Below are 57671 nucleotides of genomic sequence, written 5' to 3'. Positions count from 1 at the left end.
ATCATCTGCGTGTTGACCTGGTACGGCAGCAGTTGCTCGATGCGCTCGTCCCACGCTTCCACCGGTTCACCCATCGACACCCAGATGTCGGTGTGGATGAAGTCGACACCCTTGACCGCTTCTTTCGGGTCTTCGGTGATGGTGATGCGCGCGCCGCTTTCTTCGGCAAACTCTTTGCATTGAGCGATGAAGTCAGCGTGTGGCCACAGGGCTTTCGGTGCAGCGATACGCACGTCCATGCCGAGTTTGGCGCCGATCATCAGCAGCGAGTTGCCCATGTTGTAGCGGGCGTCGCCGAGGTAGGCGTAGCTGATGTCATGCATCGGCTTGTCGCTGTGTTCGCGCATGGTCAGCACGTCAGCGATCATTTGCGTCGGGTGGAATTCAGCGGTCAGGCCGTTGAACACCGGGACGCCGGCGTACTTGGCCAGCTCTTCGACGATTTCCTGTTCAAAGCCACGGTACTCGATGGCGTCGAACATCCGGCCGAGGACGCGGGCGGTGTCTTTCATGCTTTCTTTGTGGCCGATCTGGGACGACACCGGGTCGATGTAGGTGACGTGAGCACCCTGATCGTGGGCCGCGACTTCGAACGCACAACGGGTGCGGGTCGAGGTTTTTTCGAAGATCAGCGCGATGTTCTTGCCTTGCAGGTGTGGACGCTCGGTGCCGGTGTACTTGGCGCGTTTGAGGTCGCGGGACAGGTCGATCAGGTAATTCAGTTCGCGAGTGGTGTGGTGCATCAAGCTCAGCAAACTGCGGTTGCGCATATTAAAAGCCATGATGGATCTCCTTCGGTATCGGTTATCCCCCTGGCCGCACGTTGTAAGTGCCGGCCAGGGCTCAGAGGTTTAGTAATCGATTGGGTCGCGGATGATCGGGCAGGTCATGCAGTGGCCGCCGCCACGGCCACGGCCCAATTCACCGGCGCTGATGGTGATGACCTCCACGCCTGCCTTGCGCAGCAGGGTGTTGGTGTAGGTGTTGCGGTCGTAGCCGATGACCACGCCCGGTTCCACGGCCACCACGTTGTTGCCGTCGTCCCATTGCTCGCGTTCGGCGGCGAAGCTGTTGCCGCCGGTTTCCACCACGCGCAGCGCTTTGAGATTGAGCGCGGCCGCGACGGTGTCGAGGAAGCTGGTTTCTTCGCGGCGAATGTCGATGCCGCCCTGTTTGCTTTCATCAGGTCGCAGGGTGAAAGCGACGATCTGGTTGACCACTTCCGGGAAAATCGTCACGAGGTCGCGGTCGCAGAAGCTGAACACGGTGTCCAGGTGCATCGCGGCGCGAGACTTCGGCAGGCCGGCAACGATGACTTTCTCCACGGCTTTGTTCTTGAACAGATTCAGCGCCAATTGACCGATGGCCTGACGGGATGAGCGCTCGCCCATGCCGATCAACACCACGCCGTTGCCGATTGGCATGACGTCGCCGCCCTCAAGGGTGGAGCTGCCGTGGTCCTTGTCCGGGTCGCCGTACCAGATCTCGAATTCGGCGTTGGTGAACTGCGGATGGAATTTGTAGATGGCGGTGGTCAGCAGGGTCTCCTGGCGACGCGCCGGCCAGTACATCGGGTTCAGCGTTACGCCGCCGTAGATCCAGCACGTGGTGTCGCGGGTGAACTGGGTGTTCGGCAGCGGCGGCAAGATGAAGCTGGAGTGGCCGAGGAAGTCGCGGTACATCTCGATGATCTTGCCACCGAAGCTGTCTGGCAGATCATCGGCGGACACGCCGCCAATCAGGAATTCGGCGATGTGCCGTGGCTCAAGGCTTTTCAGCCAGGACTTCACTTCGCTGATCAGGCCCAGGCCCACCGAATCGGCGGTGACCTTGCGATCGAGAATCCAGTCCAGCGCTTCGGGAATGGCGACGATGTCGGTCAGCAGGTTGTGCATTTCCAGCACGTCGATCCCGCGCTCACGCATCTTGGTGACGAAGTCGAAGTGGTCGCGCTTGGCCTGGGCAACCCACAGTACATCGTCAAACAGCAGTTCATCGCAGTTGTTCGGGGTCAGCCGCTGATGGGCCAGACCTGGGGAGCAAACCATGACTTTGCGCAGTTTGCCGGCTTCGGAATGGACGCCGTACTTAACTTTTTCCGTGGTCATTGCAGTGATCCTCCAGAGATAAAACGTTTGGCAGTTACAGAGTCAGGAAGCCGTCATACAGTCCGTAGGCAGCCACCAGGGCGCCTACGACCACTGCGGCGAAAATCAGCTTCTCGACGTTGGTGAAAACCGGTTGTTTGAGTTCGAGCTTGGCCTTGGCGAACAGGATCGCGCCGGGCGCATAGAGCAGGGCCGAGAGCAGCAGGTACTTCACGCCGCCGGCGTACAGCAGCCACACCGCGTAGATCAGGGCAATGCCGCCGATGATCAGATCCTTGCGCCGCTCGGCCGCAAAACCTTCATAGCTTTCGCCGCGCACTGCCAGCAGCAGGGCGTAGGCCGCCGACCACAGATAGGGCACCAGAATCATCGACGTGGCGAGGTAGATCAGCGACAGGTAAGTGCTGGCCGAAAACAGGGTGATGACCAGGAAAATCTGCACCATCGCGTTGGTCAGCCACAGGGCGTTGACCGGTACGTGGTTGGCGTTTTCCTTGCGCAGAAACTCCGGCATGGTGTGGTCTTTGGCGGCGGCGAACATGATCTCCGCACACAGCAGCACCCACGACAGCAGCGCCCCCAGCAGCGAGATGATCAGACCGACGCTGATCAGCGCTGCGCCCCACGGACCGACCACGTGCTCAAGCACGGCAGCCATCGACGGGTTCTGCAGTTTGGCCAGTTCTGGCTGAGTCATGATGCCCAGCGACAGCACGTTCACCAGCATCAAAAACAGCAGCACGGTGATGAAACCGATCACGGTGGCTTTACCCACGTCGGAGCGTTTTTCAGCGCGGGCCGAGAAAATGCTCGCGCCCTCGATGCCGATGAACACCCACACAGTGACCAGCATCATGTTGCGTACCTGGTTCATCACGCTGCCCAGATCCGGGTTCTTCAGGCCCCAGATGTCGGCGGTGAAGATGTCCAGTTTGAAGGCGAAGACGGCGATCAACACGAACAGCACCAGCGGCACGACTTTGGCGACGGTGGTCACGAGGTTGATGAACGCCGCTTCCTTGATCCCGCGAAGTACCAGGAAATGCACCGCCCACAACAGAATCGAAGCACCAATGACCGCAGCAACCGTGTTGCCTTCACCGAAAATCGGGAAGAAATACCCCAGGGTGCTGAACAGCAGAACGAAGTAGCCGACGTTGCCCAGCCATGCACTGATCCAGTAGCCCCAGGCGGAGGAAAAACCCATGTAATCGCCGAATCCGGCCTTGGCGTAGGCGTAGACACCGCCGTCCAGGTCAGGCTTGCGATTGGCGAGGGTCTGGAAGACAAAAGCGAGGGTGAGCATGCCGACAGCGGTGATCGCCCAACCGATCAATACCGCGCCGACGTCGGCACTGGCGGCCATGTTTTGTGGCAAGGAGAATATCCCGCCACCGATCATTGAGCCGACGACTAATGCAACCAGTGCGCCGAGTCTTAGTTTTCCGGGAGCTTCAGACATTGCATGACTCCATTGCAGGAAGAGAACACAGCGTAGTTCTGTTGTCTGTTCAAATAGCTGACATAGATCAGTTCATGGTCACATTCCATTGTTAATGAATGACTTAGGGAGTCGCTTCAGGCATAAAGCGACCGTCTGCGAGGCCCGTTATAGAAGGGTTTTCGCAATGTGGTTGGGAATGGCTATTATTACTTTCGAGTTATGACGCTAGTTCTTTTTCCGGGTTTGGCAAATTTTTCCCTTCTGTTTTCAGTACAGAATTGATTAATCAGGATCAGCGCACAAAACTGTCTTAACGTGGTAGGCGTTAGCGTTATCCGCTATATATTTATTGGCATTAACTGATAGGCGTCATCCTGTTTTATTCATCTAATTAATTGTTGTTATAAATAATCGCTCACCACATTAGAGGGAGACTGGAATGTCGCAACCGACGCAAAAGCTGCGCCTTGGTGCGTTGATCGCCCTGGTGGTGGGGTCGATGATTGGCGGCGGAATTTTCTCGCTGCCGCAGAACATGGCGGCACGCGCCGATGCGGGGGCGATCCTGATCGGTTGGGGGATTACTGCCATCGGCATGCTGACCCTGGCCTTCGTGTTTCAAACCCTGGCCAATCGCAAGCCCGAGCTGGACTCCGGCGTCTACGCCTACGCCAAGGCCGGGTTTGGCGACTACATGGGCTTCTCGTCGGCCTGGGGTTACTGGATCAGTGCCTGGCTGGGCAACGTCGGTTACTTCGTTCTGCTGTTCAGCACCCTCGGTTATTTCTTTCCGGTATTCGGCCAAGGCAATACACCGATCGCCATTGGCTGCGCGTCGGTGCTGCTGTGGGCTGTGCATTTTCTGGTGATGCGCGGGATCAAGGAGGCGGCGTTCATCAACCAGGTGACCACCGTGGCCAAGATCGTGCCGCTGATCATGTTTATCGTCATCGCCGCGCTGGCGTTCAAGGCTGACATCTTTACCCGCGACATCTGGGGCCGCAGCAACCCGAGTTTCGGCGGGGTGATGGATCAGGTGCGCAACATGATGCTGGTGACGGTGTTCGTCTTCATCGGCATCGAGGGCGCCAGCGTGTACTCGGCACGAGCGGAAAAACGCAGCGATGTCGGGCGTGCCACGGTGATTGGCTTCATCGGCGTACTGGCGCTACTGGTGCTGGTCAACGTGTTGTCACTGGGGATCATGAGCCAGCCGGAACTGGCCAATCTGCAAAACCCGTCGCTGGCGGCGGTGCTTGAACACATCGTCGGGCCGTGGGGGGCGCTGGCGATCAGCATTGGTTTGGCGATCTCGCTGCTCGGGGCGTTGCTGTCGTGGGCGTTGCTCTGTGCCGAAATCCTTTTCGCCACGGCCCGTGACAAGACCATGCCGGCGTTCCTGAAAAAGGAAAACGCCAACCATGTGCCGGTCAACGCGTTGTGGCTGACCAACGTGATGATCCAGATATTCCTGCTGATCACGCTGTATTCCGCCGGCACTTACACCAGCCTGATTTATCTGGCGTCATCAATGATTCTGGTGCCGTACCTGTGGTCGGCGGCCTACGCGGTGTTATTGAGCGGGCGCGGCGAAACCTACGAACATGCCTCGGCCGAGCGCACCAAGGATCTGCTGATCGGCGGCATCGCCCTGAGTTATGCGGTGTGGTTGTTGTATGCCGGCGGGATGAAATATCTGCTGCTGTCGGCGTTGCTGTATGCGCCGGGGGTGATCCTGTTTGCCAAAGCCAAACATGAGCAGGGCGAGCCGCTGTTCACCACGGTCGAGAAAGGTATTTTTACCTGCGTGATCATCGGCGCGGGGTTGGCGGCTTATGGGTTGTACAGCGGTCTGTTGTCGCTGTGAGAACGCTCCCCTCACCCCAGCCCTCTCCCGGAGGGAGAGGGGGCCGACCGAGGCATTCTTTCGAGTTACATCGACCTGAACTATCGCGTTGATCTCAGGTTTTGGAGAGTGTGCAGATGTGTTCGCTTTCGATTGAATCCACAATCGACTCGATCTTTCAGGTCGATGTATGACGCCAGACACCTCGGTCGGCTCCCTCTCCCTTTGGGAGAGGGCTGGGGTGAGGGCATCAGACCCACTGTGGTCGATGCGAACCCAATTCTGTAGCCGGCAAAGACCACTGCAGCGGCGTCCCGCTGATCTTTAGCGGCACCTGTAACCGATGTGCCAGCCCCCACGGTGTCTGCTCCACCAATAAGCCCTGATCCCGCTCATCCTCAGCGCGCAACGCCTCATCTGTGCCCGGTCCCTGTTCGATCAAGAGCTTCGCCATACGTGCCAGGGACAAGCGCGCCGAACCTCCTTGACCACTGCGCAACCGCTCGCTCAGCAACCTGATCGCAATCGCCGCCATCAGATACCCGGTCGCGTGATCAAGCGCCTGCACTGGCAGGGGCGACGGTTTGTCCGTCTGCTTCCAGCGCTGCCCCGCCTCGGCGATGCCGCTGCTCATCTGCACCAGGCTGTCAAAACCACGGCGATTCTGCCACGGGCCGCTCCAGCCATAGGCATTGAGGCAGACGTCTATCAACCCCGGCGCCAGTTGTCGACGGCGTTCGACACCGAAACCCAGATTCTCCAGGGCATCGGCGCGATAGCCGTGCAGCAACATGTCGGCGTCTTTCAGTAAGTGCTCGAACACTGCGCGATCCGCTGGATCATGCAGGTCCAACCGCGCGCAGCGTTTACCGAGCGTTACTTCCGGCACTACGCCAGGCTCGTTCCAGGTCGGCGGATCGATGCGCAATACGTTGGCACCCAGGCCTGCGAGAAAGCGGCTGGCAGTGGGGCCTGCGAGTACCCGGGTCAGGTCGAGCACTTTGATACCGGCCAGTGGTTGGGCGATAGAGCCTTGCCACGGTTTATTGATTTCGACCTGATCGGCAATCACATGAACAAGTGGCTCGGCATTCACCGCCATTCCCTGCGGATGCTGCTGCCACTTCACCCAGCTGCGCATTTCAGCGGCGCAGCCCTTGGCCTCGACCACGGCTTGCTCCAGCGCCTCGCTGTTCCACTGGGCAACTTTCGCCGCCATTGCTGCGTGGTCGGCGCAGGCACCGAGCACGCTTTCAGCGGCGGCGCGATGGTGCGGGGCATTGGTGTGCAGACGGATCCAGCCATCCTTGGTCGCATAGTCGCCGGCGACCGGGTCCCACAATGGTGGCATGGACCAGCCGATCGGGCGGATAGAAGTGGCAAACCAGAACGAAGCCAGACGACGGTCGACTTCAACCGCCGGTCGACGACCGATGTGTTGATGGAGCAATTCGCTGACTGCTTGCCCGGCAGCGGCAATGCTGGCGCAGGCCAGATCGGTGACGGCAAACGCCGAGGGAAGGGCGCCACGGGCGGTGAACGCAACAGGCGTGTAGGGCAAGCCGAGTGCGGCTTGAATGGACGTGAGTAAATCAGTCATCGAAGGCCCTCCGGAGCGAGAGGGCGATGATAGTAGAAAAGAATGTCGGGCTAGATGAAAACCGATATTCAGGGACACCCTTTGTCCCTGTGGGAGCTGGTTTGCCATCGATAGCGGTGTGTCAGTCGACCCCAGTATCAACTGACCCGCCGTCATCGCTGGCAAGCCATCTCCCACGGGACTTAAGGTGATCCACTAGACGCGGAACTGATCCATCAACTTCATCTGCTGACTGGCCAGCGCATTGAGCTGGCTGCTGATCGCCGCCGACTCCGTGGCTTGCCCGGTCAAGGTTTCAGTCACCGTACGAATCGCCGAGACGTTGCGGTTAACCTCTTCAGCCACTGCGCTCTGCTGTTCGGCGGCGCTGGCAATTTGCAGGTTCATGTCGCTGATCACGGTTACCGCATCACTGATCTTGCCCAGCGCATCCACGGCCTGGCGGATCTGCCCGGCGTTGTTGTGCGCCTGGGTCTGGCTCGAATGCATGGTCGCAACCACGCCGCGAGTGCCGGTCTGAATCTTCTCGATGACGATGCGAATTTCTTCCACCGAATCCTGCGTACGCTTGGCCAGGTTGCGCACTTCATCCGCGACCACGGCAAAACCGCGACCGCTTTCACCGGCGCGGGCGGCTTCGATGGCGGCGTTGAGCGCCAGCAGATTGGTCTGTTCGGCGATGCTGCGGATCACTTCCAGTACCGAACCGATCTGCTCGCTGTTGACCGCCAGTGCTTCGACTTCGGTCACCGCTTTGCTGACCTCATCGGCCAGTTGATTGATGTCGCGGGTGCTGCGCTCGATGATCGACATGCCGTCCTTGGCCGACTGGTCGGCACCTTTCGCGGCGTTGGCCGCGTTCGATGCGCTGTTGGCGACATCGTGGGCGGTGGCGCTCATTTCGTTGGAAGCGGTGGCGACCTGGTCGATTTCGCGGAACTGCACCTGCATGCCTTCGCTGGTCTGACGGGCGATTTCCGAAGACTGGTCGGCAGTGCCGCGAGCCTCGGTGATGCTCTGTTTGATTTGGGCGATGGTCGGTTGCAGCTTGTCGAGGAAGCGGTTGAACCAGTTCACCAGTTCGCCCAGTTCATCCTTCTTGCTGTAGTTCAGGCGTTGGGTCAGATCACCTTCACCGCTGGCGATGTTTTTCAGCATCTCGGCAACGCTGTTGATGGGACGAGTGACGCCGGAAGCGGTGAGCCATATCAGCAGCAGGCCAATCAGACCCGCGACCACAGCCACTGCCAGTGCAGTGATCACACCGGTTTGCTGTGCTTCGTCGAGCACCGCTTGCAGCTTGACCGAGTCGGCCAGCAGCACTTGTTTGGGCAGGTCGATGACCACGCCCCAGGCGCGCGAGTTGCCAATCGGATCGACCGGATACACCGCCCGGATCAGGTCGCCCTGTTCAAGGATTTTCGGCGTTGCGCTGCCGAGCAGTTGCAGCACTTCATTGCCATCGGCACCGAGGGTGTCGCTGATCTTTTTGCCGACCTTGGCCGCGTCGGAACTGTCGGCAGCCAACACGCCGCTGCCTGAAACAATCAGCATGTGCCCGGCGTTGTTGAACAGGTAGCGCTGGGACTCGACGGCCGCTCCTTGCAAGGCATCGAGGGCGATATCGACGCCAGCGACCCCGATGGTTTTACCGTCGACGATCAATGGCACGGAAATGGTCGTCATGAGCATTTCCTTGGTGCCCACGGTGTCGGAATACGGGTCGAGCAAGCAGGTGCGCTTGCTGTCGCGAGGGCAGGTATACCAGCTGTTATAGGGCGTACCGCTGACGCTGAGGGTGGTTTTGGTCAGGTCCTCTTCGTCCATGATCGTGTTCAGTGTTGCGCCACCGGCGCGGCTCCAGTAGGTGGCGAAACGCCCGGCTTCGTTGGACTGACGCGCGGCGTCGTTGACGAACTCGCTGTCCTTGCCATCGAGGCCATCGGGTTCGAAAGCGAGCCAGATGCCGAGCACTTTATCGTTGCGCTCGAAAGCGGTTTTCAGGCTCAGGTTCAATTCTTCACGCAGGGCACCGGCGTCCAGCGAACGCTTGGCGGCCATCACGCGCATGTCCCTGATCTGGTCAGCGAGGGCGGTGATTACCGACAGGCTTTCGCCGAAGGTTTTCTGCACCCGCACCGCCTGTTCGGCGGCTTTGGCCTGCAGCAAGTCTTGCACACTGGCCGTGAGCATCTTGCTGCTGGAATGGCTGACCAGTTCGTCGTTCTGGTTGGTCTGGTAAATGTTCATGCCGACGATCAGCGCAACCACGCCGAGCAGGCACAGGCCGGAGAGCAGAACGATTTTCAGGCGAATGGAAAGAGAGTCGAACATGGGGCGATCTCGCGAATGAATAAACGGGGGGCTGTGGGTACGAGGTACCCGAATCGCCAAATCCATTCAGCGCCATTCAATGCTCATCGGCGTGGAACGCGAGCGCATGAGTTGTTTGCCGACGGACGGTCAGCGCTAAACGTTTGCGCAGGGGAATGTGCTGAAAAGGGGATTGATTACAGGGAAGTTTCAGCTGTGAGACGCAGTGCGTTGTATCAGGAAGGATTTGCGCGTGACTCGGGCCGCGACCAGATCCACAGATTGCCCAACCCCATCCCGGCCATTGCCAGATAGATCGGCCAGCCGTGATCGAGCATTACCAGCATCAACGTCGCACACAGCAACATGCTCACCGTAGCGCTGACTTTGGCCTTGCGCGCGATGATCTTGCCGTTGCGCCAGTTACTCAGGATTGGCCCGAACAGCCGATGATTTTCCAGCCAGGCACTCAGGCGCGGCGAACTGCGGGTGGCCGCCCAAGCGGCGAGGAGGATGAACTCGGTGGTCGGCAATCCGGGTACGACAATAGCGATCAGGCCGATGCCGAGGCTGACATAGGCCAACAGACCGAACAGCAGGCGGGCGAGTTTGGAGGAGGCTGGTTGCGGCATGGGCTCGGGATTGCTGTGAGGCGAGATGGGGATCTTACAGACTTGCGTTGTTCCCTGTGGGAGCTGGCTTGCCAGCGATAGCGGTGGGTCAGGCAACATAAATGGAGACTGACCAGCCCTCATCGCTGGCAAGCCAGCTCTCACAGGGTTTTGTGGCGTGTCGGGTATCAGGCCATTTCGGCTTCTGTGGCGTAAGCCTTTTCCAGCAGCACGGTGAAGCGGTTGAACGCATCGAGCGCGCCTTGCTCGACTTCAGCCTCTTCTTCGGCGCTGAACTGCAGCGAGTCGAGAGTACGCACAAAGCGCTTCCAGCCTTCAGCACGGCCACCTTCAGGCTCACCCAGGTGACGGGCGCCAAAGGTTTCACTCAGCTCCAGCGCCACGGCGCGTTTGATCAGGAACGCAGCACCGAGCTTCGAACCTTCAGAAACAAAGATCCAACCCAGTGCACGCGCCTTGCTCGGATTCTTCACCGCACCGGCGACCGGGCCCGGCACTTCGGTGTCGAGATCTGCCAGGTCGGCCTTCGCCGCGTCGGCGCGGCAACGGGCGGGCAGGTCGGGGACGATCCTGATCAGTTCGGCATCGTTGTAGAGCTCAACCAGTTCCGACTGGAACAGGTATTGCGCGACCACGAAACGGGCAAAGTTGGCGCGGGTTTCAAACGGCGCATGGGCTTTGACCAAGGTGTCGAGTTTGCTGTGCGGCTCGTGGGTGATCTGGTTCAGGCGTTGTGAACGCAGGGCTTTTTCCGAAGAGGTCATGACGTGTCCTTGATAAATGAGGCGCTTGATAACAAGACGAACGGGCAAGCGCCGGACAGTAAAAAAAGCCTCACGGCGCGGTGCTTGAACACGCGCAGTGAGGTGGATGGGGTCAGATGTCCCAGATCAGATTGATCGCGAAGTTGCGACCCGATTGGGTCAGGCGATCAAGGTTGGCCGGTTGCGTCACCGAAGCTTCGCCGACGCTGTCGTAACCGCGCACGTCATCCCACAGCCAGTATTTCTTGTCGGTCAGGTTGTAAATGCCGCCGCTGACGGTGACGTCGTTGGTGACTTTGTAGAACCCGGTCATATCAAGAATGCCGAACCCCGGCGACTTGAACTGGCTGCTGACGCCGTCCGGCGACTTGAAGTTGCTGTCGTCGACGCGATCTTTCTTCTTCACCACGGTCCAGCTCAGCAGGCCGCCGTAGTTGTCCTGGTCGTAGCCCAAACCGAACACACCGGTCAGCGGGTTAACGCTGTTGAGCGGCTCGCCGCTGTCGTTGTTGCGACCGTAGGCATAGGCAATCGAGCCTTGGGTGTAGAGGCCCTGCGGTGCGCCGAACGCGTCAAGGTTCAGACGACCTTTGACTTCAGCACCCTTGATGGTCGCGTGCTTGATGTTGCTCGACTGGAAGGTCAGCTCGTTGTAACCCGGCGACACCGCGTCTTCGTTGATGAAGTCGCGGTACTTGTTATAGAACACCGCCACATCGAATGAGCCATGCTCGAAGTTACCGCGCAGGCCGGTTTCGTAGCTTTTGCTTTTTTCCGGTTCCAGGTCCGGGTTCGGCGCCACGTGGTAACCGGTGGTGCCGTTCTCGAAGCGGCCGTACAGGGCTTTCGCGGTGGGCGTGCGGAAACCTTCGGCGTATTGACCGTACCAGGTGTAGTTTTCGCTCAGGGCGTAGGTCAGGCCGAATTTTGGCGAGACTTTGTGCCAGGTCTTGTTCTTGTCGCTGACCGTGCCTTGGCCATCGGCTGCCACGGTATTGAGGAACTCCTGAGTGATCTTCGGCTTGAGCTGGGTGTAGTCGTAGCGCAGGCCTGGCAGGAAGGTCCAGTCATTCCAGCTGATATGATCCTGGGCGAACAGGCTGTAGGTGTTGATGGTCGGATCCGGGAAATCGGTGGCCTTCACCAACACGTCAGCGGTACTGGTCGCGCCGATCGCGGTGCAGCCACGGCCAACCGCCAGGCACTTGCCGTCGCCGCTGCGCGAACCGGTGACTTTCTGTTGCTTGATGGTGGTGCCGTAGGTCAGGACGTGATCGGTGTCACCGATGGCAAAAGCCTTGTCCAGTTGCGCGTCGAATACCCACTGTTTTTCTTCGTAAACGGTATCGCGGGTGCGCAGTACTTTTCGGGTGATGGGGTAGTAATACTCTTCGGTGCTCTGGTCTGTCTTGGCGATCTGGTGGTTGAGGCTCCACTTGACGTTGTCCACCAGCAAGCTGTCGAGCGCGAAGCGGTGTTCAAGGCCGAAACGCTCACGGGTAATGGTGTCGTTGCCGGTGCGCCACTGGTACATGCCGCCGGGCAATACGCTGTTGGGGATGGTTGGCGCGCCATTGAAGTACGGGCCGCCGTACGCGCTTTTCTGATCGGTGTCGCGATCATCCTTGTACTTTTCGTAAGTCAGGCCCAGGCGCGAATCTTCGTTGTAGTTCCAGCCGATCTTGGCCAGCACGTTGCTCGCCTTGACGTCTTCCGGGTTAGCGGCGGTGCGCTCAAGGCCGGTGCCGTTGTGGCTACCGTAGGAGTCGGTTTCGTGACCGTCGCGCTGGCTGTAGTGCAGCAAACCGTCGAATTGATCGGCACGGCCGGCGACGGTGGCAGATTTCAGCCAGCTCTCATCGGCCGAGCTGTAACCGGTTTTCAGGCGCGCGCCAACATCGTTGCCAGGCTTGATGATGTCGTCCGGATCGAGCGTGTAATAGCTGACGGCGCCGCCAATGGCGTTGCTGCCGTACAGCACCGACGCCGGGCCACGGAGAATCTCGACGCGTTTGACGATTTCCGGGTCGACGTAATTGCGCTGAGTCTTGGCGTACGGACCGTTGAAGAAACCGTCCGGCACTTCGACGCCGTCAACCTGAGTCAGGATGCGGTCGCCGTCGATGCCGCGGATGTTGTAACCGCTGATGCCGCCACGCTGACCGGCCCCGCCAACAGACACGCCTGGCTCATAGCGCACCAGATCCTTGATGGAGTTGACGTTGTTGCGATCGAGTTCTTCACGTGTTTGCACGGTGACGGTGCTTGGCACGCTGTTCACCGACTGTTCCTGGCGGGTGGCGCTGATGGTCACCTGATCCAGATTCAGTGCGCCGCTGCTGCTGCGCTTCTCCAGCACGACGTTGTTGTTGCTCAGCTTGCGGAAGCTCAGGTTGGTCCCCACCAACAGACGCTCCAGAGCTTTTTCCGGTGGCAGCGAGCCGCGCACACCCGGCGACGATATGCCCTGCCCCAGCTCTGCCGGCAAGCCGATCTGCCAACCCGTCACGGTGGTGAACGCGTTGAGCGCCGACACCAGCGGCTGCTGACTGATGGAGAAAGAGTAATCACCCATGTTGCGCGCCGGTTGCTCGGTCGCAGCCATCAGCGGCGCCGTGCCGGCCATGAGGATGGCCGCGGTCAGCAGCGACAATACGCGGGAAGGGGAAGAAGTCTGGCGGGTAAGGCGAAGGGACATCGATAGCGCTCCGTGTCGCACGAATCTTTATAGTTGCTGATTCGTATCCGAGGATGCGAATCAATTGCATTGGCTATAACTAGACGAACGCGCTCACGCTATCGAGTAAAAATAATTCTCATTTAGTTCAAGATGACCAGCGCCGGGAATTCCTGCAGACGCGCCGAGGTGATGTGCGCGAGAGAACGCACCACGTCGAGCGGCTGATCGAGGCGGTAATTTCCGGTCACGGCAACGTCGGCCAACTGCTCATTGTTGTTGATGATCCAGCCCGGATAGTAACGGCGCAATTCGGCCAGCACCTGATTCAGCGGGCAGTTTTCGAACACCAGTCGACCCTGCACCCACGCCAGTTCGGTGGCCGCGTCGAGTTTGGCCGGGCGATCGAAACCGTTGGGGCCGATGCGGATACTTTCCCCGGCAGACAGGCGCATCCGCGCATCGTTGTGGGTGGCGCGCAAATCGACATCGCCACGCTGCACATTGACCTGCGCGATCCCGTCCAGATAGCGCACGGCGAACGCGGTGTCGCGCACGCTGGCCTTGACCGGGCCGGCGTCAATTTCCAGCGGTTGAGTGCGATTGGCTGCGACCTCGAAAAACGCTTCGCCCTGATACAACCGCGCGACGCGCTGCTGATCATCGATGGTGCTGGAGAACGCCGAGTTGGTGTTGAGCAGGACTTGCGAACCGTCCTCCAGTTGCAAGCGCTGACGTTCGCCGACCACGGTCAGGTGATCGGCCTGCAGCCGCATCGGCAGGTTGCTGAAACTGAACAGACCAAGCACCAGAACGGCGGCGGTGGCCAGCGGTTTCCAGTGTGGACGCAGGCGCTGGAGGAAGGTGACTTTCGCGGGTTTCAACGCCAGGTTTTGCGCGCACAGGGCGATTTGCGGACCGTCCCAGATCGCCTGAGCCTTGGCGAACGCCTCGGCATTCAACGGATCCGCCGCCAGCCAGGCATGGAACTGCCGGGTCTGCTCCTCATCCGGGCTGCCGAGCACGATAAGCCAGTCCAGGGCCTGGTCCATTGCCAGTGCGGCATCCTGCGCCGATGAGGGCGAAGGCGAGCGATGGGTGTCCGTCACGGTGTTTCCTCGGGCTTCTGGCGAAGCAGTTTCAAGTTTCAAGCTGCAAGCTGCAAGCCAGACGCGTGAACTGCTTTTCGTTTTTACTTGGGGCTTGAAGCTTACAGCTTGCCGCTGCTGTCGTGTCGTTCGGCGACGCCGATGCAAATGCTCATGATCAATTTGAGTTCTTTCTGCACGGTGCTGAGGGACACGCTCAGTTCTTGCGCGATTTCCTGATAACTGTGCCCGTGCAGGCGGCTGAGGATGAAGATCTGCTGTTGGCGCGGGCTGAGTTGACTGAGACTCACGTTCAAGCGCTCCAGCATTTGTTCGGCGTGGGCGGCGTCTTCGGCGCTGCTGGCCGGGGCGGCGATGCTGTGCACAATTTCTTGCGGCACGTCATCGACCATGGTTCGCGAATGGATCTTGCGCGCACGCAGATGATCGAGCGCAAGATTGCGCGCGGTCTGGAAGACAAAGGGTTCGAGGTGATCGATGGCCCGCTCGTTCAGCGCCCGTGCCACGCGCAGATAGGTCTCCTGCAACAGGTCTTCAGCGGTGCTGTGATTGTTGACCATCCGTTCCAGCGTACGCAGCAAAGAAATGCGCTGGGTGAGGAAGACGTGGTTGAAGCGCGATTGACTCACGGGAGGACCTGATCCATTTCAAGCGAATGATAATGCTTATCATCTAGCTGAATGGTCAAGTATTGATTTTGAATTGGAATAACCGACCTTGTGGGAGCTGGCTTGCCAGCGATGGCGATGGGCCGGGCAATATCCATGTTGGATGTGCCTGCCTCATCGCTGGCAAGCCAGCTCCCACAGGGGTCAGGGGTGGGGCGGGGAATTACTCGGCGTTACACAGCGCCAGGCAGTTATCCAGCATGCGGTTGGAGAAGCCCCACTCGTTGTCGTACCAGGCCAGCACTTTCAGCAGTTTGCCGCTGGATTTGGTGTGGTTGGCGTCGAAGATCGACGACAGCGGGTTGTGGTTGAAGTCGCTGGAAACCAGCGGCAACGTGTTGTAACCAAGAATTTTCGAGTGCTGACTCGCCGCTTTTAGTAAAGCGTTGACTTCTTCGGCAGTGGCTTCTTTCTTCAACTGTACGGTCAGATCCACCAGCGACACGTTGATCACCGGCACCCGCACGGCCATGCCGGTCAGTTTGCCCGCCAGTTCCGGCAGCACCAGGCCCACTGCTTCAGCGGCGCCGGTCTTGCTCGGGATCATGTTCTGCGTGGCCGAACGCGCGCGGTACGGGTCGGTGTGGTAGACGTCGGTCAGGTTCTGATCGTTGGTGTAGGCGTGGATCGTGGTCATCAAACCGCTTTCGATGCCCAGTTCGCGGTGCAGCACTTGCGCCACCGGTGCCAGGCAGTTGGTGGTGCACGAAGCGTTGGAGATGATCTGGTGCGACTGGCGCAGAATATCGTGGTTCACACCGTAAACGACGGTGGCATCGGCACCTTTGGCCGGGGCCGAGATGATCACTTTGCGCGCGCCGGCAGTAATATGCGCAGCGGCTTTGGCACGGTCGGTAAACAGACCGGTGCATTCGAACACTACATCGATTTTTTCCGCAGCCCATGGCAGATCGGCCGGGTTGCGAATGGCGCTCACCGCAATGCGGTCGCCGTTGACGGTCAGGCTTTCGTTGTCGTGCGCCACTTCGGCGTCGAACGTGCCATGAACGGTGTCGTATTTGAGCAGATGCGCATTGATCGAGCTGTCGCCCAGATCGTTGATGGCGACAATCTGCAGATCCTGTCGATAGCCTTGGGTATACAGTGCGCGCAGGACATTACGGCCGATGCGGCCAAAACCATTGATTGCGATTCGAAGAGTCATGGAACAGCGCCGCCGTCGTTTTGTTGTTGGAATTACAAGATTATTCGCATAAAAATAGAAAACAAGCCTTTTTAGTGGCAATATTTTGTTTTATCTACAACGAGTGACCTGAATCAACTGGTCCGAATGATCAAGAAAACCGTCCGTCATCCCGAATGTGCGGGCCCTTGATCAGCATAGACAATCAGGTCGCCATATCCGTTAGCCTGGAGTTCTACACATGCATCCCCGCGTCCTTGAGGTCACCGAACGGCTTATCGCCCGCAGCCGCGCCACGCGTCAGGCTTACCTTGCGCTGATTCGCGGCGCTGCAACTGACGGCCCGATGCGCGGCAAGCTGCAATGCGCCAACTTCGCCCACGGTGTGGCCGGGTGTGGCACTGAAGACAAGCACAGCTTGCGGATGATGAACTCGGCGAACATCGCCATTGTTTCGTCGTATAACGACATGCTCTCGGCGCACCAGCCGTACGAGGTCTTCCCTGAGCAGATCAAAAACGCCTTGCGTGAGATCGGTTCGGTCGGCCAGTTCGCTGGCGGCACTCCGGCGATGTGTGATGGCGTGACCCAGGGCGAGCCGGGCATGGAACTGAGCCTGCCGAGCCGCGAAGTGATCGCCATGTCCACGGCGGTGGCGTTGTCCCACAACATGTTCGACGGCGCGCTGATGCTCGGCATCTGCGACAAGATCGTGCCGGGCCTGATGATGGGCTCGCTGCGTTTCGGTCATCTGCCGACAATCTTTGTGCCGGGCGGGCCGATGGTCTCGGGCATATCCAACAAGGAAAAAGCCGACGTTCGGCAGAAGTACGCCGAAGGCAAGGCGACCCGCGAAGAGCTGCTTGAATCGGAGATGAAGTCCTACCACAGCCCGGGCACCTGCACGTTCTACGGCACCGCCAACACCAACCAGTTGCTGATGGAAGTCATGGGCCTGCACTTGCCGGGCGCCTCTTTCGTCAACCCGAACACGCCATTGCGTGATGCGCTGACCCGCGAAGCGGCGCATCAAGTCACGCGTCTGACCAAGCAGAACGGCAACTTCATGCCGATCGGCGAAATCGTCGACGAGAAGTCGCTGGTCAACTCGATCGTCGCGCTGCACGCCACTGGCGGCTCGACCAACCACACCCTGCACATGCCGGCCATCGCCATGGCAGCGGGCATTCAACTGACCTGGCAAGACATGGCCGACCTCTCCGAAGTCGTGCCGACCCTGAGCCACGTTTATCCGAACGGCAAAGCCGACATCAACCACTTTCAGGCAGCGGGCGGCATGTCGTTCCTGATCCGTGAACTGCTGGGTGCCGGCCTGCTGCACGAAGACGTCAACACCGTGCTCGGCCACGGCTTGAGCAAGTACACCAAAGAGCCGTTCCTCGATAACGGCGAACTGGTATGGCGTGAAGGCCCGGTCGACAGCCTCGACGAAAACATTTTGCGCCCGGTGGCACGCGCGTTCTCGCCGGAGGGTGGTCTGCGGGTGATGGAGGGCAACCTCGGTCGCGGTGTGATGAAGGTGTCTGCCGTGGCCCCGGAAAACCAGATTGTCGAAGCGCCGGCCATGGTGTTCCAGGATCAACAGGATCTGGCCGATGCGTTCAAGGCCGGTTTGCTGGAGAAAGATTTCGTCGCCGTGATGCGCTTCCAGGGCCCGCGTTCCAACGGCATGCCCGAGTTGCACAAGATGACGCCGTTCCTTGGCGTGCTGCAGGATCGCGGCTTCAAAGTGGCGCTGGTGACTGACGGGCGCATGTCGGGCGCCTCGGGGAAAATCCCGGCGGCGATCCACGTCAGTCCGGAAGCTTATGTCGGTGGTGCTTTGGCTCGCGTGCAAGAGGGCGATATCATCCGCGTCGATGGCGTCAAAGGCACTTTGGAAATTAAAGTGGACGCCGACGAATTTGCAGCGCGCGAACCCGCCAAAGGCCTGTTGGGCAACAACATCGGCAGCGGTCGCGAACTGTTCGGTTTCATGCGCGTGGCCTTCAGCTCGGCGGAGCAGGGCGCCAGCGCCTTCACTTCTGCCCTGGAGACGCTTAATTGAAACTGGCTTTGGTCGGTGACATCGGAGGCACCAACGCACGGTTCGCGTTGTGGAAAAACCAGCAACTGGAATCGATTCAGGTGCTGGCCACGGCCGACCATGCCAGCCCGGAAGAGGCCATCAGCCTCTACCTGAGCGGGCTCGGTCTGGCGCCGGGCGCTATCGGTTCGGTCTGCCTGTCGGTGGCCGGCCCGGTCAGTGGCGATGAATTCAAGTTCACCAACAACCACTGGCGGCTGAGCCGCAAAGCGTTCTGCAACATTTTGCAGGTCGAGCAGTTGTTGCTGGTCAACGACTTCTCGGCGATGGCGCTGGGCATGACGCGTTTGCAGCCGGGTGAATTCCGTGTGGTTTGCGAAGGCACCCCAGAACCGTTGCGGCCTTCGGTGGTGATTGGCCCAGGCACTGGCCTTGGCGTCGGTACTTTGCTCGATCTGGGCGAGGGGCGATTTGCGGCGCTGCCGGGCGAGGGTGGTCACGTTGATCTGCCATTGAGCAACCTGCGTGAAACACAGCTCTGGCAGCACATCCACAACGAGATCGGCCATGTCAGCGCGGAGACTGCGTTGAGTGGTGGTGGTTTGCCGCGTGTCTATCGGGCGATTTGTGCGGTGGATGGCCATGAACCGACGCTCGAAACGCCAGAAGCCATTACGGCCGCAGGCCTTGCAGGCGATCCGATTGCCCTGGAAGTGCTGGAGCAGTTCTGCTGCTGGCTCGGCCGCGTGGCCGGTAACAACGTACTGACCACGGGCGCACGGGGTGGGGTGTTTATCGTCGGTGGGGTGATTCCGCGTTTTGCCGACTTCTTCCTTGAAAGTGGTTTTGCCCGCAGTTTTGCCGACAAGGGCTGCATGAGCGATTACTTCAAAGGCATTCCGGTGTGGCTGGTGACGGCCCCGTATTCCGGGCTGGTTGGCGCCGGTGTGGCCCTCGAACAGGCTTGATACCGAGTTGCTCTCATCGCTGGCAAGCCAGCTCCCACAGGTTGTGTGAACGACAAAGATCTTTGTGGGAGCTGGCTTGCCAGCGATGGGGCCAGAACAGACAACAAATTTCCAAGGTTCATCAGGCATAATCCGCCCCAATTCCAACAACAAGGATGCCTTCGAAGTGAGCTCAGTCAACAAGTCGATATTGTTGGTCGATGACGACCAGGAAATACGCGAGTTGCTGGAAACCTATCTGACCCGCGCCGGGTTTCAGGTACGGGCCACAGCCGATGGCGCCAGTTTCCGTCAGGCCCTCAACGAGGCGCCGAGCGATCTGGTGATCCTCGATGTCATGCTGCCCGACGAAGACGGTTTCAGTCTGTGCCGCTGGGTGCGTCAGCATCCGCGTCAGGCGCAGGTGCCGATCATCATGCTCACCGCCAGTTCCGACGAGGCCGACCGGGTCATCGGTCTGGAGCTCGGCGCCGACGATTACCTCGGCAAACCCTTCAGCCCCCGCGAACTGCAGGCGCGCATCAAAGCGCTGCTGCGCCGCGCACAATTCGGGCAGGAACGCAGCGGCAGTGAAGTGCTGGCGTTTGACGATTGGCGGCTGGACATGGTCAGTCATCGGCTGTTTCACACCGATGGCGAGGAAGTGATTCTGTCCGGTGCCGATTTCGCTCTGCTGAAACTGTTCCTCGATCACCCGCAGGAAATTCTCGACCGCGACACCATCGGCAACGCTACTCGCGGCCGTGACCTGATGCCGCTCGATCGTATTGTCGACATGGCCGTCAGCCGCTTGCGCCAACGTCTGCGTGACACGGAAAAGCCGCCACGGCTGATTCGCACGGTACGCGGCAGCGGCTATCAACTGGCAGCCAACGTGGTTGCCGGCAATGGTCACTGAGTCGCTGCGCCGGCTCGCCAGCAAAGTGCCGGTGCCGCGTTCGCTGCTGGGGCGGATGTTGCTGCTGACCTTGCTCGCGGTGCTGTTTGCGCAGACTTTGTCGAGTGTGATCTGGGTTTCGCAATTGCGCGCCACCCAGCTCGAAGGCCTGGTCACCAGCGCTCGCAGCCTTGCTCACTCGATGACCGCCAGCGTCAGTTATTTTCGTTCGTTGCCGGTGGCCTATCGGCCGCTTGTGCTTGATCAATTGCGCAGCATGGGCGGCACGCGGTTTGTCGTAACGCTCAACGACAAACCGCTGGGCATGGACGTGCTGCCTGTCACACCGCGGAAAGCCGCGGTGATGAAAGCGGTCGACGAAGTGCTGCGTCAGTCCCTCGGTCAAGACACCGACATCTCGGTGTCTTTCGTCAGTCCCGAGGATCTGCGCATCTTCAACGCCGGGCTGAAACTCGATGAGTTGCCGCGCTCCTGGGCGCACTACGCGCTGACCCTTGAGCCGGTGAATCCGCCGGTGCTGGTCACGCAGATTCAGATGGCGCCGGGCGAATGGCTGTACATCGCCTCGCTGTTGCCCGAGCCCTACACCAGTCTCGAAGAGCAAGGCCTGCCGTCGCAGCAAGTGTGGTTCATCGTCCTCACCAGCGGCTTTCTGCTGCTGTTCATCGGTGTGCTGGTGCACTGGCAGAGCCGGCCGCTCAAGCGGCTGGCCCGAGCCGCGCGGGATCTGTCGCTGGGCGCCGACGTCGAACCGGTGGCGGAGGGCGGCGGCAGTGAAGTGGTCGAGGTCGGCCGCGCCTTCAACACCATGCGCGAGCGCATCAGCCGTTACCTGACCGAACGCAGCCAATTGTTCAGCGCGATTTCCCATGACTTGCGCACGCCGATCACCCGTCTGCGTTTGCGCGTCGAACTGCTCGAAGACGAACAGCTGCAAATCAAGTTTGGTCGTGATCTGGATGAGTTGGAACTGCTGGTCAAAGGCGCGTTGCAATGCGTGAAAGACACTGACATCCACGAAAACATCGAACCGGTCGATCTCAATCATGTGCTCGATTGCCTGGTGGAACCGTATCTGGCGCCTAACGGCAATGGTCGCGTGACCCAGCATGGGCGGGCGCTGGCGGCGTATTCGGGCAAACCTTTGGCGTTGAAGCGCTGCATCGGCAACCTGATCGACAATGCGTTGAAGTACGGACAGAACGCGCATCTGCACATTGATGACGATGAAAGTGCATTCGTCCTGCACGTCGATGATGAAGGGCCGGGCGTGCCGGAGCAGCGGCTGGAGCAGGTGTTTGAGCCGCACTTCAGGTTGGCGGGGCAGCAGCAGGGGTATGGGCTCGGCCTCGGGATTGCGCGCAATATCGCTCATAGCCATGGCGGTGAGGTGACGTTGCAGAACCTGCGTGAGGGCGGGTTGCGGGTGACGTTGCAGTTGCCGCGGTCGATGGATTGAAGATCAAAGAGCCCCTCACCCTAGCCCTCTCCCGGAGGGAGAGGGGACTGACTTAGTAGTCTTGCGTCATACATCGACCTGAAACACTGAGTCGATTATGGATTCGCTGAGAAACTTTCAGGTCGGCGTAACTCTTCAATACCCCGCGGTCGGCCCCCTCTCCCTTCGGGAGAGGGCTGGGGTGAGGGTTGTTCTTTGTCACGGTCTGGTGACAAACCCCGTCCCCTTCGTTACAAGCCCAACCCGGCCCGTTGTTTAGACTCCCCGCAGTCATAACAACAAAAAAGGCCCCCCATGGACCACTTCGAATCCGGCTTCAGCAGCTGGCTCAATGCCCCCGCGCACCTGCAATGGCTTGCCGCCGAAGGCCTGCGCCTGCTGGATTTCGCCAAGGCGTCACGCCTGCCCGAAGGCTTCGGTAACCTCGACGAACGCGGCCGTTTGCCTGCGAACGCACTTGCCGAAACCATGAACACTGCACGCATGACCCACAGCTTCGCCATGGCCCACATTCAGGGTTTGCCGGGATTTGCCGAACTGGTCGATCACGGCATTGCCGCCCTGCGCGGGCCGTTGCGTGATGCGCTGCACGGCGGCTGGTTTGCGGTGGCCGAGCATCGCGATGACAACACGGGCAAGAACGCTTACTTGCACGCCTTCGTTGCACTGGCGGCGAGCTCGGCGGTGGTCGCACGACGTCCCGGCGCGCAGGCGCTGCTCGATGATGCGATCGACATCATCGACACCTATTTCTGGAGCGAAGAAGAGGGCGCCATGCGCGAATTCTTCAATCGTGACTGGAGCGAAGAGGAAGCCTATCGCGGCGCCAACAGCAACATGCACGCGACCGAAGCGTTCCTCGCGCTGGCCGATGTCACTGAAGACCCACGCTGGCTGGTGCGCGCCCAACGTATCGTCGAGCGGGTAATTCATGGTCATGCTGCTGCCAACGATTATCGGGTGATCGAGCACTTCGACCGCGACTGGCAACCGCTGCGCGAGTACAACCATGACAATCCCGCCGACGGTTTCCGTCCTTACGGCACCACGCCGGGACACGGTTTCGAGTGGGCGCGGCTGTTGCTGCACCTCGAAGCGGCGCGAGTGCAGGCCGGCATGCTTACCCCCGGCTGGCTCGCCACCGACGCGCAGAAACTCTTCGAGCAAAACTGCCGTTACGGTTGGGATGTCGATGGCGCGCCGGGCATTGTCTACACCCTCGATTGGAACAACCAAGCCGTGGTCCGCCATCGCTTGCACTGGACGCATGCCGAGGCCAGTGCTGCGGCCAGCGCTTTGCTCAAGCGCACCGGCGATGATCAATATGAAACCTGGTACCGACTGTTCTGGGATTTCTGCGATGTGAATTTCATCGACCGCTGCGACGGCAGTTGGCACCACGAACTCAATCCGCAAAACATTCCAAGTGCCGATATCTGGCCGGGCAAACCCGATCTGTATCACGCCTGGCAAGCGGTGCTGATTCCGCGTCTACCCTTGGCGCCGAGCATGGCCACTGCGCTGGCGCGCTTGTCCCAGAGCATTCCTGTGTAACCATGTGGTGACATTCGCGCGTCCCTTCGTTACCTGCGAGGGGAATCGCCCTGTTTAAACTCCTGTGCAGCGCAAGCACCAGACTTGCAATGCATAACAACAAGAAAGGTACATCTCAGATGAATGCGATTTCTCGCCTCGCTACTGTCATTTCTGTCGCCTCCCTGTTCCCGCTCGCAATTCTGCCTCTCAGTGTTTCCGCTGCCGAATCCAAAGGTTCGGTGGAAGTCGTGCACTGGTGGACCTCAGGTGGCGAAAAAGCTGCCGTTGATGTGCTCAAGGCCCAAGTCGAAAAAGACGGTTTCACCTGGAAAGACGGCGCTGTCGCCGGTGGTGGCGGTGCGACTGCCATGACTGTGCTGAAAAGCCGTGCAGTGGCCGGCAACCCGCCAGGCGTTGCCCAGATCAAAGGCCCGGACATCCAGGAATGGGCGTCGACCGGCCTGCTCGACACCGACGTTCTGAAGGACGTTGCCAAGTCGGAAAAGTGGGTCAGCCTGCTCGACAAGAAAGTCTCCGATACCGTGAAGTACGACGGTGATTACGTGGCCGTACCGGTGAACATTCACCGTGTGAACTGGCTGTGGATCAACCCGGAAGTCTTCAAGAAAGCCGGCATCGAAAAAGCCCCGACCACCCTCGAAGAATTCTACGCCGCTGGCGACAAGCTCAAGGCTGCGGGCTTCATTCCGCTGGCTCACGGCGGTCAGCCTTGGCAGGACAGCACCGTGTTCGAAGCCGTTGTGCTTTCGGTCATGGGGGTTGATGGCTACAAGAAAGCCCTGGTCGACCTCGACAACGCTGCGCTGACTGGCCCGGAAATGGTCAAGGCGCTGACCGAGCTGAAGAAAGTCGCGACCTACATGGACGCCGACGGCAAAGGCCAGGACTGGAACCTGGAAGCGGCCAAGGTCATCAATGGCAAGGCCGGCATGCAGATCATGGGTGACTGGGCCAAGTCCGAATGGACCGCCGCGAAGAAAATTGCCGGCAAGGACTACCAGTGCGTAGCGTTCCCGGGCACCGATAAGGCGTTCACCTACAACATCGACTCGCTGGCCGTGTTCAAGCAGAAAGACGCGGGCACCGCGGCGGGTCAGCAGGACATCGCCAAAGTCGTGCTGGGTGAAAACTTCCAGAAAGTCTTCAGCATCAACAAAGGCTCGATCCCGGTACGAATCGACATGTTGAACGACATGGAGAAACTCGGTTTCGACTCCTGCGCACAAACGGCTGCCAAAGACTTCCTGGCGGACTCCAAGTCCGGCGGCCTGCAGCCGAGCATGGCGCACAACATGGCGACCACGCTGGCCGTACAAGGCGCGTTTTTTGACGTAGTCACCAACTACATCAACGACCCGAAAGCCGACCCGGCCGACACCGCCAAGAAACTCGGCGCGGCGATCAAGTCGGCCAAATAACCAAACGCAGGCTCGAACCTTGTGGGAGCGAGCCTGCTCGCGAAAGCGGTGTGTCAGTTAACCGATGTGTCGACTGATACCACGCCTTCGCGAGCAGGCTCGCTCCCACCAGGGAATGCCTTGCCATCTTATTCTGGATTTCCCCATGAGTTCTGTTGCTGTGTTCAGCAAAGCCTCGCCGTTCGATGCATTGCAACGCTGGCTGCCCAAACTGGTGCTGGCGCCGAGCATGTTCATCGTGCTGGTGGGCTTCTATGGCTACATCCTGTGGACGTTCGTTCTGTCGTTCACCACCTCGACATTCCTGCCCAACTACAAGTGGGCCGGTCTGGCGCAATACGCGCGGTTGTTCGACAACGATCGCTGGTGGGTCGCGAGCAAGAATCTCGCGATGTTCGGCGGTATGTTCATCGGCATCACTTTGGTGATCGGCGTGCTGCTGGCGGTGTTCCTCGACCAGCGTATCCGTCGTGAAGGCTTTATCCGCACCATTTACCTGTACCCGATGGCGCTCTCGATGATCGTCACCGGTACCGCGTGGAAGTGGCTGCTCAACCCGGGCATGGGCCTGGACAAATTGTTGCGTGACTGGGGCTGGGAAGGCTTCCGTTTCGACTGGCTGATCGACCCGGATCGCGTGGTGTATTGCCTGGTGATCGCGGCTGTATGGCAAGCCTCGGGCTTCATCATGGCGATGTTCCTCGCCGGCCTGCGCGGTGTTGATCAATCGATCATTCGTGCCGCGCAGATCGATGGCGCGAGCATGCCGCGCATCTACTGGACAGTCGTGCTGCCAAGCCTGCGTCCGGTGTTCTTCAGTGCCGTGATGATTCTGGCGCACATCGCTATCAAGAGTTTCGACCTGGTCGCGGCGATGACGGCAGGTGGTCCGGGTTACTCCTCCGACCTGCCAGCGATGTTCATGTACTCCTTCACCTTCAGTCGCGGCCAGATGGGCATGGGCTCGGCCAGTGCGATTCTGATGCTCGGTGCGATTCTCGCGATCATCGTGCCTTACCTGTACTCCGAGCTGAGGACCAAGCGTAATGACTAGTCTCGCTGCCAAATCCCCCATCAGCCTGAGTCGCATCGCGATCTACGCGGTGCTGATCCTCGCGGTGCTCCTGTATCTGGTGCCGCTGGTGGTCATGCTGCTGACCAGCTTCAAGACCCCGGAAGACATCGGCACCGGCAACCTGCTGAGCTGGCCGACCGTGGTCACCGGCATCGGCTGGGTGAAAGCCTGGGCCACCGTCGACGGCTACTTCTGGAACTCGATCAAGATCACCGTCCCGGCCGTGATCATCTCCACCGCCATCGGTGCGTTGAATGGCTATGTGCTGTCGTTCTGGCGCTTCCGCGGTTCGCAACTGTTCTTCGGCCTGCTGCTGTTCGGCTGCTTCCTGCCGTTCCAGACCGTGCTGCTGCCGGCCTCGTTCACCCTCGGCAAGATGGGCCTGGCGAGCACCACCACCGGCCTGGTGTTCATCCATGTGGTTTACGGCCTGGCGTTTACCACGCTGTTTTTCCGTAACTACTACGTGAGCATTCCCGATGCATTGGTGAAGGCCGCACGCCTTGATGGCGCGGGGTTCTTCACCATTTTTCGGCGGATCATTCTGCCGATGTCGACGCCGATCATCATGGTTTGCCTGATCTGGCAGTTCACCCAGATCTGGAACGACTTCCTGTTCGGTGTGGTGTTCTCCAGCGGTGATTCGCAACCGATCACGGTGGCGCTGAACAACCTGGTCAATACCAGCACCGGCGCCAAGGAATACAACGTTGATATGGCAGCGGCGATGATCGCCGGCCTGCCGACCCTGCTGGTCTATGTGGTCGCAGGCAAGTATTTCGTGCGCGGGCTGACGGCCGGCGCGGTCAAGGGGTAATCATGGCAACGCTCGAACTTCGCAACGTAAACAAGACTTATGGCCCCGGCCTGCCGGACACCCTGAAGAACATCGAACTGTCGATCAAGGAGGGTGAGTTCCTGATCCTCGTCGGCCCGTCGGGCTGCGGCAAGTCGACCCTGATGAACTGCATCGCCGGGCTGGAAACCATCACCGGCGGCGCGATCATGATTGGCGATCAAGACGTCAGCGGCATGAGCCCCAAGGATCGCGACATCGCCATGGTGTTCCAGTCCTACGCCTTGTACCCGACCATGAGCGTGCGCGAGAACATCGAGTTCGGTCTCAAGATTCGCAAGATGCCGCAGTCGGCGATCGACGAAGAAGTCGCTCGCGTGGCCAAGCTGTTGCAGATCGAACACTTGCTCAACCGCAAGCCGGGCCAGCTCTCCGGTGGTCAGCAACAGCGTGTGGCGATGGGCCGTGCGTTGGCGCGTCGGCCGAAGATTTATCTGTTCGACGAACCGCTGTCCAACCTCGACGCCAAGCTGCGCGTCGAGATGCGCACCGAAATGAAACTGATGCACCAGCGTCTGAAAACCACCACGGTGTACGTGACCCACGACCAGATCGAAGCGATGACCCTGGGCGATAAAGTGGCGGTGATGAAGGACGGCATCATTCAGCAGTTTGGCACGCCAAAAGAGATCTACAACGACCCTGCCAACCTGTTCGTGGCGAGCTTCATCGGTTCGCCGCCGATGAACTTCATCCCGCTGCGTCTGCAACGCAAGGACGGTCGTCTGTTGGCGCTGCTCGACAGCGGCCAGGCCCGTTGCGAACTGCCGATGGGCATGCAGGACGCCGGTCTTGAAGACCGCGAAGTGATCCTCGGCCTGCGCCCGGAACAGATCGTTCTGGCGAACGGCGAGGGCAACGGCCTGCCGAGCATTCGCGCTGAAGTGCAGGTTACCGAGCCGACCGGTCCGGACACGCTGGTGTTCGTCAATCTGAACGACACCAAGGTCTGCTGCCGTCTGGCGCCAGACGTGGCGCCGCAAGTGGGCGAGAGCCTGACGCTGCAATTCGATCCGTCGAAAGTGTTGTTGTTTGATGCCAAGACTGGCGAGCGCTTGGGCGTTGCCGGTCAAGCGCAGACCGATGCGCGGTCTGCGAACGTGGCCCAATTCAAAGGCCGGTGAAGAACAAATGTGGGAGCGAGCCTGCTCGCTCCCACAAAGGAGCACGCGGTGGATTGCCTGTAATCCACCGCACTTTATGTAAACCGCGTTAGATAAAAACAGTTAATAACAATAAAGACGAGGATGTAGGGATGAAAATGAAACACGTCAATGCCCGTTTGATCTGCCAAGTGTCAGCTGCGGCAGCACTGGTGCTGGCCGGTAACGCGATGGCGGCGGATGCTTTCAGCTCCGACTCCAAATGGATGACCGGTGACTGGGGTGGCGAGCGGACCAAGCTGATCGAGCAGGGTATCGACATCAAGGCCGACTACGTTGGGGAAGTCGGTGGCAACCTGAACGGTGGCTTCAACGACGACAAGACTGCGCGTTACGCTGACCAGTTCGGTCTGGGCGTGGCACTTGATCTGCAAAAGCTGTGGGGCTGGGACAACACTCAGGCCAAGATCCAGCTGACCAACCGTAACGGCTACAACATCTCCAACGACCGTGTTGGTGATCCGCGTGCCGGCACCTTGAGTTCGTCGCAGGAAGTCTATGGCCGTGGCCACATGGTGCGTCTGACCCAGTTGTGGATTCAGCACCAGTTCTTCGACAACAAACTCGACGTCAAGGCCGGTTACTTCGGTGAAGGCGAAGACTTCAACACCTTCCCGTGCGACTTCCAGAACCTGGCGTTCTGCGGTTCGCAAGTGGGTAACTGGGCGACCAACATCTGGTACAACTGGCCCGTCAGCCAGGCCGCGATCCGTGTGAAGTACAACATCAATGATGAGCTCTACGCTCAGATCGGTGCGTACAACCAGAACCCGTCGCAACTTGAGCACGGCAACGGCTTCAAACTCAGCGGCAGCGGCACCAAAGGCACCGTTTTGCCGGTCGAACTGGTCTGGTCGCCGAAGGTTAACAGCCTGCCGGGCGAATACCGCGTCGGTTACTACAAGAGCACGGCGGACGCTGATGATGTTCGTGAAGACATCAATGGTTTCGACGCTGCCACTACTGGCGACGCCTACAAGACCCACAGCAGCAAAAGCGGTTACTGGTTCGTGGCGCAACAGCAACTCACCAGCCATAACGGTGATGCGACCCGCGGCCTGAACATCGCGGCCAACGCCACGTTCCACGACAAGGACACCAACTTCATCGACAACTATCAGTCGGTGATGTTTGTCTACAAAGGCCCGTTCGACGCGCGTCCCAAGGATGACGTCGGTATCGGCGCGGCGCGTATCCACGTCAACAAGGACGTGAAGCGCAACGCTGAACTGCTGAACGCTTCCAACGGTGTGTCCGACTACGACAATGCCGCGTTCTCGCCAATTCGTGAAACCGAATACAACTACGAGATCAACTACGGCTTCCACGTCACCAACTGGCTGACCGTGCGTCCTAACCTGCAATACATCACACACCCGGGCGGTGTTGATGAAGTGGACAACGCTCTGGTCGCCGGCCTGAAAATTCAGTCGGTGTTCTAACGAGTCTGCGATAAGCTCCTCTCTATGTGCGCATATTTGCGGACAGCGAGGGGCGTTCTCAATTGTTTGTACCCGCCGCGGTGGGAAAAACAATTGAGAACGCCCCTTAGGCTGTCCGCTTTTTTTTGGGGCAGGCGCCGCCCTGTGAAAGACGATTTCAGGACTGTGGTCCCATGCATGAGCATCCGCTGCAACGCTTCTTCAAATCCCTGCGCGAGCAACCTGTTTTCGCTTGGGAGCGCTATCAGATGCGCGACGTGTTGGTGATCGATCATCCGCTGTGTCAGGCGGTGTTCAGTCGTCAGGGCGCGCAGTTGCTGCACTTTCAGCCGCGCGGGCAAAAGCCGTGGTTGTGGTGTGCTGCGAAGTGGCCGCATGTGGGTGCGATCCGTGGTGGCGTGCCGGTGTGCTGGCCGTGGTATGGCCGCCATCCAAGCGAAAACGCGTGGCCGTCCCATGGTTGGGCGCGCCTGCTCGACTGGAAGTTGCTAGACAGCAGCAGCGCTGAAGATGGCGTGCGCCTGCACTGGCAATTGCAATTGTGCGACTGGCAGGTTGACCTGCACGCGCACCTTGGCGAACGCATGGAATTGCGCTTGAGCACCGAGCATCAGGACGACATGCCATGCCAGTTGAGCCAGGCTTTGCACGCTTACTGGCGTATTGGCGATGTCGGTGAGATAGCGCTGTCTGGGCTCGAAGGCGCGCAAGGTTATGACCAGTTGAACCGCCAGGCTTGCCAGCAGGAAGGCGAGTTGCGCGTCGACGGCGGCTGTCAGCGGGTGTTCCAGCATGACGGCGAATTACAGCTCAAGGATCACGCCTGGCAGCGCGAGTTGTGCATCGATACGGGTGACAGTGCAGACACGGTGGTGTGGCATCCGGGCTCGCGGCCGTTGCTGGGCGTTAGCTGGGATGAGGTGTTGGAGTTTGTGTGTGTTGAAGCCGCGGCGGGGGGCACCGACAGTCTGCATCTGGCGCCGGGGGAGAAGGCACATTTGAGTTTGCAGGCATGGGCGGCTGCCTGAATTTGTACTGTTGCTGCTGGCCCCATCGCTGGCAAGCCAGCTCCCACAGGTTCGGTGGTAGTCATCGATTTTGCGTACGACGCCGACACTGTGGGAGCTGGCTTGCCAGCGATGAGGCCGGATCATTCAATAAAGAATCATCAGACCTCAGTTGAACTCGTCACCCACCGGATACCGGCTCGCATTCAAGCTCTCTTTGATCTTGCGCAGATGCGGCTGGAAATCCACCCCGCGACGCAACGTCATTCCGGTCGCCAACACATCCAGTACGGTCAACTGAATGATCCGCGAAGTCATCGGCATATAGATGTCGGTGTCTTCCGGCAATGGAATGTTCAGGCTCAAGGTGCTGGCCTTGGCCAGCGGCGAATTCTCGGCGGTCAAACCCAGCACCGAAGCACCGTTCTCGCGAGCAATGCGCGCCACTTCCACCAGTTCGCGGGTGCGGCCGGTGTAGGAAATGATCACGAACAGCTCGCCGGTGTGCGCCACCGAAGCAATCATCCGCTGCATCAACACATCGGCATGCGCTGTCACCGCCAGGTTGAAACGGAAAAACTTGTGCTGCGCATCCAGGGCCACCGGCGCCGAAGCCCCGAGACCGAAGAAGTGAATCTGCCGCGCCTGAATCAACAGGTCGACGGCACGGCTGATCAGGTTCGGATCAAGCGCCTGACAAGCGCTGTCCAGTGAGGCAATGGCGCTGCCGAAAATCTTCTGCGTGTACGCTTCGGGATTGTCATCGGCCTCGACCGCCCGGCTGACATACGCCGCGCCGCTGGCCAGGCTCTGCGCCAGTTGCAGCTTGAGCTCGGGGTAGCCGCTGACGCCGAACGAGCGGCAAAAACGGTTGACCGTCGGCTCACTCACCGACGCTGCCTGGGCGAGGGCGGCGATGCTGAAGCGGGTGGCCTGCTGCGGGTTGAGCAGGATCACTTCGGCGACTTTGCGTTCGGCCTTGTTCAGGTCTTCAAGGCGACTCTGGATCTGTTCCAGTAAATTTCGCACGCGATCCATATGGAATTCCTAATTCACCTGCGCAAAGGTGCGCCGGGCTATGCAAATTGGGCCTTTGATATCGCCCGTAACGGTGGCCTATCCTACTGATGGCTCCGACCGACCACCACTCGGAATCTGTATTTTGCGAAAATGTTGTGGTTATTACTACATTTTCCCTTGAGTGATGCCTTGAAAAAAGGTATTTGTAGCTTAACTTGATAAAAGAACAAACATCATGCCTTCGATTACGGTTGAACCGTGCACCTTTGCCTTGTTCGGCGCTCTTGGCGATCTGGCCCTGCGCAAGTTGTTTCCTGCCCTTTATCACCTCGATGGCGCTGACTTGTTGCACGAGGACACGCGCATCATCGCGCTGGCCCGTGAAGAAGGCACCGAGCAGCAGCACCTGGCATTCATCTCCGCCGAATTGCGCCGCTACGTCGGCAACGAGTTGAACGAGGCCGTCGCCGAACGTTTTCTGGCGCGCCTGACCTACCTGCACGTCGACTTCCTCAAGGCTGAAGATTACGTCGCGCTGGCCGAAATGGCCGGCAGCACGCAACGCATGATTGCCTACTTCGCCACTCCGGCGGCGGTGTACGGCGCGATCTGCGAGAACCTGGCGAATGTCGGGCTGGCAGAAAACACCCGCGTGGTCCTGGAGAAACCGATCGGCTCCGATCTGGAATCCTCGCGCAAGGTCAACGACGCCGTGGCGCAGTTCTTCCCGGAGAACCGCACCTACCGCATCGACCACTATCTGGGCAAAGAAACCGTTCAGAACCTGATCGCCCTGCGTTTCGCCAACAGCCTGTTCGAAACCCAGTGGAACCAGAATTACATCTCCCACGTGGAAATCACCGTGGCCGAGAAGGTCGGTATCGAAGGCCGCTGGGGCTATTTCGACAAGGCCGGCCAGCTGCGCGACATGATCCAGAATCACCTGTTGCAGCTGCTTTGCCTGATCGCCATGGACCCGCCGGCCGACCTGTCCGCCGACAGCATCCGTGACGAGAAAGTCAAAGTGCTCAAGGCGCTGGCGCCGATCAGCCCGGAAGGCCTGACCACTCAGGTCGTGCGCGGTCAGTACATCGCCGGTCACAGCGAAGGCAAATCCGTACCGGGCTACCTCGAAGAACCGAATTCCAACACCCAGAGCGACACCGAAACCTTCGTCGCCCTGCGTGCCGATATCCGCAACTGGCGCTGGGCCGGCGTGCCGTTTTACCTGCGTACCGGCAAGCGCATGCCGCAGAAACTCTCGCAGATCGTCATCCACTTCAAGGAACCGTCGCACTACATCTTCGCCCCCGAGCAGCGCCTGCAGATCAGCAACAAACTGATCATCCGCCTGCAACCGGACGAAGGTATTTCCTTGCGCGTGATGACCAAAGAGCAGGGCCTGGACAAAGGCATGCAATTGCGCAGCGGTCCGCTGCAACTGAATTTCTCCGACACCTGGCGTAGCGCGCGGATCCCCGATGCCTACGAGCGGTTGTTGCTGGAAGTGATGAACGGCAATCAGAACCTGTTTGTCCGTAAAGATGAAATCGAAGCCGCGTGGAAGTGGTGTGACCAGTTGATCGCCGGGTGGAAAAAATCCGGGGACGCGCCCAAGCCGTACGCGGCCGGGTCGTGGGGGCCGATGAGCTCCATTGCATTGATCACGCGGGACGGGAGGTCGTGGTATGGCGATATCTGATGTGAAACTGCCTGCGGGCGTGAATGCCCACGCATTCAAGAGCCCGGTGCTGTTGGCCGAAGGTCTGGCGCTGAATGTGGCCAAGCAACTGAGCGATGCCATCGCTGCACGCGGCAACGCGGTGCTGGTGGTGTCCGGCGGTCGCAGCCCGGTGGCGTTTTTCCAGCATCTGGCCAAGCAGGAGCTGGACTGGTCGAAGGTTGTCGTGACCCTCGCCGACGAGCGCTGGGTGCCGGTTGAACATGCCGACAGCAACGCCGGTCTGCTCAAGCAATATCTGCTCAAGGGCCCGGCCGCCAAGGCGCAATTCCTCAGCCTCTACAGCGCTGCGGCGAATGTCGAGCTGGCTGCCGAACAGGCTGACCGTTTGCTTGCCGAGTTGCCGCCGATTGATGTGCTGGTGCTGGGCATGGGCGATGACGGCCACACCGCGTCGCTGTTCCCCGACAGTCCGAACCTGGCCCAGGCGCTGCAAACCGACGGCACGCGTCGTTGCTGGCCGATGCTGGCGCCGAGTGTGCCGCGTCAGCGCCTGACGATGAGCCGTGCGCTGCTGGCTTCGGCCAAACACAAGATTCTGTCGATTTCCGGTCAGTCGAAACTGACCACCCTGAATGCCGCGCTGGCATCCGATGACGTCGCGGCCATGCCGGTGCGCGCGTTTCTGCAACCTACGTTAGAGATTTTCTGGTGCCCATGAGCCAAGGAACAGCCGCTATGACAACCCCATCCCCGACCGTTTCCATGGCGGACAAAGTTGCCCTGATCGACAGCATCTGCGCCAAGGCACGGATCCTGCCGGTGATCACCATCGCCCGCGAACAGGACGTGCTGCCGCTGGCCGACGCCCTCGCTGCCGGTGGTCTGACCGCGCTGGAAGTGACCTTGCGCTCACAGTTCGGGCTCAAGGCCATCCAGATCCTGCGTGACCAGCGCCCGGAGCTCATGACCGGCGCCGGCACTGTGCTGGATCGCAACATGCTCGCGGCAGCTGAAGCGGCCGGCTCGCAATTCATCGTCACCCCAGGCATTACCCGTGACCTGCTCGAAGCCAGTGTCGACAGCCCGATTCCGCTGTTGCCAGGCATCAGCAACGCCTCCGGGATCATGGAAGGCTATGGTCTGGGTTATCGCCGCTTCAAGCTGTTCCCGGCAGAAGTCAGCGGCGGCGTGGCCGCGATCAAAGCCCTCGGCGGCCCGTTCGGCGAAGTGAAATTCTGCCCGACTGGCGGCGTCGGCCCGGCCAATATCAAGAGCTACATGGCGCTGAAAAACGTCATGTGCGTGGGCGGTAGCTGGATGCTTGATCCTGAGTGGATCAAGAACGGCGACTGGGCCCGCATTCAGGAATGCACCGCCGAGGCGTTGGCGCTGCTGGACTGATCAATACCTGACACTTCGTTGTGTGTTCTACGGCTTTACGGTGCGCTTGGTCGGTGCACCGTATTTTTTTGCCCACAGAAAACCGCTGCGCCTAAAGAAGGCGTCGTTACTCAGCGATACATAGTTACCGCACCGCAATTTTTTCGTGGCGCTAACCTTGCGTTCATCTTATGGAAGAGAGGACGTACTCATGGAGCGAGATCTGGCATCAACCGCGCAGCAGTCGCTGTATCAACTGGCCCCCGAGCAAATCGCCGGGCCATTCTTTCGCAACCCCAAACTCTTGCGGCGCAACATCAGCGAAGGTGCTGAAGGAGTGCCGCTGATCCTGCGCCTGACCATCGTTGATGCCATGACCGGCGAGCCCGTCAACGGTGCGCTGGTGGATATCTGGCATTGCAACGCGCGAGGCGCTTATTCGGGCTGGAGCCGCCTCAATCCGGATGCGGAAGTCGATGTCGCGGCCATCGGCTCTATCCCGCGCACGGACGATGACACTTACCTGCGTGGTAGCCAGTTCTGTGATCACATGGGCCGCGCCCGATTTACCACCATCTATCCCGGGTTTTATGCCGGTCGCGCGCTGCACATCCATGTGGCGGTGCGCATCGTTGCCGGAAACGAATACCTGGAGGAGCGCAATGTCGCCTGGGTCGGCCAGCTGTATTTTCCCGAGGTGGTTTCCCGGTCAGTGCTCAATGCCCAGGCCTATCGCGGGCGAGCGTCATTACCGCTGAACAACGCCGAGGACGAGCTCTATGCCAGCCAGAACGGTGAAGCCTCGACGCTGACGGTCTGGCCGATCGGTCGAGAGTCGCACCAGGACGGCTTCTTCGGCCACCTGACTATCGGCATCGACACCTTCGCGGTGTCGTCGCAGATCAAACCCGAGGACTTCGACAAGTACACGGTTTAAACCAGTCAACGCAGCTCGTTGAGCGCGCGGGTCAGTAACTGCATGTCGATGGCGGTGGTGGTCACCCCCGGCGTAATACGGATGCATGGCCCGCACGCGGCGCCGGTGCGCACCACGGTGAACAGCTTGTATTCATTGAGCAGTCGCTCGGCCATCAACTGTTGATCGTCATGGCGGGTGAAGCGCATCGCCGTGATCCCGCAATACAGTCGCGGATCATCCGGGGTCATGACTTCGATACCGGGCAAGTGGCGCACAGCGCTGACCCAAAGATTGCGCAGGTAATTGAGCCGCGCACCTTTGGCCGCAGCGCCTCCAAGTGAACGGTGTTCCTCGAACACCAGCGGCAAAGTCATCAGCGCCGGGATGTTCGGCGTGCTGTACGACGTGCGTGCGCGGATATCGTTGCTTGGGTAATGCATCTCGCCCATGTCCGGATCGATATCAGCCAGGCGTTGCGGGGCGATATAGAGAAAACCGAGGGTCAGTGGCGCGCCGATCCATTTGTGCAGGTTATAGCCGGCGAACGCGATACCCATGGCTTCGAGATCGAATTCCATCTGACCCAGCGCGTGGGCGCCGTCGAGGATGATATCGACGCCATGTTCCTTGGCCAGCGCGGCAATCGCCTGTACCGGCATTACCAGGCCGGTGCGGTGGGTAACATGGGTCAGCGCCATCAACTTGAGTTTCGGGTGGCGAATGAACGTCTCGCGATACGTCTCCACCAGGCTGTCGAAACTGGCCGGATGCGCGTGGGCGATCTCGATCACCTCGACGCCGCGCTGCCTTGCCAGCCAACGCATGGCCCCTTGACCGTGTCGTACTCCAGATCGCAGATCAACACCTCATCGCCCGGTTGCAGGCGATTGTAGTTGCGGATCAACGATTGCAGGCCTTCGGTGGCGTTGCGGGTGAAAGCGACACTCTGCGCACGCACGCCCATCAGCTCGGCCAATTGTGCGCGAATCTCGAGGTTGTCGTGCTGTTCGAAGCGTTGGCGTACATACACCGAGTTGCTGTTGTTGATCATCTCGATGTTGCGCTGATACTCCTCGATCACCGTGCGCGACATGCGCCCGAAGTAACCGTTCTCCAGGTTTATCGGCGCGGATTGAGCGTCGTAGCGATTGCCGAACGTTTGCCAGAAGTCTTCATCTCGGGCGCGGCGGGTGTTATCAGTCATGGTCGGCTTAACTCTGATAGAGAAGGGCGCTTCAGTGGCGCGGGGCAGGTTTGCCGTGTTTGGCGCGCAATGGTTCGAGCAAGTCCGAGAGGCCGTTGTGGTCGATCTCCTGCATCAATGCCAGCAAGCCACCGAGTTCGCCGTGGGGAAACCCCTCTCGGGCAAACCAGTTAAGGTAAGGCCCCGGCAGGTCGGCAATGATCCGGCCCTTGTATTTGCCGAAGGGCATTTCGCGGGTGATCAGCAGTTCGAGTTTTTCTGGATTCATCGTTTTTCGTCTGGCTTCAAATCAAATTGAAAAATACAGGCATTCTGCATGCAGGCCAAATGACAGATCATGCAAATTACCGAGATACAGATAGTTCATTTATCTTTAAATTGTTGATTTATAACGTTTTTTAAAAAACAAAAAAGCTGGCACGCACTCTGCAATATCCCTTGCATCTTTCATCAACCCGCAAGGAATTGAAAAATGACCGACGTTAATAAAGAAGCCATCTCTGTACTGAACGACCTGATCGAAACCAGCAAAGACGGTCAGGAAGGGTTCAAGACTTGCGCTGAAGACATCAAGCATCCTGAACTGAAAAGCCTGTTCGCGACTCGCTCCGCCGATTGCGCCACTGCCGCTGCCGAGCTGCAAGCTGAAGTTCGCAAGCTGGGTGGCGATCCGGAAACCTCCACCAGTGTCAGCGGTGACCTGCACCGTCGCTGGGTCGACGTCAAAGCCATGTTTACCGGCAAAGACGAAGAAGCCGTGCTGAACGAAGCCGAGCGCGGTGAAGACCACGCCCTGAAGGCTTATCGTGAAGCCATCGAAAAAATCAACAAACACAACCTGGTCGGTATTCGTGATCTGGTTGAACGTCAGTACCACGGCGTACAACGTAACCACGACCAGGTGAAAGCCCTGCGTAACCAGGCTCGCGCACGCTCGTAAGCGTTCGCAGGCTGTAAAAAAACGCCAGCTAGCCTGGCGTTTTTTTATGTCCGGGGGGAAAGCCCCTCACCCTAGCCCTCTCCCGGAGGGAGAGGGGACTGACCGAGGTGTCTTACGCTATACATCGACCTGAATGAACGAGTCGAACTCAGGATTTGAATCGCATGGAGATCGGCTCCCTTTCCCCTCGCCCCCCGGGGGAGAGGGTTGGGGTGAGGGGGAGAAGATCTACCTGACACAGCGCAATCATTCAGCCAATGCTGATCGCCGGCAAAGTCGGCAAGGTCACCGTCTGCTGCTTGCGCGGCGCCAGAATCTCGGCCTCGCCATCCACGACCAACTCATCACGCTGGTTGAACACGCGGGTGGCAATGCGCACGCGAAACTTTGGCAGCTTCTCGAGAATTTCCAGACGTACAGTCAAGGTATCGCCAATCTTCACCGGCTTTTGAAAGCTCATCTGCTGACCGATATAAATGGTGCCCGGTCCAGGCAGTTCGCAGGCCACTGCCGCGCTGATCAGCGCGCCGCTGAACATGCCGTGGGCGATGCGCTCCTTGAACATGCTGGCGGCGGCGAACTCGGCGTCCAGGTGCACCGGGTTATGGTCGCCCGACATCGCGGCGAACAGCTGAATGTCACGCTCTTCGACAGTCTTGCTGTAGCTGGCGGTCTGGCCGACTTCGAGGGCTTCGTAAGGGATGTTGGTAACCTGGGTCATCGGTCTCGATTCCTGTGATGGATTGGATCAATCCACAAAAATTTATTCGCTGCGCTGAGGGCGTGGATGGCTCAGGGTCTGGTCGATCCAGGCCAGCACATCGGCGATCACTTCGTCGCGATTGGTTTCGTTAAACAATTCGTGCCGCGCCTGCGAGTAGATCTTCAGTTGCAGGTTTTGGCTGCCGGCCGAGCGCAATGCATCAGCCAGATCTTTCAGACGTTTGCCATCGCTCACCGGATCACATTCACCACCGATTACCAGCAGCGGCAGGCCCGGAGCGATCTGGGCGAGATTGGACGCTTTGCTGATTTGCTGCAAGCCGCCGAGCAAGTCGATCCACAGCTGATTGGTGCAGCGAAAACCACACAGTGGGTCGGTGGCGTACTTGTCGACTTCAGCCGGATCGCGGCTCAGCCAGTCAAACGGTGTGCGCACCAGTTTGAATTTTTTGTTGAACGAGCCGAACGACAGCCACTCGATCAGCGCGCTGCGTCCCTTGCCGCCCTGGCGAAGCTTCTCCAGACGGGCGATCTGCCGCGCCGCGCCATAGAGCGCCACCGGTTGAAAATTCGAACCACTGAGAATTGCCCCGTGCAGACTTGCGCTGTGATGCAGCAGATAACCCTGGGCGAGGTAGCTGCCCATGCTGTGGCCGAGCAGGATGATCGGCACGCCGGGATGCTGCTGGCCGATGTGCTGGTTGAGACTGGCCAGATCACCGACGACTTTGCACCAGCCGTCGTCATCGGCGAAATGCCCGAGGGTGCCGTTATCGGCGGTTTTGCCATGTCCGCGAAGATCCGGGGCGTACACGCCATAACCTTTGTCGCAAAACGTGTCGGCTAATCGGGCGTATCGAGCGCTGTGTTCCGCCATGCCGTGGGCCAGCAGGATCACCGCTTTGAGCGGCCCGAGCGGCAGCCAGCGATTGACGTACAGGCGGCTGCGGTCACTCGCGTCCAGCCATAGGGTGTCGTGGGTCATGGCGATTCCTTTGCTCAGAGTCGGCACATTGTATAGCGCGTCTGATCAGCCCACGCCACGGCACGAAGATTCACACGATCAATGAGGACCTCGCCCATATTTGCCTGAATGGCCATAACTGCTAGTGTCCGTGAAGCTCCGCTTTTTCAGAAATGACAGAAAGCGGCCCGGATCGGCTCAGGTAAAGAGGACAAGAACAATGCAACCTGATTTCTGGAATGACAAACGCCCCGCCGGCGTACCGCTGGACATCGACATGGGGGAGTTCAAGTCGGTGATCGAGGTGTTCGAGCGTTCCTGCAAGAAGTTCGCGGATCGCCCGGCGTTCAGCATCATGGGCGTGACCTTGACCTACGCCGAGCTTGAGCGCCAGAGCGCGGCCTTCGCCGGTTACCTGCAGGCGCATACCGATCTGGCGCCGGGGGATCGCATCGCGGTGCAGATGCCCAACGTCCTGCATTACCCGATTGCCGTGTTCGGTGCGTTGCGTGCCGGGCTGATCGTGGTCAACACCAACCCGCTGTATACCGCGCGGGAGATGCGCCACCAATTCAAGGATTCCGGCGCGCGGGCGTTGGTCTACCTGAACATGTTCGGCCAGAAAGTCCAGGAAGTGCTCCCGGACACCGACATTCAATACCTGATCGAAGCGAAGATGGGCGACCTGATGCCCACCGCCAAAGGCTGGCTGGTCAACACTGTGGTCAGCAAAGTGAAGAAGATGGTCCCGGCGTATTCACTGCCGCAGGCGATCTCCTTCAAAAGCGCGCTGCGCATGGGTCGCGGTCTGGGCATCAAGCCGCTGGCGGCCGGCCTCGACGATATCGCCGTGTTGCAATACACCGGCGGCACCACAGGCCTGGCCAAGGGGGCAATGCTCACCCACGGCAATCTGGTGGCGAACATGCAGCAAGTGCGCGCCTGCCTTGCGCAACTCGGCCCGGATGGTCAGCCGCTGCTGCGCGAAGGCCAGGAAGTGATGATCGCGCCGTTGCCGCTGTACCACATCTATGCCTTCACCGCGAACTGCATGTGCATGATGGTTTCCGGCAACCACAACGTACTGATCACCAATCCACGGGACATTGGCGGGTTCATCAAGGAGCTGAAGAACTGGAAGTTTTCGGCGCTGCTGGGCCTCAATACCCTGTTTGTCGCATTGATGGAGCATCCGGATTTCAAGACCCTGGATTTCTCCACGCTGAAACTGACCAACTCCGGCGGCACGGCGCTGGTGAAGGCGACGGCCGAACGCTGGGAACAGATCACCGGTTGCCGCATCACCGAAGGTTACGGCTTGACCGAAACCTCACCGGTGGCATGCACCAACCCGTACGGTGACCAGTCGCGTCTGGGCACAGTCGGTTTGCCAGTGCCGGGCACGCTGTTGAAAGTGATCAACGATGACGGCGTCGAGCAGCCCATGGGCGAGCGTGGCGAGTTGTGCATCAAAGGCCCGCAGATCATGAAAGGCTATTGGAACAAGCCCGAAGCCACCGCTGAAGTGCTGGATGCTGAGGGCTGGTTCAAATCCGGCGACATCGCGGTCATCGATACGGATGGTTTCGTGCGCATCGTGGATCGCAAGAAAGACATGATCATCGTTTCCGGTTTCAACGTGTATCCGAATGAGATCGAGGACGTGGTCATGGCCCACCCGAAAGTCGCCAACTGCGCGGTGATCGGTGTGCCGGACGAGCGTTCTGGCGAGGCGGTGAAATTGTTCGTGGTGGCGCGGGAAAGCGGGGTCAGCCTTGAAGAGCTGAAGGCTTACTGCAAGGAGAATTTCACAGCGTACAAAGTACCCAAGCACATTGTGTTGCGTGAGTCGTTGCCGATGACGCCGGTCGGGAAGATTCTGCGGCGTGAGTTACGCGATATCGCATAAAGGGCAAAAGCGCAAAGATCGCAGCCTTCAGCAGCTCCTACATGGGAATGCGTTTCCTGCAGGAGCTGCCGAAGGCTGCGATCTTTTGCTTTCGAGGCCCAAAATTCAGGGGCCTCAGGGGTGTTCTAGGATTTTTGCTCTAAAATGACTGCTAGAAAGTCTTGAGTCATCAATGTGACTGTAGGGGCCGCTTTTGGCTCTAGTCGACCCTCGGCAAAGCTGCTACTCTCGGCGCGCTTTGTGACTTCTCGGCCTATATACAAGCCAGATTCACCAATACAAAACACACACCAATAATAATCGCATCAAATGCGGTGAAGAATTCGCGTTGCTGAGGAGTGGGCTTCCATGATCGAAGACTTTTGGAAGGATAAATACCCGGCTGGAATTGCTGCCGACATCAATCCAGACGAGTATCCGAACATTCAGGCAGTGTTGAAGCAATCCTGCCAACGCTTCGCCGACAAACCGGCTTTCAGCAACCTGGGCAAGACAATCACCTACGGTGAATTGTATGAATTGTCCGGCGCGTTTGCCGCGTATCTGCAACAGCATACCGATTTGCAGCCCGGTGATCGAATCGCCGTGCAACTGCCCAACGTTCTGCAATACCCGGTGGCCGTTTTCGGTGCCATCCGTGCCGGGCTGATCGTGGTCAACACCAACCCGCTGTACACCACGCGGGAAATGGAACACCAATTCAACGACTCCGGCGCCAAAGCGCTGGTGTGCCTGGCGAACATGGCGCACCTGGCCGAAGCCGTGGTGCCGAAAACCGGCGTCAAACACGTCATCGTCACCGAAGTCGCCGACCTGCTGCCGCCGATCAAGCGCTTGCTGATCAACAGCGTCATCAAGTACGTGAAGAAAATGGTCCCGGCTTATCACTTGCCAAAAGCCGTCAAGTTCAACGACGTGCTGAGCAAGGGCCAGGGTCAGCCTGTGGCAGAAGCCAACCCGGACAGCGGTGATGTCGCGGTGCTGCAATACACCGGCGGCACCACCGGCGTGGCCAAAGGCGCGATGCTGACCCACCGCAACCTCGTCGCCAACATGCTGCAATGCAAGGCGCTGATGGGTTCCAACCTCAATGAAGGTTGCGAGATCCTGATCACCCCGCTGCCGCTGTACCACATCTACGCGTTCACTTTTCATTGCATGGCGATGATGCTGATCGGCAACCACAACATCCTGATCAGCAACCCGCGCGACCTGCCGGCGATGGTCAAGGAACTGTCGAAGTGGAAGTTCAGCGGTTTCGTCGGCCTGAACACGCTGTTCGTGGCGCTGTGCAACAACGAAGGTTTCCGCAAGCTGGATTTCTCGGCGCTGAAAGTCACCCTGTCCGGCGGCATGGCCCTGCAACTGGCCGCTGCCGAACGCTGGAAAGCGGTCACCGGTTGTGCGATCTGCGAAGGTTACGGCATGACCGAAACCAGCCCGGTGGCCACGGTCAACCCGATCCAGCACATCCAGATCGGCACCATCGGCATTCCGGTGCCATCGACTCTGTGCAAAGTCATCGACGATGCCGGTGTCGAGCAGCCGCTGGGTGAAATCGGCGAGCTGTGCGTCAAGGGCCCGCAGGTGATGAAAGGTTACTGGCAGCGTCAGGACGCCACCGATGAAATGCTCGACAGTGACGGCTGGCTGAAGACCGGTGACATCGCGCTGATCCAGCCGGATGGCTACATGCGTATTGTCGATCGCAAGAAAGACATGATTCTGGTCTCCGGTTTCAACGTGTACCCGAACGAGCTGGAAGACGTGCTGGCAACCCTGCCGGGTGTGTTGCAGTGTGCAGCCATCGGCGTGCCGGACGAGAAGTCGGGCGAGGCGATCAAGATTTTCATCGTCGCCAAACCAGGCGTGACGCTGACCAAAGAACAGGTGATGGAGCACATGCGCGCCAACGTCACCGGTTACAAGGTGCCGCGCTCGGTGGAGTTCCGCGATGCGCTGCCGACCACCAACGTCGGCAAGATCCTGCGCCGCGAACTGCGCGACGAAGAGCTGAAGAAGATCAAGGCGAAAAACGCCGCGTAAACAAAAAGCCCCGCAGATGCGGGGCTTTTTGTTGCTGCAGACTGTAGATGTGCGTTGCCTGTGATGCCGTCTTCGCGAGCAGGCTCGCTCCCACTTTTGACCGTATTTCAACTGACGGAGCGCGGTTGAATGTGGGAGCGAGCCTGCTCGCGAAGCTTTGGCTTTTTCTGTTACTGACGAAACGGCGCGAAATTCACGTTAGTCCCCGTCGGACGCATGTCCTGCAGATACGAATCCTTGTCCGCACTCAATTCCAGGCTCAACGCAGCCTTGCGCTTGCCTTCATTGCGAATCACCAGCCCTTCGAGCTTCTCACGCAGAAACACGGTCGGCACTTTCAGGTGCAGCAGTTCGTCGGTAGCCGGTGTGTGCATCAGCAGGTGAATCCACTCGTACTGACCGACGGCCAGACGCGCCACCGGCAGGTCGAACCACCAGATGTTGCGGTTACGGTTCAGTTCGGCGAAGTGGCAGTTGTTGACGCCGAGCACGGCACCGCCCAGTTCCTGGTTTCTACGGGCAATGGCCAGCTTTTTATCGAGTTTCATAACATTCCTGCGGGATCGGATATCTGGCGCACGGCGCCCATAGGTGCGCATTCTCGGGGCTGGGCGAGCAAACATAAAGCCCAACCTGCACGCCGCGACGAAATGAGCCGTCAAAAATAAATGAAACTTGGCGCAAACCCGACCAGTCAATCATTACGTACTGACTTTCCCCTAATTGCACCAAGGAGAAACACCATGAGTAGCACAGGCGATAAAGTAAAAGGCATGGCCAACGAAGCCGTCGGCAACGTCAAGCAAGGCGTCGGTAAAGCTACCGACAATGACAAGATGCAGGTCGAAGGCAAAATCCAAGAGAAGAAAGGCGAAGCCCAGCAAGAAGTTGGCAAAGCCAAAGATGCAGTGAAGAACACTGTCGACAAGGCGTAATCTGGCCTTGAACGCACGACACGAGCGGCCATCCAAGGATGGCCGTTTTTGTGTCAAAAGCCTGCGGTTATCCTGCAAAGGTCGCCAAACAGGCTACCGTGATGTAAAAAACGGCCCCTGAGTCGCCACGACTTCAACCTGTATTGCGGCGAAAGGAGACGCGAATGATTTTTCCGGACATGAAAGGTCTGCCCCTGCACCGGGTGATGGTGCGCACGGTCACTGAATTCATCGACGACGAGATGTCGACCTACGCCTCGGCACTGGCCTACCAGATGCTGTTCTCGCTGTTCCCGTTCATCCTGTTTCTGATTGCCCTGATCGGTTTCCTGCACCTGCCGGACTTCTTCTCCTGGCTGCGCCTGCAGTCGGAGCTGGTGCTGCCGCCGCAAGCGCTGGAGCAGGTCAACCCGGTGATTGATCAACTGCAGCAATCCAAGGGCGGCTTGCTCTCGGTAGGTATCGTTATTGCCCTCTACACCGCGTCTGCCGGTGTGCGCCTGATGATGAGCGCAATGAACGCCGCCTATGACGTTGTCGAAGGCAGACCTGTCTGGAAGCGCTTCCCGTTGTCGATCGTCTACACCGTCGGCATTGCCGGCATGTTGCTGGTGGCGGCGGCGCTGATGGTGCTCGGGCCGCAGGTGATGGGCTGGATCGCCGCGCAGGTGGGGCTTGAGGAATTCATCGTCACCTTGTGGACCATCGCGCGCTGGCCGGTCATCGTGATTCTGATGATGGTCGCCGTGGCACTGATCTACTACGTGATGCCGGACGTCAAACAGGAATTTCGCTTCATCACGCCGGGTTCGGTATTGGCCGTGGTGGTATGGATCATTGCCTCGCTGGGCTTTGCGTTTTACGTAAAAACCTTCGCCAACTACAACGCGATGTATGGCAGCATCGGGGCGATCATTGTGCTCTTGCTGTACTTCTACATTTCCGCTGCCGTGCTGCTGCTCGGCGCGGAGATGAATGCGGTGATCGAGCACATGTCGAGCGAAGGCAAGGACGCGGGCGAGAAAGTCCCCGGCGAACTCGATGAAACTCCCAAACAACACGTCTCGGGCCTGGGTCGCGATCACTCGATCAAGCCGGACACTGACGAAGCCAGATCATGATTCGTGAAATTCTGAAAATGGGCGACGAGCGCCTGCTGCGTATCGCCCCGCCGGTTCCGCCCGAAATGTTCGACAGCCCGCAGCTGTGGCAACTGATCGACGACATGTTCCAGACCATGGAAAGCGTCGGCGGTGTCGGCCTGGCCGCGCCGCAGGTCGGTGTCGATCTGCAACTGGTGATCTTCGGTTTCGAGCACAGCGAACGTTACCCGGACGCCGAAGCGGTACCGCAAACCATCCTGATCAATCCGCTGATCACGCCGCTCAATACGTTGACGGAAGAAGGTTTTGAAGGCTGCCTGTCAGTGCCCGGTTTGCGGGGGGCGGTGGATCGCTTCCAGCTGATTCGCTACGAAGGCTTTGATCCGAAGGGCGAGCCGATTGTGCGGGTCGCTTCAGGTTTCCATGCGCGGGTGGTGCAGCATGAATGCGACCATTTGATCGGCCGGTTGTATCCGTCGCGGATTACTGATTTCAGCAAGTTCGGTTTTACCGAAGTGATGTTTCCGGACCTTGATCCCGCAGCGGACGAATAAACCGAGTCCACAAATAATTCCCTGTGGGAGCGAGCCTGCTCGCGAATGCGGTACATCAGTGGCAGAAACTGGTCTGACACACCGCTTTCGCGAGCAGGCTCGCTCCCACATTGGTTTTTATCAGTTTCAAGGGTTCAACCCCATCGCAATCATCGGTTTGCTCCGCGCATACCGGCTCAACCGTTCCGCCATCGCCTGGGGCAGGGCGGGGTCGACACTGAACCCGCGCCGCTCATAAAACCCGCGCAAATCCGGATGGCAGAACAGCCACACCGGCTCTGTCACATCCTTCACCGCAATGCTGATCAACTGCGCAGCAACTCCCTGCTCACGGCATTGCGGATCAACAAACAACCCCGTCAACCAACGCCCACCCGCCACCGGCCGCAGGCATAGCGCCGCAACGATGTCGCCCCGTCGCGCCACCCACAGCTGCGCCTCGCGCACGGCTTTCATCGAAGATTGGTGGCGGCGGTAGAACTTGTTCATCAAGGGCCATAACGATTCGTCGAGCAGGCTGTACTGGGTGTCGGGCATGGGATCGGACTGGCGGTGGAGGAGGCGGCGATTATAAAAGAACGTGCGTCACTGGATAGGTGTATACCTGAGCCTACAGCCCTGTGAGTGGAGTCATCATCATGTCCAAAGGTATGGATTCAAAGAAAGCCGCGAAGAAGAAACCGGCCAAGACCGCGATTGAGAAGCGGGCGGAGAAAAAAGCCAAGAAAGTAGACGTATTCGGTCACTGATCCCGCCCTTCGGGAGCCCGGTTCCCGGGCTCCTGTCTGCATGACAAATAATTTGCAAATATCTCGCTCGCCATCGCACAAAAGCCTCCTGGAGGCTTTTTTTGTTTCTGGCTGAACCGTTTTTTGTGCAAAAAATGCCAGATACTGGCCGACTAGTGGCCTTGCATCAGGCTTCGCGCTGGCTATGCTGACCCATAACTAACTATGTCGACCGTCGTGCCAGGCATGCCGAGTGCATAGGGTTAGTTCGTGATTCATGCTGCCAGAGTGCGCAACCCGAGGCACCGACACTGAACCAACAAGGAGCGTTATCTAAATGGACTTTCTTCAAAACGTTAGGGCTGGCCCTCAACCGGGCTATCAAGAGAAGGATGTCTTGATTAGAGCGTTGCTGCATGGACGCTCCGATTAATCATCATTTATCACCTGACAACTTCCTCCCGTGGAGGAATGCGTGTGCCTGTTCTGTGGAACGTAGTGGTGGATTCTGAAAGACCTGAACTTTCATCAAATCAAAAAGAACGCGCGGAAGGTGATACAACCATGTTCAACCTACATCACAAGGCTGACCTGAAGGAAATCGAGCGCTTCAGCTGCGCCTTGACTGAAGCCAATGCCAAGTTGGCAGCGATCAGCCGTTCGATGGCGATGATCGAGTTCAGCCCCGATGGCATCGTTCTGGATGCCAATGAAAACTTCTGCAAGACCATGGGTTATGGCGCCGAAGAAGTGCGCGGCAAACATCACCGGATCTTTTGCGAAGAAGCGTTTTATCGCAGCGAGGAGTACGCGAAGTTATGGCGTGACCTGGCCCGGGGCGAGCCGATCAGCGGGACGTTCCTGCGTTTGAACAAGAGCGGCAAGGAGGTCTGGCTCGAAGCCAGTTACATGCCGGTCTATGGTCAGGACAAACAAGTAAAAAGTGTGATCAAGGTCGCGTCGGACATTACCGCGCGGATCAATAAGGAACATGAAGAGGAAAGCATGCTCGCGGCGATTGGTCGCTCGATGGCGGTGATCGAGTTCACGCCGGAGGGCAATGTGATCACCGCCAACGAAAACTTTCTGAAGACCACGCAGTACACGCTCAGCGAAGTCGTCGGCCACCATCACAGCATGTTCTGCCATCGGGCCGAAGCCGAGTCGGTGCAATACAAGGCATTCTGGGCTTCGCTCAATCGCGGCGAATATCACTCCCATCGCTTCGAGCGCAAGAACAAGTCCGGGCAGATGGTTTACCTCGAAGCGTCGTATAACCCGTTGTTCGACGCCAAGGGCCGCTTGTACAAAGTGGTCAAGTTCGCCAGCGACATCACCCATCAGATGACCACGTTGCAGAACGCCGCGGAATCGGCCCACAGCACTTCGGTACAAAACGACGCCTGCGCGCAAAAAGGCTCACAGGTCGTGCAGCAAACGGTGCAGATCATTCAGGACATTTCCCGCGATCTCAACGAAGCGGCGGTCAGCATCGATGCGGTCAGCAAGCAGTCGGACATCATCGGCACCATCGTCCAGACCATTCGCGGAATTGCCGATCAGACCAATTTGCTGGCGCTCAACGCGGCCATCGAAGCGGCGCGGGCCGGCGAACACGGGCGGGGTTTTGCGGTGGTCGCGGATGAGGTGCGCAGTCTTGCTGCTCGCACCAGTCAGGCGACGCTGGAGATTGTCGAGGTGGTGCGCAAGAACCATGATCTGTCGCTAAGCGGGGTATCGAGCATGCAATCGAGTTTGAGCCGCACCGGGCTTGGGGTTGAATTGGCGAACGAGGCGGGCGAGGTGATCCTGGAGATCCAGCAAGGCTCGCGGCATGTGGTAGATGCGATCAGCCAGTTCAATGAGACCTTGCAGCTGAACTAGCACCGCATAGCAACTGTAGGAGCTGCGGCACGCTGCGATCTTTTGATCTTTAAATTCAAAATCAAAAGATCGCAGCGTGCCGCAGCTCCTACATCATGTTTCATGCTGCCTTGAGGTCAAAGTGCAGCAAGAAATTTGTCGCCTGTCCTTGACGTCACTGAAGTGGCTGACGATTTATGTCGCCGCAGCCGAATCCGGCAACGCCGAAGCGGGCAGACCAAACACCCGATCAAACAGCCAGTTGAAGGCAAACGTGTAGCAAGGAATGAAGATGATCAGCGCCAGATCCAGCAGGAAAGCCTGCACCAGGCTGATATTCATCCACCACGCGATCAACGGAATCAGGAACACGATCAACGTCAGTTGAAAACCGATTGCGTGGGCGATGCGTCGTTTTACGGTGCGGGTGCGTGACTGCTGACGACTTTCCCAGTGCTCGAACATCGAGGTATAGATGAAATTCCAGGTAACGGCGATGGTCGTGATGATCACAGCCAACGGCCCGGTGCTGCCCGGTGAGGTGCCCGACAACAGCGCCAGACCAAGGGCGGAAAAGGTCATGCCTATCACTTCGTAGAGCGACACATAGACCAGTTTGCGTTTGACGCCTTGCATGCAGATTTGCCTCTTTCTTGCCATTTGTTGGCCAGTGGGACTGGCGGAGGCGACGAAAGATAGCTTCAATAGGGTTGACAGAAAAAGTCAGAAGCTTTCAGTTCTATTGATAGGTTGATCCATTGAATTTCAACAGCGACAGCATCGAATTATTCCTTGCGGTGATTGAGCGCGGCTCGTTTTCCGCCGCCGCCCGCGCATTGGGCAAAGTCCCCTCGGCCGTGAGCATGGGCATCGGCAACCTTGAGGCCGAACTTGGTTATTCGCTGTTTGATCGCAGCCATCGCGAACCGCAACCGACGGCAATGGCGCTTTCACTGGTCCCTCATGCCCGGCTGATCGCCGGGCAGCTCAAACAACTGCAAGTACACGCGGTGGAGTTGTCATTGGGGCTGGAGAGCAGGTTGTCGATCGGCGTGACTGCGGACATCGACCGTCGGCGTTTGCTGGCGGCGATCAAGGCTATTGCCGAGCGCCATCCGCTGCTCGACATCGAAGTACTGACGGCGCCGCAGGATGATGTGCTGGCGATGCTGCACAGCGGCCGCGTCAGTGTATGTCTGGCGTTCGCCGGGTTGAGCATGAACGTGCTGGAGCGCTTTCAGTTTGTCGGCAGCGAACGGATGATCGCTACGCTGGCGGCGGACAGTCCGCTATTGCAGGATCAGGATCTGTTTCTGGAAGACCTTGTGCACGTACGGCAAATTTTCGTCGCCAGTCGTGACTTGCCGATCAGTGAGACGCGGCCGTTGGTGGCTGAATCTCACTGGCGCACCGATACGCTGGAAACAGCGATGGAGATGGTTGAGGCGGGATTGGGCTGGGGCAATTTCCCGCTGTCGGTGGTGCAGTCGCGACTGGACAGCGGACGACTGAAGCGCCTGAACTTCCGCAACATCGAAAACGGTTTGGTGATGCCGGTGCATGCGGTGTGGCTGAAGAGCCAGCCGCTACAGAAAGGCGCATTGGCCCTCGTTGACCTGCTCAGTCACTAGAGACGGTGGAGATCCAATGTGGGAGCGAGCCTGCTCGCGAAAGCGCCGTGTCAGTCGTCAAGTGCTTATCTGACACGACGCTTTCGCGAGCAGGCTCGCTCCCACCGGGATTGTAATTCAACCTTGAATTTTGTGAACACCACAACACCTGTGGGAGCTGGCTTGCCAGCGATAGCGGTGTATCAGCCAAAAATGTATCGACTGACCGGACGCCATCGCTGGCAAGCCAGCTCCCACAGGAATTTCAGGGGTTATGTGCTTTCGCGGATCTTCAGTTCGAAGCCCATGTCTTCCACCGGCCGTGCCACCTTGTTCCCGGCCATCAACGTCAGCATCTGCTCCGCCGCGCGCCGGCCAATCGCCTCACGCGGTGTGTTGATGCTGCTCAGGCGCGGCACCATGTGCTCGGACATCGGCAAGTCGTTGAAGCCCAGAATCGCCACTTGCTCAGGGATTTTGATGCCGTGGCGCAGCGCCTCCAGCAATGCGCCCTGTGCCAGGTCATCGTTGCCGAAGAAGATCGCATCGACATCCGGGTGCGCCGCCAGCAATTGCAAAAACAACTCGCCACCCAATCCCACCGACGAAGCGCGTGGCGTCAGCACTTCCAGATCCGGGTCATAACGCCCGGCCTTCTGCAACGCTTTGCGAAAACCTTCGCCACGCAGCAACGTGCGCTGATCAAGTTGCGCCCCGATGTAAGCCAGACGTTTGCGCCCCCGCGAGAGCAAATGCTCAGCCGCCGTTTCGCCGGCGCTGAGTTGGGAGAAGCCGACGCAATTCACGCCGGCGGCGCTGTCCAGTTCCATCATGTACACGCAGGGAATGTTGCTGGCCTCGATCATCCGCCGCGAACTTTCGGTGCGATCAAACCCGGTCAGCAGAAACCCGCGCGGCTGATAGGCCATGTAGTTGCGCAGCAGGTTTTCTTCTTCATCACGGGAGTAGTGGAAGTTACCGATCAGTACTTCAAAGCCCTTGGGCGTCAAAACCCGATGAATGGCTTCCAGCGTATCGATGAACAACAGGTTGGACAGTGACGGCACCAAAACCACCACCGAATGGCTCTGCGCTGAGGCCAGGGCGCGGGCGGCAGGGTTGACCACGTAGTTGAGTTCGAGGGCAGCCTTGCGGACTTTGTCCACCAGTTCGGTGGCCACGGTGCTGACCCCGCGCAAGGCGCGGGAAGCGGTAATCGGGCTGACGCCGGCAAGGCGAGCAACTTCATTAAGGGTGGGACGGCCGGTGGTGCGGGTATTTTTATCGTTTTTAGGAGTGGTCATCGGGCGGCTTGCCAAACAAAAATCAAGGCACTAAGGTAGCGCTGTCCTGATGCAGCTGCAAATGCGTAAGCGAGGTCCTGCCTGATCTTCGCTTTTTGGTGTTGGGAACAAACCTGCTGCAACCCAAAAAAACGACAAGAAGGCGTCGGCAACTTCTATCTGTGCACTAGAGTCATAGCTTGCAAAGGTAGCGCTGTCTGCGCGCTGAGGTGTTTCATGAATCATCCCATCACCGCCCTGGTCATCATGGGCGTTGCCGGTTGCGGCAAGACGTGCGTCAGCGAGGCCCTGTGCCAATTGAGCGGCGCCACTGCCATTGAAGGCGATACTTTCCATCCGGCCGCGAACATCGAAAAGATGAGCGCGGGGATCCCCCTGAACGACGACGACCGTGCCGGCTGGCTCGACAGCCTGTGCGAGGAGCTGCGTCGCGTTGACGCCACGGGCCAGCGCCCGGTGCTGACCTGCTCGGCCCTCAAACACAGTTATCGTGAAGTCTTGCGCAGTGCCCTGCCGGGCCTGGGCTTCGTGTTCCTTGAATTGACCCCTGAAGTTGCCGCCGAGCGTGTGTCCCATCGTCCGGGCCACTTCATGCCGGCCACGCTGATCGAAAGCCAGTTCGCCACCCTCGAATCGCCCAAAGGCGAGCCGTTGACCCTGGCGTTGAACGCTTCGATCCACAGCGTTGAAGAACTGGCTGAGCAAGCTCACGTCTGGTGGCAGGCCAATGGCCTGAAACAGGCGGTATGAGCGTGTTCGTGCAGACAGCGCTGTCCTTACGACTTCTGATTAACCCGCTTTAATAACAACAACAAACCAGGAGACACCCCCAATGTTTGGCATGTCCCACGACGCCTACCTGCTGCTTGATGCAGTGGTCACGGTGATCGGACTTATCGTCCTGATCACCAAGTTCAAGATTCACCCTTTCATTGCCCTGACCATCGCCGCCGCATTCCTCGGCCTGACATCCGGCATGCCGATCGGCACCATCATCAAAGCGTTCCAGGACGGCTTTGGTGGCGTGCTTGGTTTCGTCGGCATCATCCTCGCGCTGGGCACCATGCTCGGCAAAATGATGGCCGAATCGGGCGGGGCAGATCAGATTGCCCAGACCCTGATTCGCGCGTTCGGCAAGGACAAAGTCCAGTGGGCAATGATGTTCGCCGCGTTCCTGGTGGGCATTCCGTTGTTCTTCGAAATCGGCTTCGTGCTGCTGATTCCGCTGGTGTTCATCGTTGCCCGCCGCACGGGCGTGTCGATCATCAAGATCGGTATCCCGTTGCTCGCCGGCCTGTCCGCCGTGCACGGTCTGGTGCCACCGCACCCGGGCCCGCTGCTGGCCATCGGCGTGTTCGGCGCTGACATCGGCAAGACCATTCTCTACGGTCTGATCGTTGCGCTGCCGACTGCAATCATTGCCGGGCCGATCTTCGGTACGTTCATCGCCAAGCACATTCCGGGTCACCCGAATCAGGAACTGGTCGATCAACTGGCCCGCGAAAACGATACCGCTGTCCTGCCGAGCTTCAGCATCACCCTGATCACCGTGCTGCTGCCGGTGTTCCTGATGCTGCTGAAAACCTTCGCTGACGTGGCGCTGCCGGACGGTAACTTCTTCCGCACCTGGATGGACATGATCGGTCACCCGATCTCGGCACTGCTGCTGGCATTGCTGCTGTCGCTGTACACCTTTGGCTACAAGCAGGGCATCGGTTCCAACCAGATCCTCAAGTGGCTGGATGCGAGCCTGGCGCCAACCGCCGCGATCATCCTGATCATCGGTGCCGGCGGTGGCTTCAAGCAGATGCTGGTCACCAGCGGCGTGGGCGATGTGATCGGCCACATGGCGGTCAGCGCACAGATCTCGCCGATCCTGCTGGCATGGCTGGTGGCGGCGGTGATCCGTATTGCCACCGGTTCGGCAACGGTTGCGACCATCACTGGCGCGGGCATCGTGGTGCCGGTGGTCGGAATGGTTCCGGGCGTCAACCGTGAACTGCTGGTGCTGGCCACCGGTGCCGGTTCGTTGATCCTGTCTCACGTCAACGACGCCGGTTTCTGGCTGGTGAAGCAGTACTTCAACATGACCGTGGCCGAAACGTTCAAGACCTGGACGGCGATGGAAACCATCCTTTCGGTGGTCGCGTTGGGCTTTATCCTGCTGTTGTCGATGTTCGTTTAACAGCAAACGCCAACCACAAAAAAACCGCAGCGATGCGGTTTTTTTGTGGGTGATGATTCGTGACATAGACAAAACCAATGTGGGAGCGAGCCTGCTCGCGAATGCGATGTGTCAGTCGATATGGATTTCAGCTGACTCGACGCTTTCGCGAGCAGGCTCGCTCCCCCAAGGAAGTTGTCAGGTGCTGGATTTCGGGGCTAATCCATCCGCCCGGAACATCCCGCGAATGCCGCGTACAGCCTGGCGAATGCGGTCCTGGTTTTCGATCAGCGCGAAGCGCACGTGATCATCGCCATACTCACCAAACCCCACCCCCGGCGAGACGCAAACCTTGGCCTCGGCCAGCAGTTTCTTGGCGAATTCCAGCGAACCCAGATGCGCATAAGCCTCAGGGATTTTCGCCCAGACGTACATCGAAGCCTTTGGGTTTTCGACCATCCAGCCCAGTTCATGCAGGCCTTTGACCAGCACATTACGGCGTTGGCGATATTGCTCGGCGATGTCTTTCACGCACTGCTGATCGCCTTCCAGCGCAGCAATCGCGGCGACTTGCAGTGGGGTGAAAGTGCCGTAGTCGTGGTAGCTCTTGATCCGCGCCAAGGCGTTGACCAGTTCTGGATTGCCGACCATGAAACCGATGCGCCAACCGGCCATGTTGTAGCTCTTGGACAGGGTGAAAAACTCCACCGCGATGTCCTTGGCGCCCGGCACTTGCATGATCGAAGGGGCTTTCCAGCCGTCGTAGACGATGTCGGCGTAAGCCAGATCGTGGATGACCAGCACGTCGTATTGCTTGGCGAGGGCGATCACCCGTTCGAAGAAATCCAGTTCCACGCACTGCGCAGTCGGGTTCGACGGGAAGCCGAGGATCATCATCTTCGGCTTCGGGATCGAGCCGCGAATCGCCCGTTCCAGTTCGTCGAAGAAGTCCACGCCCGGCACCAGCGGTACAGAACGCACCTGAGCGCCGGCAATTACCGCACCGTAGATGTGAATCGGGTAGCTGGGGTTCGGCACCAGTACGGTGTCGCCCTGATCCAGGGTCGCCAGCATCAGATGCGCCAGGCCTTCCTTGGAACCGATGGTGACAATGGCTTCGCTTTCCGGGTCGATATCGACCTCGTAGCGTTGCTTGTACCAATTGGAAATCGCCCGACGCAGACGCGGAATGCCCTTGGACGTGGAATAACCGTGGGTGTCGTCACGCTGGGCGACTTGCACGAGTTTTTCGACAATGTGCGGCGGCGTGGCCCCGTCGGGGTTGCCCATGCTCAAGTCGATGATGTCTTCACCACGACGCCGCGCGGCCATCTTCAGCTCGGCGGTGATGTTGAAAACGTAAGGGGGGAGTCGATCTATGCGCGCAAAGCGGCGCGGCGAACCTTGTTCAGCCATTGTTGCCTCGGATAACGTAAGCGCCCGGAACCGTCCGAGCGACGCTGGTCACTGCGGTGACCTGTTGGCGAAGATAAGGGCTGTGATGGCAGACTGTCCAGCCTGCGCGTAAACAAATTTTTCCAAGGAAATCGGTTGATGGAATTCACCAGCGGCTTTTTGCTGAGCCTCTCGCTGTGCCTGGATATCGGCGTGGCCAACATCGCAATGATCACGCTGGCCATGCAGCGCGGTTATTTTCAGGGCTTTGCGCTGGGCCTCGGCACCTGTGTCGGCGATCTGATTTATGCGTTGCTGGCGCTCGCCGGAATGACCGTGTTGCTGCAATACGAAACCGTGCGCTGGGTGCTGTGGATCGGCGGTTCGGCACTGCTGATCTATTTCGCGGCGAAGATGATCTACTCGGCAATCCATCACGAGGCGCTGCTGGCCGAGACGGCAGAGGTGGGGCAGAACTCCCACCGCAAGGAATTTTTGCGGGGGATCTTCCTCGCCATGTCTTCGCCGAGCGCGATTCTCTGGTTCGCTGCGGTAGGCGGCACGTTGATCGCCCGCTCGGGCGGGGGCGGGCCTTTGAGTTCTGCTTTGTTTCTCGGTGGGTTTCTGTGCGCAGGGCTGTTGTGGTCGGCCGGTTTGTGCTTCGCCGCAAGCCATGGTGGCAAGCTCCTGGGTGATAAGCTGCTGCGCTACTCGTATATGGCATCTGCAGCGATCTTCTGCTATTTCGCGGTTTACGTGATCGTATCTGGCTATAACGAGTTTGTCGGGTCGGGTGCGGCCGAGGCCCTGCATACGCTCTGATGTTGCGAATCGGGTTTGGCTTCTATACTCCCAGCCGAACCCACTTTTTTCGTTCCAGGAGTCGAGTCATGGATGAGCAAACACGCGTCGAAGTGGCAGAACCTCGCTTCGAACATGGACAATTCCTGCTGATAGCAGGGCTTGGCGGACGATTTACTCAGGACACCACCGATGGCATCCCCGAACTGTGGGAAAAATTCATCCCGCATCTGGGCAAGATTCCCGGGCAGAAGAACGAAGTGACGTTCGGCGTCTGCTGCAATGCGGACGGCAAGGGTGGTTTCGAATACATCGCCGGGGTCGAAATCAGCAAACTCGATGATCTGCCGGAACAGTACCGTTGGATCGAGGTGCCACCGCAGGATTACGCGGTGTTCGAGCACAAAGGTTCACTGGATCAGTTGCCAGAGACCTTCCAGTACATCTGGAAAACCTGGCTGCCGCAGTCCGGACGCGAAGCCGCCGATGCGCCGGAGTTCGAACGCTACAGTGAGGATTTCAACCCCAAACTGCATACCGGCACGCTGGAAATCTGGCTGCCACTCAAGGCGTGAATTGCGCGCGGCGGGGCGGGTCAATGACCTGTCTCGCCGTTTCTGCTTTATGCTTGGCAGCCTTGTTTTCACTGATTTTCGAGCTGCCATGATTACCCTAATCCGCAACGTCACTGCCACTGACCTGGATCGCTGCTACGCCATCGAAACCGTTGCCTACGATGGCGACGAAGCCGCCACCCGCGAAAAGATCGCCACGCGCATTGCGACCTGGCCGGATGGCTTCATCGTTGCCGAAGTCGACGGCGAGGTCGCCGGGTTCGTCAACTCGGGCGCGGCGTTCGATGTGCAGATGTCGGACGAGGCGTTCAAGGAACTGATCGGGCATGATCCGAAAGGACCAAACGTGGTGATCATGTCGGTGGTGGTGCACCCGGATTATCAGGGGCAAGGGCTGGCCAAGCGCTTGCTCGCGGAGTTCATCGAGCGCATGCGCGGGATGGATAAAGCGACGATTCATTTGATGTGCAAGGAACAGCACATCCCGCTGTATGCCGGGTTTGGCTTTGCCTACATCAAGCCGTCTGAGTCGGATCACGGCGGGATGGCGTGGCACGAGATGATTCTGACCCTGTAAATACTTGCCCCTGTAGGAGCTGCCGAAGGCTGCGATCTGTTGATCTTGCTTGTAAAAAACAGGATCAAAAGATCGCAGCCTTCGGCAGCTCCTACAAAGTATGGTGGGTCAGTAAAGGGTGTCGCTCACACGTTTCGACGTTTCACGGTCGTAGCTGTGGCGTCGATCAGCCCATCATTAGACACGTTCGTTGTTTTCTACTCTCTACAAAGAATGCTCTGGACTGCAGTCACCGCCTTTTCGAGTACGGCTTCCTCACTTAGATCGGTTGTATCGATTCTTATCCAGTTCACCAGACCGCATCGCTCATAACTGGATCTAACTCGATTCTGATAGTCAATAAAGCCCTTTTGGGGATTTGTATTGGCGCCGTCATAGGCTCCACTCTCGCTAAGGCGAAATGCTCCTTTTCTCTGTGCTGCCAGTGCCGGATCAACATCTAAAAAAATTACGAAGTCAGGTTTTCTAATCGTTGAGAAAATTGCCAACGCATCCTCAGCCAAATCAGTACTCTTAAGCAGAAAGCGCGCTAGGTATTTATAGTGCCAACCATCGGAGATGCAGCTTGCGCCAGAATTGATCAAAGGTGTTATAGCCGCATGATCTGTGGCCTGAAACCACGCAGTGATGAGGCTTATCCAGTGTTTGTCACCTAATTGTTCAAGGGGAGCGTTGTCTGGATAGTCCCATAAGACTTCACGTAGCCGAGACATATGAAACTCTGTATAGCCTGTAGGCACTGGAGGACGATTTTTGTCTATATAGTGCAATGCAGAATGGGACTGAAAAATTCTGTCATATGTTGCTCGCGCAACCGTTGATTTTCCTGCGCCATCGGTACCTTCGAATGCGATAAATACTCCCTTATCCAAAGAATAATTCATGCAAAACCTCCTAGGTAAGCTTCAGTATCTAAAGAGTTTCTTCCACTTCCTTCTATTAGCGGTCTAAGGAAACTCTGAAAAAGGCTTCCAGATTTGGTGAAATACCCGCCTCACAGGAATCGAACGGTTGAGTCCCGATGAAACAGATGTCCTTCGCCGATGCTGAGTACGCCGGCAAACGTAAGCAGACCCGC

The 57671-nt window shown here is 58.8% G+C and carries 49 protein-coding genes and 4 pseudogenes (1 of these 53 running past the window's edge); 30 read left to right on the top strand and 23 right to left on the bottom strand.

Features of this window, described 5'->3' with window-relative positions:
• The 3 genes from IEQ42_RS09520 to arcD (IEQ42_RS09510) form a co-directional block, all read right to left on the bottom strand.
• Positions 1-782, bottom strand: the 5' portion of a protein-coding gene (locus IEQ42_RS09520) for an ornithine carbamoyltransferase (protein ID WP_042560622.1). 229 nt of this gene lie to the left of the window's left edge; the window shows 782 of its 1011 coding nt (coding positions 1-782); its start codon is at positions 780-782; its stop codon lies beyond the left edge, outside the window.
• 69 nt (positions 783-851) lie between these two features.
• Positions 852-2108: an arginine deiminase gene (gene arcA / locus IEQ42_RS09515; protein ID WP_150592878.1), complete on the bottom strand. Its 1257-nt coding sequence runs from the start codon at positions 2106-2108 to the stop codon at positions 852-854.
• A gap of 34 nt (positions 2109-2142) precedes the next feature.
• Positions 2143-3570: an arginine-ornithine antiporter gene (gene arcD, locus IEQ42_RS09510; RefSeq protein ID WP_150592879.1), complete on the bottom strand. Its 1428-nt coding sequence runs from the start codon at positions 3568-3570 to the stop codon at positions 2143-2145.
• A 421-nt stretch (positions 3571-3991) separates the two neighbouring features.
• On the opposite strand from arcD (IEQ42_RS09510), the gene arcD (IEQ42_RS09505) reads away from it, so the two are divergent.
• Positions 3992-5419 (top strand): arginine-ornithine antiporter, encoded by a 1428-nt coding sequence (gene arcD, locus IEQ42_RS09505; RefSeq protein ID WP_210703344.1) that lies wholly within the window; start codon positions 3992-3994, stop codon positions 5417-5419.
• Positions 5420-5648: 229 nt separating this feature from the next.
• Here arcD (IEQ42_RS09505) and IEQ42_RS09500 read toward each other — a convergent pair whose 3' ends face one another.
• From IEQ42_RS09500 to gap, 9 genes and pseudogenes are all read right to left on the bottom strand, one after another.
• Entirely contained in the window at positions 5649-6998 is a 1350-nt protein-coding gene (locus IEQ42_RS09500; protein WP_210703343.1) for a CoA transferase, read from the bottom strand.
• Positions 6999-7193: 195 nt separating this feature from the next.
• Positions 7194-7721: pseudogene (locus IEQ42_RS27715) on the bottom strand (methyl-accepting chemotaxis protein); the annotation flags it as partial.
• A 330-nt stretch (positions 7722-8051) separates the two neighbouring features.
• Positions 8052-9059 (bottom strand): annotated as a pseudogene (locus tag IEQ42_RS27710) (methyl-accepting chemotaxis protein); the annotation flags it as partial.
• Positions 9060-9547: 488 nt separating this feature from the next.
• The gene (locus tag IEQ42_RS09490) at positions 9548-9943 is read right to left on the bottom strand and encodes a YbaN family protein (protein ID WP_210703341.1); all 396 of its coding nucleotides are present in this window, start codon (positions 9941-9943) and stop codon (positions 9548-9550) included.
• A 167-nt stretch (positions 9944-10110) separates the two neighbouring features.
• Entirely contained in the window at positions 10111-10707 is a 597-nt protein-coding gene (locus IEQ42_RS09485; RefSeq protein ID WP_210703340.1) for a biliverdin-producing heme oxygenase, read from the bottom strand.
• Between the two features lie 112 nt (positions 10708-10819).
• Complete coding sequence (locus IEQ42_RS09480; RefSeq protein ID WP_210703339.1) at positions 10820-13405, bottom strand: TonB-dependent receptor; 2586 nt, start codon at positions 13403-13405, stop codon at positions 10820-10822.
• Positions 13406-13527: 122 nt separating this feature from the next.
• On the bottom strand, positions 13528-14493 hold the full coding sequence (locus tag IEQ42_RS09475; RefSeq protein ID WP_210703338.1) for a FecR family protein: 966 nt from the start codon (positions 14491-14493) through the stop codon (positions 13528-13530).
• Positions 14494-14594: 101 nt separating this feature from the next.
• On the bottom strand, positions 14595-15122 hold the full coding sequence (locus IEQ42_RS09470; RefSeq protein WP_042560613.1) for an RNA polymerase sigma factor: 528 nt from the start codon (positions 15120-15122) through the stop codon (positions 14595-14597).
• Between the two features lie 202 nt (positions 15123-15324).
• Positions 15325-16326, bottom strand: coding sequence for a type I glyceraldehyde-3-phosphate dehydrogenase (gene gap, locus IEQ42_RS09465; RefSeq protein WP_150686895.1), 1002 nt, complete (start codon positions 16324-16326; stop codon positions 15325-15327).
• Between the two features lie 220 nt (positions 16327-16546).
• On the opposite strand from gap, the gene edd reads away from it, so the two are divergent.
• The 11 genes from edd to IEQ42_RS09410 all read left to right on the top strand — a co-directional run bounded on the left by edd (position 16547) and on the right by IEQ42_RS09410 (position 30216).
• Positions 16547-18373: a phosphogluconate dehydratase gene (edd, locus tag IEQ42_RS09460; RefSeq protein ID WP_210703337.1), complete on the top strand. Its 1827-nt coding sequence runs from the start codon at positions 16547-16549 to the stop codon at positions 18371-18373.
• Positions 18370-19320 (top strand): glucokinase, encoded by a 951-nt coding sequence (locus tag IEQ42_RS09455; RefSeq protein WP_210703336.1) that lies wholly within the window; start codon positions 18370-18372, stop codon positions 19318-19320. The genes edd and IEQ42_RS09455 overlap by 4 nt, the downstream gene beginning before the upstream one ends.
• 166 nt (positions 19321-19486) lie before the next feature.
• Complete coding sequence (locus IEQ42_RS09450; RefSeq protein WP_042560610.1) at positions 19487-20218, top strand: response regulator; 732 nt, start codon at positions 19487-19489, stop codon at positions 20216-20218.
• Positions 20208-21677, top strand: coding sequence for an ATP-binding protein (locus IEQ42_RS09445; protein WP_047300145.1), 1470 nt, complete (start codon positions 20208-20210; stop codon positions 21675-21677). Before IEQ42_RS09450 ends, IEQ42_RS09445 begins: the two co-directional genes overlap by 11 nt.
• A 294-nt stretch (positions 21678-21971) precedes the next feature.
• The gene (locus IEQ42_RS09440) at positions 21972-23231 is read left to right on the top strand and encodes a D-mannose isomerase (protein WP_210703335.1); all 1260 of its coding nucleotides are present in this window, start codon (positions 21972-21974) and stop codon (positions 23229-23231) included.
• A gap of 119 nt (positions 23232-23350) precedes the next feature.
• Entirely contained in the window at positions 23351-24652 is a 1302-nt protein-coding gene (locus IEQ42_RS09435; RefSeq protein ID WP_210703334.1) for an ABC transporter substrate-binding protein, read from the top strand.
• A 145-nt stretch (positions 24653-24797) separates the two neighbouring features.
• The gene (locus IEQ42_RS09430) at positions 24798-25706 is read left to right on the top strand and encodes a carbohydrate ABC transporter permease (protein ID WP_210703333.1); all 909 of its coding nucleotides are present in this window, start codon (positions 24798-24800) and stop codon (positions 25704-25706) included.
• Positions 25699-26544 carry a carbohydrate ABC transporter permease gene (locus IEQ42_RS09425; RefSeq protein ID WP_042560605.1) on the top strand — a complete coding sequence of 282 codons (846 nt, stop codon included), beginning with the start codon at positions 25699-25701 and terminating at the stop codon, positions 26542-26544. Before IEQ42_RS09430 ends, IEQ42_RS09425 begins: the two co-directional genes overlap by 8 nt.
• Before the next feature lie 2 nt (positions 26545-26546).
• Entirely contained in the window at positions 26547-27707 is a 1161-nt protein-coding gene (locus tag IEQ42_RS09420) for an ABC transporter ATP-binding protein (protein WP_042560604.1), read from the top strand.
• Between the two features lie 131 nt (positions 27708-27838).
• Positions 27839-29188 carry a carbohydrate porin gene (locus IEQ42_RS09415; RefSeq protein WP_042560603.1) on the top strand — a complete coding sequence of 450 codons (1350 nt, stop codon included), beginning with the start codon at positions 27839-27841 and terminating at the stop codon, positions 29186-29188.
• Between the two features lie 173 nt (positions 29189-29361).
• Complete coding sequence (locus IEQ42_RS09410) at positions 29362-30216, top strand: D-hexose-6-phosphate mutarotase (protein WP_042560602.1); 855 nt, start codon at positions 29362-29364, stop codon at positions 30214-30216.
• A 147-nt stretch (positions 30217-30363) separates the two neighbouring features.
• On the opposite strand, the gene IEQ42_RS09405 is transcribed toward IEQ42_RS09410, so the two are convergent.
• Positions 30364-31224, bottom strand: a complete 861-nt coding sequence (locus IEQ42_RS09405) for a MurR/RpiR family transcriptional regulator (RefSeq protein WP_171057240.1) — start codon at positions 31222-31224, stop codon at positions 30364-30366.
• A gap of 226 nt (positions 31225-31450) precedes the next feature.
• Between IEQ42_RS09405 and zwf the strand changes: the two genes are divergently transcribed.
• From zwf to IEQ42_RS09385, 4 genes are all read left to right on the top strand, one after another.
• Positions 31451-32917, top strand: coding sequence for a glucose-6-phosphate dehydrogenase (gene zwf / locus IEQ42_RS09400; protein WP_210703332.1), 1467 nt, complete (start codon positions 31451-31453; stop codon positions 32915-32917).
• Positions 32904-33617, top strand: coding sequence for a 6-phosphogluconolactonase (gene pgl / locus IEQ42_RS09395; protein WP_210703331.1), 714 nt, complete (start codon positions 32904-32906; stop codon positions 33615-33617). Before zwf ends, pgl begins: the two co-directional genes overlap by 14 nt.
• 17 nt (positions 33618-33634) lie before the next feature.
• Positions 33635-34300, top strand: a complete 666-nt coding sequence (locus IEQ42_RS09390; protein ID WP_042560599.1) for a bifunctional 4-hydroxy-2-oxoglutarate aldolase/2-dehydro-3-deoxy-phosphogluconate aldolase — start codon at positions 33635-33637, stop codon at positions 34298-34300.
• 190 nt (positions 34301-34490) lie between these two features.
• A complete protein-coding gene (locus IEQ42_RS09385; protein ID WP_210703330.1) occupies positions 34491-35216 on the top strand; it encodes an intradiol ring-cleavage dioxygenase in 726 nt (241 codons plus the stop codon).
• Between the two features lie 5 nt (positions 35217-35221).
• Here the strand turns inward: IEQ42_RS09385 and IEQ42_RS09380 are convergent.
• Together IEQ42_RS09380 and IEQ42_RS09375 are read right to left on the bottom strand one after the other, a co-directional pair.
• Positions 35222-36402 (bottom strand): annotated as a pseudogene (locus tag IEQ42_RS09380) (aminotransferase class V-fold PLP-dependent enzyme).
• Between the two features lie 31 nt (positions 36403-36433).
• Positions 36434-36670, bottom strand: coding sequence for a DUF3820 family protein (locus tag IEQ42_RS09375; RefSeq protein WP_003227425.1), 237 nt, complete (start codon positions 36668-36670; stop codon positions 36434-36436).
• Between the two features lie 204 nt (positions 36671-36874).
• Here IEQ42_RS09375 and IEQ42_RS09370 point away from each other — a divergent pair, with 204 nt between their 5' ends.
• On the top strand, positions 36875-37342 hold the full coding sequence (locus tag IEQ42_RS09370) for a ferritin-like domain-containing protein (protein WP_210703329.1): 468 nt from the start codon (positions 36875-36877) through the stop codon (positions 37340-37342).
• Between the two features lie 250 nt (positions 37343-37592).
• Here the strand turns inward: IEQ42_RS09370 and IEQ42_RS09365 are convergent, their stop codons facing one another.
• Positions 37593-38063, bottom strand: coding sequence for a MaoC family dehydratase (locus tag IEQ42_RS09365; RefSeq protein WP_003227420.1), 471 nt, complete (start codon positions 38061-38063; stop codon positions 37593-37595).
• A 42-nt stretch (positions 38064-38105) separates the two neighbouring features.
• Entirely contained in the window at positions 38106-39050 is a 945-nt protein-coding gene (locus IEQ42_RS09360) for an alpha/beta hydrolase (RefSeq protein WP_210703328.1), read from the bottom strand.
• Positions 39051-39249: 199 nt separating this feature from the next.
• On the opposite strand from IEQ42_RS09360, the gene fadD2 reads away from it, so the two are divergent.
• Together fadD2 and fadD1 are read left to right on the top strand one after the other, a co-directional pair.
• Positions 39250-40938, top strand: coding sequence for a long-chain-fatty-acid--CoA ligase (fadD2, locus tag IEQ42_RS09355; protein WP_210703327.1), 1689 nt, complete (start codon positions 39250-39252; stop codon positions 40936-40938).
• Positions 40939-41286: 348 nt separating this feature from the next.
• The gene (gene fadD1, locus IEQ42_RS09350) at positions 41287-42984 is read left to right on the top strand and encodes a long-chain-fatty-acid--CoA ligase FadD1 (protein ID WP_150597738.1); all 1698 of its coding nucleotides are present in this window, start codon (positions 41287-41289) and stop codon (positions 42982-42984) included.
• 170 nt (positions 42985-43154) lie between these two features.
• Here fadD1 and IEQ42_RS09345 read toward each other — a convergent pair whose 3' ends face one another.
• The gene (locus tag IEQ42_RS09345; RefSeq protein WP_042560592.1) at positions 43155-43532 is read right to left on the bottom strand and encodes a hypothetical protein; all 378 of its coding nucleotides are present in this window, start codon (positions 43530-43532) and stop codon (positions 43155-43157) included.
• Positions 43533-43727: 195 nt separating this feature from the next.
• On the opposite strand from IEQ42_RS09345, the gene IEQ42_RS09340 reads away from it, so the two are divergent.
• The 3 genes from IEQ42_RS09340 to def all read left to right on the top strand — a co-directional run bounded on the left by IEQ42_RS09340 (position 43728) and on the right by def (position 45576).
• The gene (locus IEQ42_RS09340; protein ID WP_210703326.1) at positions 43728-43919 is read left to right on the top strand and encodes a CsbD family protein; all 192 of its coding nucleotides are present in this window, start codon (positions 43728-43730) and stop codon (positions 43917-43919) included.
• Positions 43920-44083: 164 nt separating this feature from the next.
• Positions 44084-45040 carry a YihY/virulence factor BrkB family protein gene (locus tag IEQ42_RS09335; protein ID WP_200612258.1) on the top strand — a complete coding sequence of 319 codons (957 nt, stop codon included), beginning with the start codon at positions 44084-44086 and terminating at the stop codon, positions 45038-45040.
• Positions 45037-45576, top strand: coding sequence for a peptide deformylase (gene def / locus IEQ42_RS09330; RefSeq protein WP_210703325.1), 540 nt, complete (start codon positions 45037-45039; stop codon positions 45574-45576). Before IEQ42_RS09335 ends, def begins: the two co-directional genes overlap by 4 nt.
• A 126-nt stretch (positions 45577-45702) precedes the next feature.
• Here the strand turns inward: def and IEQ42_RS09325 are convergent, their stop codons facing one another.
• Positions 45703-46113: a GNAT family N-acetyltransferase gene (locus IEQ42_RS09325; RefSeq protein WP_042560588.1), complete on the bottom strand. Its 411-nt coding sequence runs from the start codon at positions 46111-46113 to the stop codon at positions 45703-45705.
• 662 nt (positions 46114-46775) lie between these two features.
• On the opposite strand from IEQ42_RS09325, the pseudogene IEQ42_RS27705 reads away from it, so the two are divergent.
• A pseudogene (locus tag IEQ42_RS27705) lies at positions 46776-47645 on the top strand (PAS domain-containing protein); the annotation flags it as partial.
• 3 nt (positions 47646-47648) lie between these two features.
• Positions 47649-48188, top strand: a complete 540-nt coding sequence (locus IEQ42_RS27700) for a methyl-accepting chemotaxis protein (protein WP_414704685.1) — start codon at positions 47649-47651, stop codon at positions 48186-48188.
• A 174-nt stretch (positions 48189-48362) separates the two neighbouring features.
• Here IEQ42_RS27700 and IEQ42_RS09315 read toward each other — a convergent pair whose 3' ends face one another.
• Complete coding sequence (locus IEQ42_RS09315) at positions 48363-48803, bottom strand: PACE efflux transporter (protein ID WP_042560586.1); 441 nt, start codon at positions 48801-48803, stop codon at positions 48363-48365.
• A gap of 122 nt (positions 48804-48925) precedes the next feature.
• Between IEQ42_RS09315 and IEQ42_RS09310 the strand changes: the two genes are divergently transcribed.
• Positions 48926-49798: a LysR family transcriptional regulator gene (locus IEQ42_RS09310; RefSeq protein ID WP_210703323.1), complete on the top strand. Its 873-nt coding sequence runs from the start codon at positions 48926-48928 to the stop codon at positions 49796-49798.
• 251 nt (positions 49799-50049) lie between these two features.
• Here IEQ42_RS09310 and gntR read toward each other — a convergent pair whose 3' ends face one another.
• The gene (gene gntR, locus IEQ42_RS09305) at positions 50050-51081 is read right to left on the bottom strand and encodes an HTH-type transcriptional regulator GntR (RefSeq protein WP_042560584.1); all 1032 of its coding nucleotides are present in this window, start codon (positions 51079-51081) and stop codon (positions 50050-50052) included.
• 216 nt (positions 51082-51297) lie between these two features.
• Between gntR and IEQ42_RS09300 the strand changes: the two genes are divergently transcribed.
• Both IEQ42_RS09300 and IEQ42_RS09295 read left to right on the top strand, forming a co-directional pair.
• Complete coding sequence (locus tag IEQ42_RS09300) at positions 51298-51831, top strand: gluconokinase (RefSeq protein WP_042560583.1); 534 nt, start codon at positions 51298-51300, stop codon at positions 51829-51831.
• Positions 51832-51913: 82 nt separating this feature from the next.
• The gene (locus tag IEQ42_RS09295; protein ID WP_210622716.1) at positions 51914-53266 is read left to right on the top strand and encodes a GntT/GntP/DsdX family permease; all 1353 of its coding nucleotides are present in this window, start codon (positions 51914-51916) and stop codon (positions 53264-53266) included.
• A 177-nt stretch (positions 53267-53443) separates the two neighbouring features.
• Here IEQ42_RS09295 and alaC read toward each other — a convergent pair whose 3' ends face one another.
• Positions 53444-54661 (bottom strand): alanine transaminase, encoded by a 1218-nt coding sequence (gene alaC, locus IEQ42_RS09290; RefSeq protein WP_210703322.1) that lies wholly within the window; start codon positions 54659-54661, stop codon positions 53444-53446.
• A 138-nt stretch (positions 54662-54799) separates the two neighbouring features.
• On the opposite strand from alaC, the gene IEQ42_RS09285 reads away from it, so the two are divergent.
• The 3 genes from IEQ42_RS09285 to IEQ42_RS09275 all read left to right on the top strand — a co-directional run bounded on the left by IEQ42_RS09285 (position 54800) and on the right by IEQ42_RS09275 (position 56593).
• The gene (locus IEQ42_RS09285; RefSeq protein ID WP_210703321.1) at positions 54800-55462 is read left to right on the top strand and encodes a LysE family translocator; all 663 of its coding nucleotides are present in this window, start codon (positions 54800-54802) and stop codon (positions 55460-55462) included.
• 68 nt (positions 55463-55530) lie between these two features.
• Entirely contained in the window at positions 55531-56016 is a 486-nt protein-coding gene (locus IEQ42_RS09280; RefSeq protein ID WP_210703320.1) for a GyrI-like domain-containing protein, read from the top strand.
• Between the two features lie 88 nt (positions 56017-56104).
• Positions 56105-56593: a GNAT family N-acetyltransferase gene (locus tag IEQ42_RS09275; protein WP_210703319.1), complete on the top strand. Its 489-nt coding sequence runs from the start codon at positions 56105-56107 to the stop codon at positions 56591-56593.
• Positions 56594-56790: 197 nt separating this feature from the next.
• Here IEQ42_RS09275 and IEQ42_RS09270 read toward each other — a convergent pair whose 3' ends face one another.
• Positions 56791-57477, bottom strand: a complete 687-nt coding sequence (locus IEQ42_RS09270) for a dTMP kinase (protein ID WP_210703318.1) — start codon at positions 57475-57477, stop codon at positions 56791-56793.
• Positions 57478-57671: the final 194 nt, after the last annotated feature.

This window comes from Pseudomonas iridis (assembly GCF_017980685.1).
Lineage (GTDB): Bacteria > Pseudomonadota > Gammaproteobacteria > Pseudomonadales > Pseudomonadaceae > Aquipseudomonas > Aquipseudomonas iridis.
Note: the sequence above shows the minus strand (reverse complement) of the source record. Positions and strands in the feature narration are given on the sequence as shown.

What these genes read in the sequence shown, in the direction of transcription:
- arcA (WP_150592878.1), bottom strand. Translation starts at nt 2,108, where the DNA reads ATGACCACGGAAAAAGTTAAGTACGGCGTCCATTCCGAAGCCGGCAAA.
- arcD (WP_150592879.1), bottom strand. Translation starts at nt 3,570, where the DNA reads ATGTCTGAAGCTCCCGGAAAACTAAGACTCGGCGCACTGGTTGCATTA.
- arcD (WP_210703344.1), top strand. Translation starts at nt 3,992, where the DNA reads ATGTCGCAACCGACGCAAAAGCTGCGCCTTGGTGCGTTGATCGCCCTG.
- IEQ42_RS09500 (WP_210703343.1), bottom strand. Translation starts at nt 6,998, where the DNA reads ATGACTGATTTACTCACGTCCATTCAAGCCGCACTCGGCTTGCCCTAC.
- IEQ42_RS09490 (WP_210703341.1), bottom strand. Translation starts at nt 9,943, where the DNA reads ATGCCGCAACCAGCCTCCTCCAAACTCGCCCGCCTGCTGTTCGGTCTG.
- IEQ42_RS09485 (WP_210703340.1), bottom strand. Translation starts at nt 10,707, where the DNA reads ATGACCTCTTCGGAAAAAGCCCTGCGTTCACAACGCCTGAACCAGATC.
- IEQ42_RS09480 (WP_210703339.1), bottom strand. Translation starts at nt 13,405, where the DNA reads ATGTCCCTTCGCCTTACCCGCCAGACTTCTTCCCCTTCCCGCGTATTG.
- gap (WP_150686895.1), bottom strand. Translation starts at nt 16,326, where the DNA reads ATGACTCTTCGAATCGCAATCAATGGTTTTGGCCGCATCGGCCGTAAT.
- edd (WP_210703337.1), top strand. Translation starts at nt 16,547, where the DNA reads ATGCATCCCCGCGTCCTTGAGGTCACCGAACGGCTTATCGCCCGCAGC.
- IEQ42_RS09445 (WP_047300145.1), top strand. Translation starts at nt 20,208, where the DNA reads ATGGTCACTGAGTCGCTGCGCCGGCTCGCCAGCAAAGTGCCGGTGCCG.
- IEQ42_RS09440 (WP_210703335.1), top strand. Translation starts at nt 21,972, where the DNA reads ATGGACCACTTCGAATCCGGCTTCAGCAGCTGGCTCAATGCCCCCGCG.
- IEQ42_RS09435 (WP_210703334.1), top strand. Translation starts at nt 23,351, where the DNA reads ATGAATGCGATTTCTCGCCTCGCTACTGTCATTTCTGTCGCCTCCCTG.
- IEQ42_RS09430 (WP_210703333.1), top strand. Translation starts at nt 24,798, where the DNA reads ATGAGTTCTGTTGCTGTGTTCAGCAAAGCCTCGCCGTTCGATGCATTG.
- IEQ42_RS09425 (WP_042560605.1), top strand. Translation starts at nt 25,699, where the DNA reads ATGACTAGTCTCGCTGCCAAATCCCCCATCAGCCTGAGTCGCATCGCG.
- IEQ42_RS09420 (WP_042560604.1), top strand. Translation starts at nt 26,547, where the DNA reads ATGGCAACGCTCGAACTTCGCAACGTAAACAAGACTTATGGCCCCGGC.
- IEQ42_RS09415 (WP_042560603.1), top strand. Translation starts at nt 27,839, where the DNA reads ATGAAAATGAAACACGTCAATGCCCGTTTGATCTGCCAAGTGTCAGCT.
- IEQ42_RS09410 (WP_042560602.1), top strand. Translation starts at nt 29,362, where the DNA reads ATGCATGAGCATCCGCTGCAACGCTTCTTCAAATCCCTGCGCGAGCAA.
- zwf (WP_210703332.1), top strand. Translation starts at nt 31,451, where the DNA reads ATGCCTTCGATTACGGTTGAACCGTGCACCTTTGCCTTGTTCGGCGCT.
- pgl (WP_210703331.1), top strand. Translation starts at nt 32,904, where the DNA reads ATGGCGATATCTGATGTGAAACTGCCTGCGGGCGTGAATGCCCACGCA.
- IEQ42_RS09390 (WP_042560599.1), top strand. Translation starts at nt 33,635, where the DNA reads ATGACAACCCCATCCCCGACCGTTTCCATGGCGGACAAAGTTGCCCTG.
- IEQ42_RS09385 (WP_210703330.1), top strand. Translation starts at nt 34,491, where the DNA reads ATGGAGCGAGATCTGGCATCAACCGCGCAGCAGTCGCTGTATCAACTG.
- IEQ42_RS09375 (WP_003227425.1), bottom strand. Translation starts at nt 36,670, where the DNA reads ATGAATCCAGAAAAACTCGAACTGCTGATCACCCGCGAAATGCCCTTC.
- IEQ42_RS09370 (WP_210703329.1), top strand. Translation starts at nt 36,875, where the DNA reads ATGACCGACGTTAATAAAGAAGCCATCTCTGTACTGAACGACCTGATC.
- IEQ42_RS09365 (WP_003227420.1), bottom strand. Translation starts at nt 38,063, where the DNA reads ATGACCCAGGTTACCAACATCCCTTACGAAGCCCTCGAAGTCGGCCAG.
- IEQ42_RS09360 (WP_210703328.1), bottom strand. Translation starts at nt 39,050, where the DNA reads ATGACCCACGACACCCTATGGCTGGACGCGAGTGACCGCAGCCGCCTG.
- fadD2 (WP_210703327.1), top strand. Translation starts at nt 39,250, where the DNA reads ATGCAACCTGATTTCTGGAATGACAAACGCCCCGCCGGCGTACCGCTG.
- fadD1 (WP_150597738.1), top strand. Translation starts at nt 41,287, where the DNA reads ATGATCGAAGACTTTTGGAAGGATAAATACCCGGCTGGAATTGCTGCC.
- IEQ42_RS09345 (WP_042560592.1), bottom strand. Translation starts at nt 43,532, where the DNA reads ATGAAACTCGATAAAAAGCTGGCCATTGCCCGTAGAAACCAGGAACTG.
- IEQ42_RS09340 (WP_210703326.1), top strand. Translation starts at nt 43,728, where the DNA reads ATGAGTAGCACAGGCGATAAAGTAAAAGGCATGGCCAACGAAGCCGTC.
- IEQ42_RS09335 (WP_200612258.1), top strand. Translation starts at nt 44,084, where the DNA reads ATGATTTTTCCGGACATGAAAGGTCTGCCCCTGCACCGGGTGATGGTG.
- def (WP_210703325.1), top strand. Translation starts at nt 45,037, where the DNA reads ATGATTCGTGAAATTCTGAAAATGGGCGACGAGCGCCTGCTGCGTATC.
- IEQ42_RS09325 (WP_042560588.1), bottom strand. Translation starts at nt 46,113, where the DNA reads ATGCCCGACACCCAGTACAGCCTGCTCGACGAATCGTTATGGCCCTTG.
- IEQ42_RS27700 (WP_414704685.1), top strand. Translation starts at nt 47,649, where the DNA reads ATGACCACGTTGCAGAACGCCGCGGAATCGGCCCACAGCACTTCGGTA.
- IEQ42_RS09315 (WP_042560586.1), bottom strand. Translation starts at nt 48,803, where the DNA reads ATGCAAGGCGTCAAACGCAAACTGGTCTATGTGTCGCTCTACGAAGTG.
- gntR (WP_042560584.1), bottom strand. Translation starts at nt 51,081, where the DNA reads ATGACCACTCCTAAAAACGATAAAAATACCCGCACCACCGGCCGTCCC.
- IEQ42_RS09300 (WP_042560583.1), top strand. Translation starts at nt 51,298, where the DNA reads ATGAATCATCCCATCACCGCCCTGGTCATCATGGGCGTTGCCGGTTGC.
- IEQ42_RS09295 (WP_210622716.1), top strand. Translation starts at nt 51,914, where the DNA reads ATGTTTGGCATGTCCCACGACGCCTACCTGCTGCTTGATGCAGTGGTC.
- alaC (WP_210703322.1), bottom strand. Translation starts at nt 54,661, where the DNA reads ATGGCTGAACAAGGTTCGCCGCGCCGCTTTGCGCGCATAGATCGACTC.
- IEQ42_RS09285 (WP_210703321.1), top strand. Translation starts at nt 54,800, where the DNA reads ATGGAATTCACCAGCGGCTTTTTGCTGAGCCTCTCGCTGTGCCTGGAT.
- IEQ42_RS09280 (WP_210703320.1), top strand. Translation starts at nt 55,531, where the DNA reads ATGGATGAGCAAACACGCGTCGAAGTGGCAGAACCTCGCTTCGAACAT.
- IEQ42_RS09275 (WP_210703319.1), top strand. Translation starts at nt 56,105, where the DNA reads ATGATTACCCTAATCCGCAACGTCACTGCCACTGACCTGGATCGCTGC.
- IEQ42_RS09270 (WP_210703318.1), bottom strand. Translation starts at nt 57,477, where the DNA reads ATGAATTATTCTTTGGATAAGGGAGTATTTATCGCATTCGAAGGTACC.